We start from the raw sequence: 56,897 nt of genomic DNA, 5'->3' as shown, positions 1-56,897 counted from the left end.
CCGGGTCACCCGTGCGGCGACACCCGGCATCCCGAGGAGCCCGGGATCCGCGGTGCGGTGCGGACGCGGCATGCGGGCATACGGGAACACCCCCGTGCATGCTGAACAACGGTTCTTGCTGGTCAGTCAGAACGGTACGCCCACCCCCAACTCCCTCCGCGAACAACCCCCTTGCGACCACCTCCCCCAATGCCACCTCCCCACCGAACCCCACCCACCCGAAGGCCGACTCCCCTGCCCGACACGACACGGCACGCCGTCACCGAGGGCGCCAGGATCCCCGCCGACCGGCCACACGACCGACCGCGGCCCCAACGGGGGCGACCTCCGCAAGCCCCATCCGCTACGCTGTCAGCGCCGCCTTCGTAGCTCAGGGGATAGAGCACCGCTCTCCTAAAGCGGGTGTCGCAGGTTCGAATCCTGCCGGGGGCACAACGCATTACCGCTCTGACCTGGGGTTTCCCCAGGGAGGCGCTCCATTCGGCCTCGGACTTCCCGTCCGGGGCCGTTCGCATACGCGGACCGGCCACGCCGCCCACGCCGTCATCGCGGGCGTACCGGACAGTGGGCGGATCCGTGTGGCGCCGTGGGTGAGACAACGTCCTGGGCTCGATACGACAGATGCCCGATGCTGATCGATCGGCCAGGCGGGGGTGAGCCCGCGGGGTCAGAGGGTCAGCGTCATACCGGCGGGGGCGCCGTCCCGGTGAGGACGGCGCCCCTGCTCGGGAACGCTCTCCGTACGTGGCTATCGGACGTCGACGAAGTCGCCGGCCGCGTTGATCGCCGGAGTCGTCGTCGTGCCCGCGAAGCTGTAGCGGAAGTAGCCGTCGGTGGCGGCGGTGACGGTCGTCTTGAGGTTGCCCGTCGAGTCGGACTTGATCGTCTTCACCGTGGTGTAGGTGTTGCTGCCCTTCTTGCGGAACTGCAGCTTCACCGACTGGTTCGTGTAGCCGTGGTACTTGTTGTCCTCCCAGTTGGCCCGGGAGAGCTTGCCGGTGACCGTAATGGTCTTGCCCTTCTTCACCGGCTCCGGCGAGGCGTTGACCGTCAGCTTCGAGTAGCGCTGCACCTTGAATGTGGTGGCCGCGTCGCGGTGGATGAAGTTGGAGTCATTGGCGGAGACCAGCGTGCCGAGCTTCCAGGTGGCTGCCGCGTTGTTGCCGACGAAGCCGACCGACGCCTTCGGGTCGAACGTCAGCGTGCCGGTGCAGGTCGACGTGGTGGCGCTCGCCTTGGCGCACTTGATCTCGTCGTCCCAGATCTGCGCGTAGTTCGGCTTCGGGCCGAAGGCGCTGATGTAGGTGGTCTCGGCGATACCGGAATCGTCCGACGCGGTCACCGAGACCTTGGCGGACACCACGTTGGTAGTACCGACCACGACCGGCTTGCCGCCGTTGATGACGACCTTGTCGATCGTGATATTGCCCGCGCCGCCGTCCTCCGCCTGGGCTGCGGTAGCCCCGATCGCGGTGACGGCCAGCGCGGCGCCGGTGCCGAGCACGGCAAGGCGCATGGTTGTACGCATGAATTCCCCCCACGGATTCATTGATTGATCAGAGGGAGCGTACGGCGCTGGCCAACGGTTCACCACGTTGTTGTTCAACACCGCGGAGCCGTTCTCAGTCGTCCGCGCGGCTTCCCCGGCTGCCCGAGTCAGTACCCGGGGGGCGCTCGCGTCAGTACCCGGGGCCGCTCGCGAGGTATTGCACAGAGGCTTATCGGCCCCCTCGACTGTCGGACCGGACGACGAGCCGGACCTCCAGGTGGCGGGCGAGTGCGGTGACGGACGGGCGCGGTCGAGCTCGTCGGCCGGGGCGCGTCGCGCGCCCGCGCACCGCCTTCGTAGAGTCGGGGAAATGAACCCGGACCACGCTCCCGACACCGACGAACTGCTGCGCGGTACGTACGCCCGACTGCTGCCCGCCGACTCGATCACCCCTGAGATCGCCGGTTCCCTTCGCTACGCGCGTCTCGTGGCCGACGGCCTCGTCTTCGCCTATGCCCTCGACCGGCCCACCGATGTACGGATCCTCACCGACCCGGACGTGGAGAGCGTCGGCCTGGAGGAGCTGGGGCGGGCGGCGTACGAGAACCTGTTGCGCGTACCCGTCACGCACGAGGAGATCCCCTTCGAGGGGACGACCCTGCACTCCTTCTACGGCGACTCGCACTTCATCGGGAGCCAGGCGCTGTTCCTGTCCGCCGCGGTCCGGCAGGTCACCGGCGAGTCGCTTCCGCACGCCGGTGCCCTCGTCGTCATGCCGAGCCGCCACAACCTGGTGTACCACCCGATCGCCGACGGCACGGTGGTCGATGCCGTCAACGGCCTCGCCTCCTACGCGCTGGGTGCCTTCGAGGACGGGCCGGGGGCACTGTCCCCGCGGGTCTACTGGTGGCACCGCGGCAGCCTGAAGTCGCTCACGGCCATCGACGAGGACACCCGGTCCTTCTCCATCCAGCCGCCGCCACAGCTGCTCGGCCTGATGAAGGGCCTGGTCCGTCTCGACCGCGCCGGCCGGCTCGCCACCCGTACCGTCGCCGAGGCGCCCGCTCCCGACCTCGCCGAACTCACCCGCGCCACAGCCGAGTCGATAGCGGGTCTCTCCCAGGGCCCGGCCGCCGACCTGGGCGGCGCCTTCGCCTCCGCCGTGGCCCACGCACACGCCCACTGCGCCGCCGACCCCAGGGCGGCGCAGATCGACACGTGGGACGCCTGGGCCACCGCCGTACAGCTCGGCTGCGCCCTGTTCACCGGTGCGCGGGCCCAGGACTGCCGGCTGGGCGAGGACCTCGTCCGGCAGCTGCCGGCCACGCCCGCCGCACCGCCCGCGGACGCCCGTGCCTGGCTCGACGCCCTCTACCTGGCGATCGTGTGCCGGAAGGGGGACCGGATCCGGCGGCTGTGCCAGGTGCCGCTGGAGACTCTGCGGCAGGACGACTCCGTCGACGCGTACGTGTTGTGCTGGATCGACACCTTGCAGACCTACTTCTCCGAACGCGACTCCATGGACGGGGTCGTGGAGAAGCTGGTCGCCACCATGAAGGCGTCCGCGCCCGACGAGGTGACCCACGCGCCGATGGAGTTCGTGAACGGGATCGACTACCAGCCGGTCGCGCTCTTCCACCGTCTCGTCGCGCAGGACCACGACGCCTTCGCCGAGACACTCTCCGAAGCCCTCACGGAACACGGCGCCCACTGGGGCGAGTCGGCGGCACCGCGCGCCCGAGTGGCCCTGGGGCCATTGGCGATGGCGAGTCTCGCCTTCGACCACGGGTTCCCCCTCGCTCCGGCACAGCCGTACCTGCCCCTGTACCTGCTCAACCGCGAACGGATCGAGGAGATCGCCAGCCCCTGACCCTGCCCCCGGTCCCCCGCCGGGCCCTCGTTGGGCGTCGCCGGGCGTCGCCGGGCCCTCGGCTCACGGTGTGACGATGGCGAACTCCTGTCCGCCGCACCGCCACACTGCCCGCACGGCTTGACCGGGGCACGCGAGCCCGGCGTGATTCAAACGCGAGGCCCCAGGTCGCCCACGGAGTCCGCGTAGTAGGCCGACTCGGCCAGGTGAAAGGCGAGTTGGCGGAAGGTCCAGCCCGTCCCGGCCGACCGGTCGAGCTCGTCGGGTGTCAGGGCGTCCAGGCGGTTCGCCCAGATCCTGGCCAGGCGGGTGAGCCGGCTGCGTGCCTCGTCGAGGTCGGCCGCGGTGAACGGGGCGAGGTCGGCCTCGGTGGTGGTCGCCGAGGCGTGCCAGTGGTCGGGCTGCGTCTCCTCGCCTACGAGCCGCGCCTCCATCTCGGCGAGATGGTCGACCATGTGGTCGGCGACGCGGCGGATCGCCTTGTGCGGGGTGTAGAGCCGGTCACCGGCGGGGACGGGGCGGCCGTCCCAGGCGGTCCAGGTCGCGGCGAGGGCCAGGACGTGGTCGACCATGGCCGTCAGGAGCTGCGCGGGGTCGCGGCCGTCGGTCGCCGGGGCCGCATCGGGGATGTCGGGGGTGTTGGGGGTGGCGCCGGAAGCGCCGGGGGCGTTGTGGACATCGGGGGCGTTGCCAGGCGCGCCGGGGGCATTGTGGGAAGTGCCGGGGGCGTTGCCAGACGCGCCTGGGGCATTGCCGGAAGTGCCGGAGGCGTTGCGGGAAGTGCCGGAGGCGGGCTCGGTGTTCGTCATGGGCCGACGCTAGATCCGGGACGCTTCGGCCCCCACCGAACCGTCACCGTTCCGGATCAGGAGGACGTGACGTCCCTCGAACGCGGACGCCTGCCCGGGGAGGCGCAGTTGGGGCACCAGTAGCCCTCCTTATGGACGAATATCCACCCGAGCTCCTCGATGTACGGGGAGGCGACGGTCGCGCTGTGCAGCAGATGGCCGAACAGGTCGGTCTCGATGTCCGGCGGCGGTTCCGCGATGACCAGGTCGAACACGGCCCGCGCCTGGCAGCGTCCGCGGTCGCACGCGAGGTAGAACCGCACAGGGCCGGGCGGATCTCCGCCGGTGGTCAGGCTCATCTCTCCACTATGGCCGCGGAGTCGGCCGCGCGGTGCCGTTTCCCGGACAGGCCATGCCCCCTTCCCGGCCGACCTCAGGAAGGCAGGGACGCCGCCATGGCCGCTGCCGCACGGCGCACCCGGGACGCGTCGTCGCGGACGGTGCGGCTGAACTCCATGTGCAGGAACGGCACGCCCTGGGCTTCGGCCTCTCGGCCCTGTACGTTGCCGCGGCCCTCCAGTGCGCAGCGGCGGGCCCAGGCGCGGCAGACGGCGAAACCCTCGTGGCGCAGTGCCGTTGCGGTGCGGCGGGCGGTGGGCAGGCCCTTGTCCGCCGAGCCGAGGGAGGCGATCACGTCGTAGCCCGGTTCGGTGCTGTCCGCGAAGCCGTGGACCTGGAGACCGGGGAGGCGGCGTGCGGCCAGTTCGTCGCAGACGGCGTCGAACACGGTGTCCCTGCGGTGGGCCACGTCGGCGCGGCCCTTCCTGTCGGCGTTGCGGTGGGTTCCGGCCATGACCAGTACGCCGCCGCGCCTGGCCCGTAGCACCCCGATGCCGAGCTGTTCGCTGCCGGCGTCGGCCACCGGGTGCGGCACCTGGACCGACCAGCGGGTCGTGGCGCTCAGGTCGATGTAGACCCGTCCCCAGCCCCGGTGGCCCTCCGCCGCCCGGTCGGAGATCTCCGCGAACCGGCGGCCGGTCACGGTGTCGGTGAACGTCCTGACGGCGAAGTCGATGTCGCCGAGGCGGCGCCCGGCTTCGGCCCGCTTGCCGTCGAGGAAGAGGCCCACGGCTTCGGCGGCGGTACGGCGCTGGGCGCGCAGCGGTGGCAGGTAGTCACTGCGGGCGACCGTGTCGTGGGTGAAGTCCGTGATGCGGCGCGCGAGATCCACACCGTCGCGGCCGTCCGCCGCGGAACCTCCCGGGCGGTCGTTCCCGTTCCCGGCGCCCGGCCCCCGGCTCCCGAATGGCACAAAAAGGGCCACGAGGGCCCCCAGAGTGACAACCATCACGGCAATACCGGTGAGTGTTCGCTTGATCGTTACCTTCGATGCCGGATTCCGTGCCATAGACATATAAAAATATCAGGGGTGTCCCGCCATTCGTCTTCGGTCTCCGTCACTCGCGCCACCGCGCCCGTGCTCCTCCTCGCGGCCCTCGCCGGCTGCTCGGTTCCGGGCGGTGACAGCGACTCCGCGGACGTGAAGGAAGGTCCTTCCTTCACCGTCGCCGCGGCCGGCGACATCCTGATCCACCCCCAACTGACCGAGCAGGGACGCAAGGACGCCGCGGCGGCCGGGGACAAGACCGGTAAGAAGATCGACTTCCATCCGCTGCTGGCCGGGGTCAAGCCCGTGATCAGCAAGGCCGATCTGGCGATCTGCCACTTCGAGCCGGTCGCGGGCAAGCCGCAGGGGCCGTTCGAGGGCTTCCCCGACTTCGTCGTGCCGCCGCAGATCACCACGGCGCTCAAGGACGTCGGCTACGACACCTGCTCGACGGCCTCGAACCACACCCTCGACCACGGTGCCTCCGGCGTACGGAACACACTCGACGCACTCGACGGGGCCGGGCTCAAGCACACCGGGTCGGCGCGCAACAGCGCCGAGGCCGCCAAGCCGCTGATCATGGACGTGAAGGGCGTGAAGGTCGCCCAGCTGTCCTACGCCTTCGGCTTCAACGGGCGCGAGGTCCCGGCCGACAAGCCCTGGCTGACCAACCAGACCGACTTCAACAGGATCGCCGCCGCCGAGAAGGCCGCCCGCAAGGCCGGTGCCGAGGTGGTGATCCTCAGCATCCACTGGGGTCGCGAACATCATCCGGACCCGAGCAACGGACAGTTGAAGCTGGCCCGCAGGCTGGCACGGGAGACCGGGATCAATCTGGTGATCGGCCATCACGCCCATGTGGTGCAGCCGATGGAGAAGATCGGCTCCACGTGGATCGCGTACGGCCTGGGCAACCAGGTGGCGCGGCACGACGTGCCGTCGGGGCTGACCGAGGAAGGCGTCATCGGCTGGTTCGAGTTCCACAAGCGCGGTGACACCTGGGACGTCGACGCCCGTTACGTACCGACGCTGCTGACGATCCCCCCGGATGCCGACGGCAGCGGTGCGCAGGATCCCGATGCGGCGGTGGTGAAGGACCACCGACTGGTGGATCTGGCCGGATCGCTGCAGAACGCCGAGGACCTGCCGGCCGCCGAGCGGGCCAGATACCGGATGGCCTTCCAGCGGACCCAGGGCACTCTGCTCAACCGGGGCGCCGTCGAGGACGGGCTGAAACCCTTGAAGGACCTGCCCGAGTGAGCCCCGGAACGAGCCCCGGAGCAAGCCCCGGAGTGCCCCCTGGAATGGGTGGGTCCTGAATGGATGAGTCCGGGACAAGTACGGGATCGAGCCCCGTCGGCTGACCCGGCCTCCCCGACCCGCCCGACCGACCCGCCTGCCCGACCCGTCCGACCCGCCCGGCCGATCCGCCGGGCTCCACGGCGGCCGGGACATGCGGATACATGCGGATGTATGCAGACGCATGCGGACGCCGGAACGGTACGGGGAGGGGCCACGGGCAGCAGGGGTTCCACTCCGGTGCCGGAAGTCGGGTAGCTCACACTCACCACGCTCCGCACAACCTTCCGCAAAGCTTTTATGTCCAGCAAACGGCTGTGCCTCGTTCAGCACGCCGGAACCGAGCAGACAGTCAAAGGGGAACACGATGGCCGCTTCGTCCTCGAAGCGCCGGCACAAGGTCCGCCGGCGGGCCGATATGTCGCTGCTGGGTGGCATACGTCCCCCCATCGCGGTTCTCTCCGCGCTCCTGCTCTCCCTCGCGGGCATCACCGCCCTCGGCCTGGGAAGAGCGAGCCAGGACTCCGTACCGGAGGCGGTGCTGACCTCCCAGCAGCACTTCGCCGAGGACGGCGCCGTCACGATGCGCGCCTCGATCGACGAGAGCGTCACCGACCTGACCCGCACCGCGGGGCTCTTCAGCGCGGGCGATCCGGCCTCTCCCGACGCCGTCCTCGACAAGATCGGCAGCGTCTACCAGAAGTGGACGGGCACCGCAGTCGTCGAGATCGAGTCCGGCCGGATGCTCGCCGCGCGCGGGGAGAACGTCCCCGTCACCGCCATCGACACCGGCAAACTCGCCCAGAAGGACGGGCTCAGCCCGCGCATCGTACGGCTCCAGAACGGCGAGAGCAGGCTGCTCGCCTTTGCCCTGCTGTCCTGGCCGGACCGGCCGCAGCAGTTGCTGATCGCCTCCAACAGCCTCCGTTTCCCCGGCGTCAGCCGCGGGCAGTTCCGCTCGATCGCCGTCGTCGACACCACGGGGCACATCCTCAGCCGCGACGGCGTCCAGGAGCTGGAGCAGGTCAAGACCGACAAGCAGCGCGCGGACGCCAAACGGTCCGCCAAGCAGCTGAACGCCTTCGCCGAAACGGCCGCGACCAAGACCAGGCAGCACCCGCTCAAGGCCAAGGAACCCGGCTCCGGCGGCTTCCCCGGCGTCAGCGGCAGCCTGCGCGGCAACAGCGTCCGCGGTGACCGCGCCGTCGCCGGCTATGCCGCGCTGGCCGGCCCGCAGCCCGGCGAGGGCACCGTCGCCACCTCCCTCGGGCTCACCGTCGTCGCCATGGTCGACGTCGCGGAGGACCCGACCCGCGTCGCGGGCCCCTTCTTCGCACTGGTCTCCGCCGCCGCCCTGCTGCTCATCGGCGCACTCGCGGTGGCGCTGCTGCTCGGCACCGTGCAACGGCCACTGCTGAAGCTGTTCCTGGAGAGCCGCCGGCTGACCCGGGGCGATCTGACCCGTCCGGTCTCCGTTCCCAGGTTCGGCGAGACGGCGCGCATCGGGCGCGCCCTGGAGCGCCTGCGCCGCCAGCTCCTCGGCGAACCGGCGGAGGGCGGGGCGGCCCAGGACTCCGGTCCCGGCCGCCCGGGGCGCCGGAGCCGGCTCGGCAGCCGCGCGCTCATCGTCATCTGCGGCGTCCTCCTGCTGGCCTGGTCCGCACCGATGCTGCTGCTCTTCAACCGCGCCGACTCCACCGTGGCCGTGCCGGAACAGGTCGTCAGCGACCAGCGCGAGCGCACCCACACCATCTCCGACCGGGTCCGGCGCGCGCTCAACGAGGGCCACGCCGACCTGGTGTCCGTCGCCTCGCTCGTCGGCAACCGCACCTCCCCCGACGACATGAAGAAGGTCCTGGAGCGCACCCGCACCGAGCACCAGCGCTACCGCTCGATCTACGTACGCGACGCCGACGGCACCATCCAGGCCCGCGCGGGCGAGAAGCCGCACGCGCTGCCCAGTGGCACCAAGGGCAAGCCGCTCACCCAGCCCATCACCGTCCTGAACGAATCCGGCAAGGAGCCCTCCGTCGCCGGGTACGCGGAGATCCCCGGCCGGAACGGCGCCATGGTGATCGGCGAGTTCCGGATCGACTTCATCAACGGGCTGCTCAAGCGCCCCGGGCTCGGCCAGGTCCGGGTGGTCGACGGCGAACACCGGATCATCGGCGGCAACACCGGCTACCTCGCCTTCGATTCCCTGCCGAAGCGGCTGGACGAGCTGGTCTCCGGCACGAACCAGCGGGTCGGCATGAACGCCCCCGCGGGCGCCGTCGTCTACCGCGACGGCGACGGTGTCCAGATCTCCGCCGCCTCGCCCTTCGCCGGTGGCGGCGCCGCGAAGCAGCTCCACTGGACGGTGGTCAGCTGGCAGCCCGCGTCGGGCCTCGCCATCCCCGAGTACAGCCTGCAGAACCGCACCGTTCTCGCCGGTCTGCTCGGCATCACCGCCGCCGTGGCCTGCCTCGGCTGGCTGTACATCGTCGTCGTACGTCCGCTGCGCGAACTGGCCGGAAAGGCCGAATCGCTGGCCGACGGCGACCGCCGCACCGTGCTCTTCCCGCACCACCACGACGAGGTCGGCGCGGTCACCCGCAGTCTGGAAATTGTCCGGCAGCAGCTCCAGGAGCAGCGCAGACGCGACAGCGCTCCCCTGGTCGGAAGGAACTGAACGGCCGTGCTCTTCCTCTACGGCGTGCTCGTCGTGTGCTGTGCGATCCTCCTGATCTCCGGCATCGTCGAACAGCGGCGCCACTTCACCAATCTGGAGCGCATACCCACCCGGGTGCTGATCAACGGCATCCGCGGCAAGAGCTCCATCACCCGCCTCTGCGCGGGCGCCCTGCGCGGCGGCGACCTGGTCACCGTCGCCAAGACGACCGGTACCGCAGCCCGTTTCATCCACCCGGACGCCACCGAGGAGCCGGTCTACCGCAAGTTCGGCATCGCCAATGTCGTGGAGCAGATCGGCATCGTGCGGCGCGCGGCCTCCTACAACCCGGACGCGCTGGTCATCGAGTGCATGGCGGTCATGCCGGCGCTCCAGGAGATCAACCAGTCCAAGCTGATCCGGTCGACGATCGGTGTGCTGTGCAACGTACGTGAGGACCACCTGGCCGAGATGGGCCCCACGCTCGACGACGTGGCCCGCTCGCTGTGCCGCTCCATGCCGGAGGGCGGCATCTGCGTCACCGCCGAGCAGGACCGCTTCCACATCCTCCAGGAGGAGGCGGACGCCCGGGACTGCAAGCTGATCTACGCGGACCCGGAGACCGTGAGCGACGAGGAGCTGCGCGGCTTCAGCTGGTTCACGTTCAAGGAGAACGTGGCCATCGCGCTGACGGTCGCCGAACTCCTCGGCGTGGACCGGCAGACGGCGCTCCAGGGCATGTACGACGCCCCGCCGGACCCGGGTGTCCTCTCGGTCGAGCGGTACCGCACCCACGACGACAAGCGGCTGCGCTTCGCCAACGTCTTCGCGGCGAACGACCCCGAGTCGACGCTGATGAACATCAACCAGCTGCTCGATCTGGGCGCGATCGACCGGCCGCTGAACGTCGTGATCAACTGCCGCCCCGACCGGGTCGAGCGCAACGGCCAGATGGGCCAGATCATTCCCGAACTCCAGCCGGAGAAGGTGTTCGTGATCGGTCACCCGGCCAAGAGCGCCATCGACGCGATCCCCTCCGAGTGGCGCCACACCGCGGTCGACCTCGGCGGCGACAAGCGTGACCCCGAGGAGTTCATGAACCAGCTGCTCGGGCACCTCGGGCCGGAGTCGTCGCTGGTCGCGATCGGCAACATCCACGGGCAGGGCGAACTGCTCCTGGAACACCTCGCCGAGCTGCCCGCCGACGAGACCCCGGACGAGACGCCGGACCAGGCCCCGGACCGGACGCCGGACCAGGCCGCCCCGCAGGGAGCCCCGCAGGGAGCCCCGCACGGCGACGTCCCGGCCGGTGTCCCGGCCGACGGCCCGGTCACCGCTCCCTTCCCGCCGGTCCCGGCCCAGCGGCAGCAGTCGCCGCACCCCCAGCAGCCGCGGCACGACGAGACCCTGGCGCTCCCCCGCTACACCCCGCACCTCGACCCGTACCAGCCCTATCCCGAGGCGTACGAGGCCCGGTACCAGCAGGCCCCGCGCCCGGCCTCCCCCCTACCGCAGCAGCCGCAGCCGCAGCCACACCCGCAGCAGCAGCCAGAGCCACTGCCGCAGTCGCAGTCGCAGTCGCAGCAGCACGAGCCACCGCACCAGAGTCCGGAAGACCCGGCCGAACCGCCCGCACCTCGCGTCCGCGGCATGTTCGAGCCGGTCCGGCCGCCCGCCCCGGCCCAGCAGGAAAACCCAGGAGAACCCCGTTGATCCCCTCCGTCCTCACCCCTGAGATTGCCGCCATAGGCATCGCCCTGGGGCTGATGTTCTCGCTGGTCTGCTACCTGACGACCAATCTCTCCCCCGGCGGGATGATCACCCCGGGCTGGCTGGCGCTCACCCTCGTCGAGGACCTCCAGCGCGCGGCCATGGTGGTCGGCGTGACCGTTCTGACGTACGTCGCGGTGCTCGGCCTCCAGAAGGTCGTGATCCTCTACGGCAAGCGGCTGTTCTCCACCGTCGTCCTCACCGGTGTGATCTTCCAGGGGACGCTGATGATCGTGCTGTCGATCGAGTTCCCGCTGATGTACACCAACCAGACCCTGGGCTTCATCGTCCCCGGCCTGATCGCGTACCAGCTCGTCCGCCAGCCCAAGGGCGCGACCCTGCTGGCGACCGGCTCGGTGACGCTCATGGCCTATGTCGTTCTCACCGCAGGCATCCTGCTCGGCGCGCTGCCGACCGTCTGACCCGAACCTTCCGGAGCTGACTGACTCATGAGTGCCAAGACCAAGCGCCGTCCCCGCCAGGCGCTGCACGCCGTCACGGTGACCGCTCTGCTCGCGGGCAGCGCCTACCTCACCGTCGAACTGCGCAAGGACGAACAGGCCAAGGCCCCGGCCGTGCAGGCCGTCACCGACAATCCGGCGCTGAAGTCCTCGAACCTGAAGAACGGCGAGCAGCGCTGGGAACGGCTGCGCAACCCGTCCCGCACCCTGCTGCGCGGCGCCGACGGCGAGATCCTCGCCAGCTTCACCGACGGCGCCCGCACCGCCACTCTCACCGGCCCCAGCCGTACCTTCACTGAGCCCAGCACCACCACGTCCAAGGTCGTCACCGAGGACTGGGTTCGGCTGATGCCGTACCAGTGGAAGAAGGGCGCCGAGAACGAGAAGTGGTTCAAGGACTGGTTCAAGGAGTTCTTCGGCAGCGAGGAGGACGACCTCTTCGCCACCGCCTTCCAGTACGTCGCCGACGCCCCGGTCAAGAAGGACGACGAGGGGGTCTCCTACGCCGGTGACGCCAACTTCGGTCCGCTCAACCCGAACGGCAGCGAGGGCAACGACCTGCGGCTGGAGGAGTCCGACTTCTTCGACTACCTCGGCATCCCGTACACCTTCCGCAACGGCACGACGATGCAGCCCCGTACCGAGCGCGCCCGCTCCATGGACTGCTCGGGCTTCATCCGTACGGTGTTCGGCTACCGGGCCCGCTACCCGCTCATGGCCACCGATGCGTCCGGCGACGGCCTGCCGCGCACCGCCAATGGCATGGCCCGCTCCCACCGCGGTACGGACGTGATCGATCTGAAGGGCATCACGCCGGCCGACCGGCCGAAGAACATCGATGTGCTGCAACCCGGTGACCTGGTCTTCTTCAAGCTCGACCAGCGCACCAAGGAGCGCCTCGACCACGTCGGCATGTATCTCGGGCACGACACCGACGGCCACAAGATCTTCATATCCAGCCGGGAGGAGGCCAACGGCCCCACCATCGGCGACAAGGGCGGCACGTCCCGGCTCGACGGAAACGGCTACTACGCGGCGACCCTGCGCAGCGCGAAGCGGCTGTAGCGGGAGCGCCCCGTGACGGGAGCGCCCGTGGCGGGCGCCGTCGCCGTCAGCGCAGTTCCTCCGGGCACGGCGTGCCCGGAGGCAGCTGGTAGGGGGCGGCCAGCCGGTACACGCCCGGTCGCGGCGCGAGCAGTTCCGTCCACTCGTCGCCGTCCGCGTCCTCGTCGACCTTGAACAGACAGCCGTTGGTGTTGACGAAGGTCCGCGGACCGCTCTCGTCCGTGCGCTGCTTGGACTCCTCGGTCTCCTGCGGCCGTTCGACGCCCTTGCCCTCGCTGTCGACCACGGCGAGCCAGCGCGAGTACGGGACGCGGATCAGGATCCGGCCGGGCGTCTTCACATGGATGGTCAGCTCGCCCGCGCCGGCCTGGTCCACCGAGGCCGGCGGATCGGCCAGCGGCACCGGGCTGTCCACCTCGAAGAGCCGCCAGTTGGCGTCGGACCACACCGGCTTCAGATACGGCAGCCCCTCGTCGACGAGCTGCGCCTCCTGCACCGCGCCGCTGGAGTCCGGCGTCCCCTTGGGCAGCACCACGTAGTGCACCGCCCAGCGGTTCAGCCACTGGCGGTAGTTGGCGCTGTTCAGGGTGTCGTCGTAGAAGAGCGGGTTGCGCTCCATGTCCGCCTGCCGGTTCCAGCCCCGGGCCAGATTGACGTACGGCGCGAGCGCGGACGCCTCCCGGTGGCTGCTCGCCGGCACGACCTCGACCCTGCCCCGCTCGGCGCCGACCTGTTGCAGCTCATTGACCAGCGGGGCCAGCTCGCGCGCCCAGGAAGCGCTGGGGGCGGTGCGGACGATGTCGTCGACGCCCTTGAAGCCGATCCAGAAGTTCAGCCCGGCGAACGCGATGATCAGCGCGTACCAGCGCCGGGAGCGCGGCACGGTGTACGGCAGTGCGGCCAGGAGCACCACTCCGGCGAACAGCATCGCCATCCGGGTGACGTTCGAGCCGATCTGCGAGTCGATCACATAGGTCAGCAGCGTCCCGACGCCGTACACGGCGGCGGCGGTGCGGACCGTCTTCCAGTCGCGCGGTACGAGGACGAAGACGAGGACCGCGAAGATGAACGGCAGCGACAGCGTCGCGATCGACATCGGCTGCGTACCGGAGAACGGGAACAGCCACGCGGACAGCGCCACCACCGCGACCGGGGCCAGGCCCAGCGCGTACGCGCCGGGGCGCCGTTTGTTCAGGAACAGCGCGGCGGCGATCACACCCAGGAACAGCCCGGCCACGGGGCTGCTCGCCGTCGCGAGCCCGGCGAGCGGTGCGGCGACGGCCGCCTTCGCCCACCGCTTGTAGCGCCAGCGGTGGGGCCAGCAGAAGACCGCGGCCGTCGCAGCCACCGCGAACATCATGCCGAGCCCGAACGTCACCCGCCCCGACAGCGCGTTGCACAGATACGCGAACGCCCCGGCGAGCGAACAGGCCAGGGGATTGCGGACGGCCCGGACCCGGACCAGGATCAGCGCGGTCAGCGCCGCCGACACGGTCCCGGCGACCATCATCGTGGTACGCACGCCGAGCACCGACATCAGATACGGCGAGACGACGCTGTACGAGACGGGGTGCATGCCCCCGTACCAGGCGAGGTTGTACGCCGTGCCGGGATGCCGGCCGACGAATTCGGCCCAGGCGTCCTGGGCCGCGAGGTCGCCGCCGCTGTTTGCGAAGAAGAAGAACCAGAGCAGGTGGGTGACGGCGGCGACAGCCGTCGCGATCGTCACCGGATGCCGCAGCAGCCGTTCGGTGCGGGCCCTGCGCGACGGATCGGTGCGCGGCGCCGAGGCGTCCCCGCCTCCCGTGCCCGTCCGGGCGGGCGCAGCTGTCCGTGTGCTGCCGGCGCTGCCGATGTCGCTGTCCCTCGTGCCCGTGCTGTCGGCCGCCTCATGGCCGGGCCTCGGCTCCGCGGTGGTCACTACGGCTCTCCCCGTCTCCCCGAATCCGCCTGCCCCGTGCCCCTGTACCCCATGCACCTGTGAGGACGCCGTCCCTGCGTCATCGAGTTGCCTCGGGACGCTAACACGTACACAGCACGGAAGGGGGTGCCAGGATCGGCACCCCCTTCCGTCATCGGGCCGTTCCCCGTCGGCCGGTCAGCCGATCCGGGTCAGCTTGTCCCCGAAGGACGGCTCGGCCAGATCGCTCTGCAGCGCGACGGGCACCTTCACCTGGCTGGTTCCCTCACCGACGGTGAGGGTGCCGACGGGTGTCCCGGCCTTCGCCGAGTGCGGGATCGTCTTCCCGTCGTCGGTCAGTTCGATCTTGACCGTGAGACCGGCCCAGCCGACCGCGGTCACGTCCTTCGTCGCGACCACGGGGACGCTGCCACCGAGGCCGTCCGAGACGGTGCCGACGACGTCGCCCTGCTTGATGACCTTCGCGTCCTTCAGCAGGTCCTGCGTCGCGATCATGACGTCCTTGCTGACCGCGTTGACCGTGTCGATGATCGAGACCTTGTGCTGGCCCAGCACTGCGCCGACGATCAACTGGTCGGTCTTGCCGACCATCTTGTGCGCGGCGAAGAGCAGGTTGCCACCGGCCTTGGTGGTGGAACCGGTCTTGATGCCGAGCGAGCCGTTGAACGGAACGAGTTTGTTCCAGTTCGGCCACTCGTGGCCCGAGGGGTCGGTCCACGCCGGCAGCACGGTGATCGCCATGAGCGCCGGGATCTCCACCAGCTTCTCGCCCAGCTTCACCTGGTCCTCGGCCGAACTGACCGTGGTCGCGTTGAGGCCGGACGGGTCGGTGTACGTGGTGTTCTTCATGCCGAGCGACTTGGCGGTGTCGTTCATCTTCTTGACGAACGCCTCCTCGGAACCCGCGTCCCAGCGCGCGAGCAGCCGCGCGATGTTGTTGGCGGACGGGATCATGATGGCCGACAGCGCCTGCTTCAGGGTGAGCTTGTCGCCCTCCTTCACGGTGTTGAGCGTCGACTCGTTCACCGCGTCGTACCCGCCCTCCTTCTCCGCCGTGGCGTCGATTTCTATGGACGGCCCCTCCTCGCCCTTCTTCAGCGGGTGGTCCTTGAGCACGATGTACGCGGTCATCGCCTTGGCCACGCTGCCGATCGGCACGGCCTTCTGCTCGCCGAACGAGCCCACCGGGCCCAGGCCGGTCGCCGCCATGTAGCCCTGGCCCTCGTTGGGCCACGGCAGGGACGGCTTGCTGCCCTTGAAGGTGTACGTGTCCTTCGCCGACATCTGGAGCTCGGGGTCCGGGAGCGGGCGCACCATCTGCACGATCGCAAAGACGATCACCAGGAGCAGGACCAGGGGGGTCCAGATCTTGACCCTGCGCACGGCGGTGCGGACCGGCGTCTCCGGCGGCGGGGGCGTGTTCGTCAGCTCGGCCAGCAGGTCGAGCGGCGGCCTGGGCGGCATCGGCTGCTGCGTGGTCCGCTCGGCACCGGACAGCGCGGAGGGAGGCGGCGTGCCGGGCTTCGCGGCGGAGGCGGCGGGCACCTCGGGCTCGCGGGGCGCGGGCGCCGACGCCGGCCGTACGTCGTCCCCGCGCAGGGGTACGAACTTGCTGGTCCGCTCGGCGGCGGACTCGGCCTTCGACTCGGCCTCCGAGCCCGGCTTTGCCGTCTTCGATCCGGGCGGGGTGATCTTCAGCGCGGTCGTCGGCTGGTCGACCCGGAGTGCGGCGGGCGCCCTGAAGATGGCGGTCGGCTGATCGATGCCCTGCTTGTCCTCGGCGGCGTCGTCGTCAGCCTCGGCTTCAGCCTTCTTCGCCGCTTCGGCCTTCTTCTCGCCGACGGAAGGTGCCTTGTCGTCGGAGTCGTCGGACGCGCCATCGGACGGCTCGTCCCCGTCCCCGTCCGCGGCATCGGCATCGGCATCGCTCGACGCGGTCGCCGCGTCCGCAGCCGCGTCGGTGTCCGCGTCCTCCGCGTCCCCCGCGTCCTCCGCGTCCTCGTCCTTCGACGTGGCGGCCTTCGCGTCATCGCCCTGCGCGTCGCCGTCGTCGTCGCCGTCCGCGTCGCCGTCCTTCGTCACCCAGGCGGCGACGGCCGCACGCAGCCGCGCATCGCCCTCCTCGGAGCCTTCTCCGGAGCCCTCGGCGGGCTTCGCCGCCGCCTCCTCGTCCGCTGCGGCATCCGCGGGCTCACCCGCATCCGCGCTCTCCGAGGCCTCAGGCGCCTTCTCCGGACCCTCGGAGTCCTTCGCGGCCCCCTCGGCCTTCTCGGCCTCCTCGGCGCCCACAGCGCCGCCAGGGCCCTCGGTCTCGGCCTCGGAATCCGCGCCCGTGTCGCCGTCCGCCTCCGCCGACGGCTCCTCGGCCCCGGCGCCCTCCGGCTCCGCACCCTCCGGCTCCGAGTCGTCGACGCCCTCCGCGCCCTCGCCACGCTCGCCGTCCTCGGACGGCATCGCGCGGAAGACGGCCGTGGCCGTGTCCGACTTGGCGCCCTCGGCGCCCTCGCCGTCCTCGGTGACCGGTGCCGTGCGGAAAACGGCCGTCGCCGTGTCCGTCTTTCCGGCGGCCGCGCCATCGGCGGGCGGTTCACGGAAGACGGCGAGCCGCGGATCGCTTTCGCTCCGAACCGTCCCCGAGGACTTCTGCTGCTCCGACTTGTCGGGGGACTCGCCCGCCACCGATGCCTCCTCCACGCGGCACGGGGGAAACCCCCCGCGCTGTCCGAACCATCTACCAGTGTCCCGTGTGAACCACCGGCCCGGCTGCTAGACGAGAACGACATACCTACTGGTTCCCATACAAAGCACCCAGGCGCTCTCGACAGACCAATGTGAGAGGGGTCACCCTGTCATTCATCCACGCGGGGAGGCATGGATGGGCAGGAGCCGCAGAACAATTCCGGAGGAGCTTCTGCTGCTCGCTCTGGACCCGGCCACGGGTACCACAGCGCAGCCGCAGTCGCTCGACCTCGGCCTCGCCGGAGCTCAGCTAGTGGAGCTGGCTCTGGCAGGACGGATAGCCCCTGACGGGGATCGTATCGCCGTGGTGATGCCACGGCCGACAGGAGATCCGACTCTGGACTCCGCACTGGAACTGCTGCGGCGACGCGGCAGCCCGGTTCGGGCGGTCCACTGGATCGGCGGGCCCCGGCTGGGGCTGCGCCAGATCTACCTCGCTCACCTGGAGCGGTGCGGCATGGTGCATGCCGTGGCGGGCCAGATGTGCGGAGTGCTGCCGACGACTCGCTACCAGGCGACGGACACGGCAATCAGCCGGGACATCAGAGCCAGGCTGGACAGTGCGATCCGCACCGGCGTACCGCCGGACCCGCGGACCGCGGCGCTCGCCGCGCTGGCCCACGCGGTCGGACTCGGCAAGCACCTGTATCCCGGGAACGAGGGGCGTTCATCACGCTCCCGGCTCCGGGACCTGATCAGACACGACCCCATGGGCGGACTCGTGGCGCATGCCGTGATGGACGTCCAGAACGGAGCGGTCGCACAGCCGCGCCGCAATCAGGCGGCCGGAGTTCCCTTGCAACCGCAAGTGCAGTCGCAGTCACGCCGCGGCAGCATGGCGCACACCGCGGCCCACTAGGCGCACCACGCACCGGGGCCGTACGCACCGCCGCACCGCCGCGCAACTGCACGGCAGCACCAACCGAATACCGCCGCACCGTCGTCCCCAAGACCCGGTTCGGGAGCCGCACCAAGCGCGGGGCAGCCGAGAAACATCGGTTGCCCCGCGCACTTGCGTGTGGCCATTTCCCAGCGCGACCGGGGGAAGTGGTGGCAATCTGCTGAGCAGTAGATACGCACAGCTACATAGCCGGAGGTGCCGTTTCCGTGCCGTCCAACGTCAATCCCACCGTCAGGCGACGCCGGTTGGGCCAGGAATTGCGCCGACTGCGCGAGCTCAAGGGCATGACGGCCGAGGAGGTGGCGGAGCGGCTGCTGGTCTCGCAGTCGAAGATCAGCCGCCTGGAGAACGGCCGCCGCTCCATCAGCCAGCGTGATGTCCGCGATCTCTGCGGGGTGTACCAGGTCGAGGACCACCGGATCGTCGACTCACTCATGCAGATGGCCAAGGACTCCCGCCAGCAGGGCTGGTGGCACGCCTTCGGCGACATCCCGTACAGCGTCTACATCGGTCTGGAGACCGACGCGGAATCGCTGCGGGTGTACGAACCTCAGGTGGTCCCCGGCCTGTTGCAGACCCGGAGTTACGCCGAGGCGCTGATCAACGGAGCGCTGCCGGAGGCCCCGCCGTCCGACATCGACAAGCGCGTCAGCGTCCGGGCCCGCCGCCAGGACCGGATCACCGACCCCGAGCATCCGCTGCGGCTGTGGGCGGTCATCGACGAGTCCGCGCTGCGCCGGCTGGTCGGCGGCAAGCAGGTGATGATCGAACAGCTGGAGCAACTGGTCGAGCTGTCCCAGCTGCCGCATGTGACCGTGCAGGTGCTGCCGTTCGAAATGGGCGCGCACCCTGGCATCAACGGGCAGTACGCCATTCTCGAATTCCCGGACGCCGCCGACTCCAGCGTCGTCTATATCGAAGGCGTCACCAGCGATCTGTATCTGGAGAAAGCCCACGATGTGCAGCGGTACAGCGTCATGTACGAGCACCTGCGGGCACAGGCGCTGAATGTGGAACAGACTCGGCACTTCATCACCGAGATCGTGAAGGATTACACCCGGCTCAGCACCGACTGAGCACCGATGCGAGGCAGCCCGCAAAGTCCGGATTGCGGGAAATGAAGTGATGTTACGGAAAGGGCGGCGGTAAGGTACACCGCCGCCCGCCCCGAGTGGAAGATCTATCTGGTATATACCACTCGGTCGAGTGAACGGCCCCTTCGCGCAAGGAGCTTGGCGAGTAGCGTCGATCACACCAACCGGAACACTGTTGGTGTCATTTACGCGACTCTTTGAACCGGAGTGAACATGGCCATTCGTCAGGGTGCTACGGACAAGTGGACGAAGTCCTCGTATTCCGGGGGCAACGGCGCCTGCGTCGAAGTCAAGTCCCCTCTCACACAGGCAATCGACGTGCGCGACTCGAAGGCCCCCGAGGGCCCTTCGATCACGTTCGTCCCGGCCGCTTGGAACGCATTCGTGCGCGATGTCGGCAAGGATGCCGTCAACGCCTGATCAATGATTTTGCGTGCGCATCGCGGTGCCGGTTCCGGTGCCGCTGTCAGCCCTCTCGACTGGTCCGCCGTCCTGGCCGAGGGGGCTCGATGCCCGACCCGACGGGCGGCCGGGTGACCGGAACGCTCAGCGCAGCTGATCGACATACAGATCGGTGCCCGGCACCGTCGGGATGAACGGCGCCACCAACTCCACCCGCCCCGGGCCGGATTCCGCGACCGCCGCGTCGAGCCCGGTGAAGTGCCCGGCCCAGCACTCCCTCGGGTCCTCCTGGAGGAACCAGAGCAGGGTCAGCCGGGTGTCGACGCCCTCGACCTGTTTCACATAGCTCATCCGGTCACCGGGCAGCGGCGTGGGCCGGAAGACGGTCACCATCGCCGCCGGGGATCCGGCCAGCCGCTTCGGCAGATGCCGCGAGCGCAGCCACTCCAGCAACTCGGCCCGCTTTCCGGCCCCTTCGGCACCGGCCCCCTCGACGTCGATCACTTCGAGGACCAGCCCCCGGTAGGGGTGGTCGAGGGCATGGAAGTCCCGGGGCCCCGCGGCACCGTCCCGGTAGACCGTCGCCTCGTGGTCCTGGAACGCGGTGAACACATGGGTACGGCCCTGGTGGACCCGGCCGTCCCGGTTGAGCCTCCGGTTGATGCCGACGGTCCACCTCATGTGGTCGTCGTAGCGCCCGTCCGTCACCCAGTACGTCGACAGGTAGCAGCCGGCCGTGACGGGCCGCGCGACGGCGGACGCCTCCGGGTAGCGCAGCTCCTGGAGCTCCCGGGTGGCCACCCAGCGCCGCCCGGCGAACATCCAGGGCATCGCCATCGCGCCCGCGTAGTAGTGGTCGTCCTCGTACCAGCGGTTGTACGCGTACTCATGGCCCGGGTGCGGTTCGACCATGGTGATCAGCGCATGGCCGGGATGGACGCCGTACGGCCCCAGCGCGGCCAGTTCGGCGTAGGTGTCGCTCCGTGTCTCGTCGCTCATGCCGTTTCCCTTCCGTACTCCGCAGCGGCGTCCTACTCTGACGCCCCGTCAGACGAACTGCCAGAGCCGGGAGGCCACCGATGTTGCTCGCGGGGAAGACCGTCATCGTGTCCGGGGTGGGCGCCGGGCTCGGGCACCGGGTCGCGGCGGCGGTCGTGCGGGACGGCGGCGACGCGGTGCTCGGGGCGCGTACCGCCGCGAATCTCGCCAGGACGGCCGCGGAGATCGACCCGGACGGCCGGCACACGGCCCGGCTGGCCACCGACATCACCGACGAGGCGCAGTGCGAGGCGCTCGCCGCGCTGGCCCTGGAGCGGTTCGGGCGGATCGACGCGGTGGTCCATGTCGCCGCCTGGGACAGCTACTTCGGCGGGATCGAGGATGCCGACTTCGCCACCTGGCAGTCGGTGATCGACGTCAATCTGCTCGGCACGCTGCGGATGACCCGCGCCTGCCTGCCCGGCCTCAAGGAGCGCGGCGGTTCGGTGGTGATCATCGGTACGCAGTCCTCGGTGGCCGCGCCGTCCCAGGTCCAGCAGGCGGCGTACGCGGCCTCGAAGGGGGCGCTCACCTCGGCCATGTACTCCATGGCGCAGGAGCTGGGCCCGCACCGGATCAGGGTGAACACCGTGCTGCCGGGCTGGATGTGGGGGCCGCCGGTGCAGGCGTACGTACAGTTCACGGCACACAGCGAGGGGGTGCCCGAGGCCGAGGTGCTGGGCAGGCTCACCGAGCGCATGGCGCTCCCGGAGCCGGCCACCGACGGCGATGTCGCCGAGGCCGCCGCGTTCCTGGCCTCGGACCGGGCACGGGCGATCACCGGGCAGTCGCTCCTGGTCAACGCGGGCGAGCTGATGCGGTAGGCCTGAGCAATGAGCCTCCCCTTCTCCGCCGCACGGGACCCGCATCCCGTGCGGCGTTCCTCGTTGTCCTCTGCACAGCCTGACGAAGTGCCCGCTCATCGTGTGTCCGCCGTCACGTCGGCGACAACGACCGCGTAAGTCAAGAGCAAGCAAAATCGTTCGACTTGCTGATCTGCGTTCACATCCCTGACCGTGGAAACCTTGACCCCGATACCGGACAGGCGGTTCAATCCCCGATGTCCCCGCTCCCGCACGGGGCCCCGCTGAACGGCCGTACTGACGAAGCGCGCTCCCCGTTCACAAGGCGGACCCCAGGAGGGGGCACATGAACAGTCTCGACTGGGTCGTGCTCATCGGCTACTTCGGCGTGATGATCGCGATCGGGATCTGGTCCCACAAGCGCGTGGACAACGTCAGTGACTTCTTCACCGCGGGCGGCAGGATGCCGTGGTGGCTCTCCGGAATCTCGCACCACATGTCCGGCTACAGCGCGGTGATGTTCACCGGGTACGCGGGCATCGCGTACCAGTACGGCGTCACCTCCTTCGTCACCTGGTCGCTGCCGATCGCCATCGGCATCGGCATCGGCGCCCAGCTCTTCGCTCCCCGGCTCAACCGGCTGCGCTCGCGGCTGCATGTCGCCTCGCCGCTCGAATACCTGAAGAACCGCTACAACATCCCGACGCAGCAGGCGCTCGCCTGGTCCGGGCTGCTGCTGAAGATCGTGGACGTCGGCGCCAAGTGGGCGGCCATCGCCACCCTCCTGTCCGTCTTCACGGGCATCTCGATCACCCAGGGCATCCTCATCACCGGCTGCATCACCGCCGTCTACTGCACGGTCGGCGGCCTGTGGGCGGACGCGCTCACGGAACTGGGACAATTCGTCATCCAGCTCTTCGCCGGCGTCGCGATGCTCGTCACCGCCATGAGCAAGCTCGACGGCGTCAGCACCCTGTGGACGGTCTGGGACAAGCTGCCCGAGGGGCATACGAACCCGACGGCCGGTCCGTACACCGTGACCTTCCTGCTGGCGTACCTCTTCATCAAGACCTTCGAGTACAACGGCGGCATGTGGAACCAGGCGCAGCGCTACATGGCCACGGACTCCGCAGCCGCCGCGAAGCGCTCGGCCCGGCTCTCCGCCGTGCTCTGGCTGGTCTGGCCCACGGTCCTGTTCTTCCCGATGTGGTGTGCCCCGCTGCTGGTCCACGCGCAGAAGCCGGACGCCTCGGACAGCTACGCCCTGATGACCGAACAGCTGCTGCCGCACGGCCTGCTGGGCCTGGTCGTCGTCGGTTTCTTCTCGCACACGATGGCCATGTGCTCCTCGGACGCCAACGCCATCTCGGCCGTCTTCACCCGGGACATCGCCCCGGTTCTCTCCAAGTCGGCGCGCAACTGGGGCAGTCGGGCCGGGCTGCTGGCGGCGCGGCTGTCCACGCTCGGCTTCCTCGGCCTGTCGATGGCGCTCGCCACCCAGATCAACTCGCCGACGTTCAAGGACATCATCTCCGTCGTCATCAAGTGGGTCGCCGGCCTGATGGGTCCGATCGCGATTCCGTTCATGCTCGGTCTGCTGCGCAGGTTCCGCAGGTCGGGTCCGACGGCGGCGCTGGTCAGCTGGGCGGCGGGGCTGCTGGCGTTCTACTTCACCAATTACGACTTCGACGGTTCGGTGAAGACGAACGTCGCGCTCCAGTACCAGGTGGCCCTGCCGCTGGCGATCTCGCTGGTCCTCTACATCGTGATCGGCTTCGTCAGGCCGGAGGACACCCCGGAGCGCGACGCGATCATCGAGCAGATCAACTCCGACGGTGACGGCGCGGCGGCCGGGGCGACGGTGCCGGCCCAGGCCGGTCCGGGGGACGCCGCGGTCGCGGAGGGTGCGAAGGACTGACGCCCGCCGCTCCGCGGGGCGGGGGTGGGTCAGGCGCGCGGGTAGCGGGCCAGCCAGCCCGGTGCGGCGGCCGACGGGCTGTGCAGGGCCGGCCCCTGCGTCATCTCCATCGCGAAGTCGTCCGCGAGCTCCAACAGCGTCGCCCTGCCCTCCAGTTCGGCGAGCCAGGCGGGTGGCAGCGCGGTCTCGCCGTGCAGCGCGCCGAGCAGCGCCCCGCACAGGGACCCGGTGGCCGCGGAGGGCCCGCCGTGGTTGACGGCCAGCCGCAGCCCGTGCCGGATGTCCTCGCCGACCAGCGCGCAGTACACGGCGACGGCGAGGACTTCCTCCGCGGCGTCCGTGGCCCCCAGCGACTCGATCAGGGCGGGTCCCGGAATGCCCTGGCGCACGGTGCCGAGAGCCTGCTTCAGCGCCTCGGTGACCGGTTCGTGCCCCGGGCGCTCGGCGAGCAGGTCCAGCGCGTGCTGGACGGAGCCGTCCAGGGTCTCGCCGCGGGCCAGTCCGTGCACCATCACGGCGAGGGCGCCCGCGGAGAGCAGGGCGGTGGGGTGGCCGTGGGTCTGGGCGGCGCACTCGACGGCGAGCTGGAGGACGAGCTGGGGCTCCCAGCCGACGAGCAGCCCGAACGGTACGGAGCGGGTGAGGGCCGCCGAGTCCCGCGCCTGGGGGTTCTTGGGCTTGTCGAGGGTGCCCATGGTGGTGTCGCCGAGCCCGGTCAGGCATTCCCGGGTCGGGCCGCGGCGGGCGTACAGCCACTCCTGCCGGGCGAGCCAGCCGTCGTCCTCGCGGCGTTCGTCGGGCCCCCAGTCGTGCTGGGTGGCCGCCCACCGCAGATGGGCCCGGTGCACATCGGTGGGCGGGTGCCAGGCCCCGGTGTCGCGACGGACCTGGGCGCGTATCAGCCCGTCGACGGTGAACAGGGTGAGCTGGGTGACGGCGGTGACGGTGCCGCGTCCGCCGTGCACGGGGACCAGGTCGGTCAGGGCGTCGGCGCCGTGGGCCGTCCGGATCTCTTCGAGTGTGAGCCCGTCGACCCCCGCCCCGAGCGTGTCTCCGATGGCCCCGCCCAGCAGTGCGCCGCGTACCCGGCTGCGGAAGTCCTGCTGCTCGGCACGGCCCCACACAGCCGTGGTCCCTGTGCTCACCGCGCCCCTCCCCCGTCGGCCCGAGATCCGGCCCGCCTGCGACTGCGCAGCACTGTAATCGAACGGAGACGGTCGGTAGAGCGCACGAATCGGGTACGAGCCGGTATGTGAACGGACGTCCCGCAGGTCGTTTATGACCGGCCGAAGATGTCTCGGGTGACATGACACACTCTCTCGCCATGACGGCTCCACCACGTGGCGACACCCCACCAGGAGAGCGGCGGCATGTCGATCATCCTGACCGGGCGCGAGGACGGTTACCCGCCCGGCATCCTCACTGCCGATATCGACTCGCCCGGGATGCTCGGCTGCCACTGAGCCGCGGTGTACCCGCCCCGCACCGGAGTCGGTCAGGCGCCGATATCGCCACGTCCACACCGATGAGTTTTCCCGGCGTGGGCAGTCCCACTGTTACCGACACGCACAGGAGGAGACACGTGACTCAGCTGCTGAGAGTCCAGAACTTCAATGTTTCGAGCGACGGCTTCGGCGCCGGCGAGAACCAGAGCCTGGAACGGCCGTTCGGCGACGCCGACCCCGGGGCGATGTTCTCCTGGGCCGGGGCCACGGCGAGCTGGCCCATGCGTACCGACCCCGGCGGCAGCCGCGGCCTGGACGATTACCTCACTCGGGACTTCGCCCGCAACATCGGCGCCGAGATCATGGGCCGCGGCAAGTTCGGGCCCCAGCGCGGCCCTTGGGAGAACCTGGACTGGCGTGGCTGGTGGGGCGACAAGCCTCCGTTCCGCACCCCGGTGTTCGTGATGACCCACCACACGCGTCCTTCGTTCACGCTCTCCGACACCACGTTCCACTTCGTCGACGACGACCCCGCCACGGTCCTCGAACGGGCCCGGGAAGCGGCGCAGGGCAAGGACGTCCGACTCGGCGGCGGGGCCACCACCATCCGCGAGTTCCTCGACGCCGACCTGGTCGACACCATGCATGTGGCGGTCTCGCAGGTGGAGCTCGGGTCCGGGTCACGGCTCTGGAAGTCGCCCGACGAGTTGCTCGACCGGTTCCACCTGGATGTCGTGCCCAGCCCGAGCGGCGTGACGCACCACCTGTTCTGGCGGAAGTGACGCGAGGGAAACCGCTTCGGACGGCGCCGTACGACCGCTCCGGCGTACGGCGCCGCCGGCCTCAGTCCGGCAGCACGGGAAGCAGCTCCGGCAGGTGTCCGTCGGACGCCGCCGCCGCCGACACCCGCTCCTGGGGGACCTCCCCGTACAGCGTCGTACGCGGCTTCGCCGGACGGCCCGCGAGTTCCGCGATGGCGACCAGGTCCTGGACGGAGCGGTACGAGCCGTAACCGGAGCCCGCCATCCGGGAGATGGTCTCCTCCATCAGGGTGCCGCCCAGGTCGTTGGCGCCCGAGCGGAGCATCTCGGCCGCGCCCTCCGTGCCGAGCTTGACCCAGCTGGTCTGGATGTTGGTGATGTGCGGGTGCAGCAGCAGCCGGGCCATGGCGGTGACGGCCCGGTTGTCGCGGTCGGTCGGGCCGGGGCGGGCGATGCCCGCGAGGTAGACCGGCGCGTTGGTGTGGATGAACGGCAGCGTCACGAACTCCGTGAAGCCGCCGGTCTCCTGCTGGAGGCCGGCCAGGGTCCGCAGGTGGCCGAGCCAGTGGCGGGGCTGGTCGACATGCCCGTACATCATCGTGGACGAGGAGCGCAGGCCCACCTCGTGGGCGGTCCTGATGACCTCCAGCCAGGTCGCGGTCGGCAGCTTGCCCTTGGTGAGGACCCAGCGGACCTCGTCGTCCAGGATCTCGGCCGCCGTGCCGGGGATCGAGCCGAGCCCGGCCTCCTTCGCCGCGATCAGCCAGTCACGGATGGACATCCCGGTACGGGTGGCGCCGTTGACGACCTCCATGGGCGAGAAGGCGTGCACATGCATGCCGGGGACGCGTTCGCGCACCGCCTTCGCGATGTCGAAGTACGCGGTGCCGGGCAGGTCCGGGTGGATGCCGCCCTGCATGCAGACCTCGACCGCGCCGACGTCCCACGCCTGCGCGGCCCGGTCGGCGACCTGGTCCAGGGAGAGGGTGTACGCGTCGGCGTCGGTGCGCCGCTGGGCGAAGGCGCAGAACCGGCAGCCGGTGTAACAGACGTTGGTGAAGTTGATGTTCCTGGTGACGATGTACGTGACGTCGTCGCCGACCACGTCGCGGCGCAGGGTGTCCGCGATCCGGCACAGCTCGTCGAGCGCCGGGCCGTCCGCGTGGAGCAGGACGAGCGCCTGCTCGTCGGTGAGCTTCGTCGGATCGTCGGCGGCCCGGCTCAGCGCCTGGCGCACATCGCCGTCGATCCGGGACGGGACCATGCCGGGTGCGGCGGCCTCGCGCAGCGCCTCCCAGTCCCCGTACACCTCGTCGAAGTCCTCGCGGCGGTCGCCGGTGCGGCCCTCGGTGTCGATGGTGCGGTGCAGGTCGGTGCGGCCGGTGGCGCCGAACTCCTGGTCCGGCTCCTGCCAGGGCAGCCCGGCGGGGACGGCGTCCTCGCGGGCGAGCCCCGTCTCCGGGTCGGCGAGGGCGCGGACGTGCGGGAGGAGGCGGGGGTCGAGCCACGGCTCGCCGCGCCGGATGAACTCCGGGTAGATGGTGAGCCGTTCCCGGAGCGCGAAGCCCGACTCGGCGGTCCTCGCGGCGAGTTCGTCGATGTGCGGCCAGGGTCGCTCGGGGTTCACATGGTCCGGCGTGAGCGGCGAGACGCCGCCCCAGTCGTCGATCCCGGCGCCGACGATCAGCGCGTACTCGGCATCGACGAGGTTCGGCGGGGCCTGGATGCGCGCGGACGGGCCGAGAATGTGCCGGGCCACGGCGATGGCGGCGGCCAGCTCCTCCAGCTCGGCGTCCGGCATGCCGCGCATCGCGGTGTCCGGCTTGGCGCGGAAGTTCTGGACGATGACTTCCTGGATGCCGTGGTAGGCGCGGGCGGTCCTGCGCAGCTCGAAGAGGGAGTCCGCGCGCTCCTCGTACGACTCGCCGATGCCGATCAGGATGCCGGTGGTGAACGGGACGTTGGAGCGCCCCGCGTCCTCCAGCACCCGCAGCCGCACGGCCGGTTCCTTGTCCGGGGAGCCGTGGTGCGGACCGCCGGGCTCGGACCACAGGCGGGTGGCCGTCGTCTCCAGCATCATGCCCATGGACGGCGCGACGGGCTTGAGCCGCTGAAGGTCGGTCCAGCTCAGCACGCCCGGGTTGAGGTGCGGGAGGAGCCCCGTCTCCTCCAGCACCCGGATCGCCATGGCGCGTACGTACGCGAGGGTGTCGTCGTACCCCTCGGCCTCCAGCCACTCCCGCGCCTCGGGCCACCGGTCCTCGGGCCGGTCGCCGAGCGTGAAGAGCGCTTCCTTGCATCCCATGGCCGCGCCCTCGCGGGCGATGTCCAGCACCTCGTCGGGCGAGAGGAACATCCCGTGTCCCTCGCGTCGCAGCTTGCCGGGCACGGTGACGAAGGTGCAGTAGTGGCACTTGTCGCGGCAGAGCCGGGTCAGCGGGATGAAGACCTTGCGGGAGTACGTGATCACACCCGGCCGCCCCGCGGCGTCGAGACCGGCGTCACGCACCCGGGCGGCCGAGGCGGCGAGGTCGGTCAGATCCTCCCCCCTCGCCTGGAGCAGGACGGCGGCCTCGGCCACATCGAGAGCGACACCGTCACGGGCCCGCTTGAGGGCACGCCGCATGGAATTGGTCGTCGGACGTCCGCGCTGAGGATCGGTCATGAACCCGAGCATACGAGCGGGGCCCGCACCCCGGACCAGGGCATCTGCCGGGCACGGCCACGGGGCTGGTCGGGGCTGCCGCGCGGCGGCAGGGCTCCGGCGGCACGGCCGTCCGCGTCAGACCAGCTCGTCCGCGAGCAGATCCATCAGCAGACCGTCCTGCCAGGCTCCTGTCCGGTGGTCCCGCCCGTACGCCCGCATGATTCCCACGGGTTTGAACCCGACCTTGCCGTAGCAACGGATCGCCGCGGAGTTGGCCGCGGCGGGATCGATGGTCAGCCGGTGATGGCCGCGTTCCCGCACCAGCCACCGGGCCAGCGTGCGCACCGTATCGGTACCGAGGCCCTTCCCGTGGTGCCTCGCCGTCAGGAAGATGTCGATGCTCGCGTGGCGGAACTCGGGATCGGTCTCCTCATCGAACTGGACGGCGCCGATGACCTCGCCCTCGAAAACGACGGCCAGCATGCCCTCGTAACCGTCCGGGGGCGACCACCACGCCGCGACTTCCGGTTCCCTCACGACTCTTTCGAGGATCTCACCGTCGCCGTCGGCCACCGACCGCAGCTTGACCTCGTCCCCACGCAGCTCCATGCCCTCATCCCCTCATCCTCCCCGAGGAGTACGGAGAACGACGCTCCGCAGCCTCCGGCCCACCACGTGTTCCGGGCCCGGAACAAGTCTGCACCGGGCGTGGCGCAGCAGTCTTCTTGCTTTCCGCGGTTCTCCGGAGGGATGTCGGAAGCCTGTCGGCGGTGAGCGTGATCTGTCGACGGTCTGTCGGTGGACGTTTCGACCTTGGGCGGGTCGGTGTTCCCCATGAGCACGCTGCCCCCGAACGCAAGGAGTCCGTCATCGTGTCTTCCGCATCCCAGAGCCGGCCGTGGGACGTGCACCGGCTGCCGTCCGCCGAGGGCAGGAGCTTCCTGGTCACCGGGGGGCAACGCCGGGATCGGCTACTTCGTCGCGGAGCAGCTTGCCGCCACCGGCGCCGTCGTTGTGCTCGGCAGCCGGGACGCCGCGAAGGCCGATGCCGCCATGGCCTCGATCCGCTCGCGCGTCTCCAGCGCGCACGTGCGGCAGCTTCGGCTGGACCTCGCCGACCTGTCGTCCCTGAAGGCCGCCGTGGACAGGCTGGGCCTCGATCATCTCGACGCGGTGGTCCACAACGCGGGGGTCGCACTCGACGACCCGCCGCGTCGGGAGACAGGGGACGGCCACGAGCTGATGTTCGGCACCAACCACCTCGGCCACTTCGCGCTCACCCAGTGGCTGGCGCCCGTACTGTCCGCGGCGCCGGCGGGCCGCATCGTGACGGTGGGGAGCTTCGCGGCGCGGTCCGAGCGGCTGGACCTGGACGATCTGCAGTCGACCCGGGAGTACCGGCCCAAGCGCACCTACGGCCGGTCGAAGCTGGCGCAGATGTGCTTCGGCTTCGAACTCGATCGCCGCCTGCACGCCGTGGGCAGCACGGTGCTCAGTGTGGTGGCCCACCCCGGCGGCGCACTGGACTCCCTCGCTGTTCCCCCCGACAGGACGAAAGCTGTCGGCATACAGGGGCAAACCGGTGCATGCCCGAGCGACTCCGATTTCAGGTGAGGGCGGCGACCAGCAGGGTGAAGGCGCCGACGAGGACGGCGACGCGGACGTAGTGCCAGCGGTCCCAGCGGTGCATCTGCTTCTTCCAGTCCTCGGGCCGGTTCTCCGGGGTCCACGTCTTGCCCCGGTTGTTGATCGGAACGAGCAGCAGCAGCGACATGATCACGCTGACGATCAGCAGTCCGGCGGCGGTGACGACGAGTCCGGTGCCGTGGTGGTGCCATCCGGCAATGGCCCAGACCGCGGCGAGGACGACCGAGCCGATGTACCAGAACGGCATCACGGCGCCGAGCATCCGGCCCCCGTGGCTTCGGCCGAGCTGGCCGGCGTCGCCCGGGAGGGCGTCGAGGATCCGGTTGATGACGAAGGCGACGGAGAACTCCACCCCCACCATCAGGCCGACCACCACGGTGGTGACGACCTCAAGTGCGTTGAGCATGACGACCCCTCCAGGTATCTAGCGTTGCTAGCTGTCGAGGTAACGCTAGTACTGCTGCCGCTCGATTGTCTAGCGGTGCTAGAATCGAATCATGTCAGTACAGGAACGAAAGCAGCGGGAACGAGCGGAGCGCGAGCGCCTCATCGTGGAGACGGCCCGTGAACTCGCCGAGCAGCAGGGCTGGGACGCGGTCACCACGCGCCGACTCTCGGAGCGCATCGAGTACAGCCAGCCCGTCCTCTACAGCCACTTCCGCGGCAAGCGCGAGATCATCGGCGCCGTCGCCCTCCAGGGCGCTGCCGAGATGGCCGTCGCGTTGCGGGCCGCGACCGCCGCCGCGGGCGGTCCGCGCGCCCGGGTCACCGCCCTCGCCCACGCCTACCTCGACTTCGCCGAGCGCAACCCGGCGGTCTACGACGCCCTGTTCCAGCTCGACGGCGGTCTGGCGTACTCACAGGAGGACACCCCGGAACCTCTCAAGGACGCCTTCGCCGCCCTGCTGGAGTGCCTCGGCGAGGTCGCCGGGGAGGGCGTCCACCCGGCGCTGTTCACCGAGGTGTTCTGGGCGTCCCTGCACGGGATCGCGACCCTGACCCGGGCGGGACGGCTGCTGCCAAAGGACGCCGCGCAGAGGGTGGAACTGCTGGCGGACCGCCTCGCCGTTCTCTGACGCGTCGTCCCGGCGGGTACGCAACCGGGGTCCTCGGGCCCCGCTGCGGCCCGCCCACGGCATCGCTTCCGGTCACGCGCGCCCACCCGGCGCAGCCGCAGAGGGACACCTGCTCGACACCCGCGGCCAGGCGCTCAGCGCCGCCGTCCGGGGCAGCCCGCCGACACGGTGGCTGTCCACTCGACCGGTTCCAGGGCCCACGCGAATGCGCTCTCCTGACTCCCGCACCGACCAACGCCCTTGACGCCTGGTCAGGTACAAGCCCCTTGAGCTGGGGTTTGTGAAATCCAACGCCGTTTCATGGAACCGAATCGCTGAGACAGAACCTGGACACTCGCGGGATCATTTGAGGATCGCCCCGGCCCTAGTGTCGTCGGTGTCAGCAGGAAACACCGCAACCGACAGCCGCTGGAGATCACGATGCGCTCGCGTCTCGCCGCCCGTTCCGCCCGTCTCGTCCTGGCCGCCGCGGCCGTGACGGCCCTCGCCGCCACCACCACCGCCTGCAACCCCGAAGACATCGCGAACACCGGCAGCTCCACGGCCCCCTCCGCCGTCGCCCCCGCCGCCGACGGCGGCAACAACAGCTCCTCCGACAACAGCTCCTCCAGCGCCGGTTCTTCCAACGACAGCTCCTCCACCGGCGGCTCCGGCTCCCACGGCTCCACCGTCGAGACCGACTCCGGCGACGGTGGAAAGAGCAGCGGCTACGGGCAGTCCTGCGGCACCAACGACCTGGACTTCACGGTCACCTGGGAGGCCCAGCCCATCAGCTACTACCTCGTCACCGCCAAGGCCAAGCCCGGCATCACCTGCTACCTGGACGTCAACACCCCCAGCGTCTCCTTCGGCTCCAACGCCGACGGCGTCGCCTCCCCCGTCGGGCAGGGCGGCGAAGACCCCATCAAGCTCTCCGGCTCCGCCGTCGCGTACACCGGTATCAATCCCAAGACCACCGACGGCGAAGGCGGCACGCAGTTCGGCAACGTCATCATCTCCACCACCGAGGACGACCCCAACCCCGCCGAGCTCGAACTCCCCGACATGGCCACCGTGGACCAGCCCGTCGTCACCAACTGGTCCACCAACCGCAACGAGACCATCCCCCGCGTCATCTGACCAACCGGCGCCAAGGTGCACTGCCGGTGGCAGCTTGCGGTCCTGGAAGTTCAGTGGCCCCTCAACGAAAGCCCTGGTCGACGCCGCACTGAGCATGAACTTGCTCCAGTGGCAGAAGAACTTTCTGCCCTGACCCGCACCGTCCCCGGCGAGGCCCCCGGTGTGCCCGGGGGCCCCTTGCCGTTCGGCGTACAGCGGCGTGACCGGCAGCCGGCCACCCACATGCTCGTCCTGCCCCGCTGACGGCTACCGCTTCGTCGGGGCCGTGCCGCAGAACTCCGCCTCGACCGGCTTCTGGGTGTCACCGGTCCAGTCGGCATTGAAGTTCGCGGCGAGGGAGTGCTCCCCGTCCCGGGTGACCTGGGCCTCGGAATGCGACCCGTGGATGCCGCCGTTGTGCCCCCAGACCTCCTTGCCGCAGCTCAGCTTCTGCCTCATGAGACCGAGCCCGTAGCCGACGCCGGGCAGGTCTGGAGAGATCTGGACGGTGTCGGTCATCTCCCGCATCCCGGCCGCCGGAAGCAGCCGGCCCTTGAGCAGCGCACGGTAGAAGGTCTGGAGATCGTTCGCGTCGGAGATCACCTCGCCGGCTGCGCTGGCGATGCTCGGATTGAGCTCGGTGACGTCGTACGTGGGTCCGCCGGTCTCGCGGGAGAGCTTGGAGTAGGCGCGGGAGTTCGGCTCGGGCATGCGGGAGTCGGTGCCGGGCACGGAGGTGGCGCGCAGCTTGAGCGGCTTGACGATCCGGTTCTCGATCTCCTTGCCGTAAGGACGTCCGGTCACCTTCTCGACGACCATCCCGGCCAGCACGAAGTTGGTGTTGGAGTAGTTCCAGTCCGTCCCGGGGGCGAAGTCGGGCTCGTGCGCCATCGCGACGGCAACGATTTGCTTCGGGGTCCAGGTGTCGTAACGGTGTCGCAGGAAGCCGAGGCCGAGGACCTTCTCCTGGAGGGCTGGGTCCTCGGTGTAGTTGTAGATGCCGCTGGTGTGGTTGAGCAGCTGGCGGATGGTGATCTTCCGCCCGTCGTGCCCGTGTCCGCGCACCACACCGGGCAGCCACTTCTCGACCGGGTCGTCGAGGTCGAGCCGGCCCTCGGCCTGGAGCTGGAGCAGGACGGTGGCGGTGAAGGTCTTGGTGATGGATCCGACCCGGAAACGATCGCCCGACTTCCGCTCGCCCGCGGTGCCGGACCAACGGGCCCTTCCGTCACGGGCCTGCGCGACGGCCCCGGGCACGCCCTCGGCGACGGCCGCGTCCAGGGCCTGCTGGGTGGCGGCGTGAGACGGCTTGGCCGGCGGCGCGGCAGCCACGGCGGGCGCGGCGAGCGCGGTGACGGTGATCCCGGCGACGAGTCCGGTGGCGAGGAGGGTACGGACGCTACGTGCGGCTGGCATGCGGGCTCCCGTGATCGTGAACTGCGGTCACGGGAGGGGACCTTGGAGGCGAGCAGCGGGTTGATCCCGGTCGCAACGGTTGAGCCCCTTTCAGCCGTTCCCACTCCGCATCCGTCAGATCAACCCGCCCGTGCCCACAACAACGACCCCGGATACGTTCCTAACGGGCGCAGGTCAGGTCCTTCGCGGGCAGCCGGCCCGTGGTCAGGTACCGCGTGACGTCGGCGTCCGCACAGGACGGGCCGGCCACCACCACGCCGTGGCCCTCACCGCCGGCCACCGTGATCATCCGCGCACCGTGCAGCGCCCGGCGCATGCCCTGCGCCATGGCCAGCGTCGCCTGCGGGTCCCACTGGTTCTGCACGATCAGCGCGTTGACGTCGTTGTTCACCACGGTGGCCGGCTCCCTCGCAACCGACTTCCAGAACGCGCACGGCTGAATGTTGGCCCCCAGGTCGCCGGCCAGCGGGTAGGTGGCCCGGTCCCGGATCACGTCCCGGCGGTACTGCTCGGGGTTGCGCGGCCAGCTGCGGGTGTCGCCGCAGAAAAGACCCCAGACGACGGCGGACGCGTTGTCCGCCGGAACGTCCGCAGTGAACGTCCCCGCTTCGGTGGACCGGACCGGGGCGGAGCCGGGTGCCGCCGATCCGGCCGACACCGCCGACGCGGTCAGCGTGGCCGGCGCGGGCGGTCCGCCCTCGGCTGCGGCCTTCAACGAGACGATCCACGGGGTGACGGCCTCGACGTGGACGAACGCGTTGTACGCGGAACGGATGGCGCCGCCGCTGAGCGCCCCGCCCTCCGTCGGGACGGGTGTGCGGTCGGCGCGGGCGATGAGCTCCCAGTACGTCTTCCGGACCTCCGCCGGAGTCGGGCCCAGCCCGTACGTGTCGTTGCGTGCGGCGGCCCACTCGGTCCACCGGGTGAAGGCGAGTTCGGCCCCTGCCGACCATCCCCGGAACAGCCCTCGCCACGCGAGCGCCGGATCGAGGGCGCTGTCGAGCACGAACCGGTCCGAGCGCTGGGGGAACATCTGCGTGTAGACGGCCCCCAGGTAGGTGCCGTACGAGTACCCGAAGTAGGAGATCTTCTTCTCTCCCAGTGCCGCCCGGACGACATCCATGTCCCGTGCCGTGTTGCGGCTGGTGATGTGCGGCAGCACGTCCCCCGCCTTGGCCCAGCACTTGTCGGCCACCGTCCGGGCCCAGGCCACGTCCTTCGCGAACGTCCCTGCGGTGTAGGGGTGCTGGAAGGCCTGTTCCTCGCCCGTCAGGCCGCAGCCGATCGGCGCACTCTGCCCGACCCCTCGCGGGTCGAAGCCGATCAGGTCGAACCGCTCCCGTACCTCCGCCGGCAGCAGCGGCTCCATCTCCGCGGGCATGGTCAGCCCCTGAACGCCCGGTCCTCCGGGATTCATCAGCAGCACGCCGCGCCGCTCCTTCGTGCTGCCCGCCCTGATCCGCGATATCGCGAGGTCGATCTTCCGGCCCCCGGGGGCGCTGTAGTCCAGCGGCACCTTGACCTTCGCGCACTCCAGGGCCGCCGGCTGGCCCGTGTCGCAGCGCTCCCAACGGAGTTTCTGCTGCGCGTACTGCTGGAGCGGATCCCCCGCGGCGAACGCCGTCACGGGGGTGAGCGCTGCCATCACGGTCGTCACCGCGCCGACCGTCAGCACGGAAATCATTCGGGCGCCTCGTAGAGCCATGCCAGTCCTCTGTACAGAATCAGTGTCTCGGATTGCCTCCAGTCTCTGTTCGGCCCCACTCGTGCCCGTACGGCCCGGGGATGGGCTCGTGATCCAACTGGTGGAGTAGGACGCCGCGCCACCGTCCTGCTGGAGTCCTGCTCCTCGTCGTTCCTCTCTCCGGGTCGGCGGCCGACCGGCCACCTGCCGGCAGTCCCGCCGTGGGCACCCCGGCCCGCAACGCGGCGACGGCACCGGCGGCCTCAGCGCCTATGACATGGCCTCGCTGTCTTCCAGGTCTATCGGATCAGCGCGCCAGTCCCCCTCCCCTAGGGGTTAGGGGAGGGATGCCCGGCCTCGTACCCTTCTGCGAAGGTGACGCCCCGTTGCGCCTCGGCTTGTCACCGTCATCGTGATCCACATCGGCGGCCTCGGCCGACTTCACCGGGCCGTGGCCAGCTCGGCCCACACCGTCTTGCCTACGGCCCGGTCCTTCACGCCCCACGCGGTCGCCAGCGCATCGACCAGGTGCAGGCCGAACCCGGACTCCGCGCCGGGGCGGGAGGGCCTCACCTCCGGCTCCCGTTCCCCTCGCGCATCCGACACCTCGATACGGAGCGTGCCCGCGAGAACGACGAGCCGCAGCTCGAAGTCCCGCCCCGGCACGAGCCCGTGCAGCACCGCGTTGGCCGCCAGTTCGGACACGATCACCGCGACGTCCCCGGAGAGCTCGCTCCCGTACGGGACGCCCCACGAGTCGAGTTGGTGCACAGCAAGCCGGCGGGCGAGCCGGGCGCCCCGACGGGTGGCGCTGAAGCGTTGGGCGAACTCGGCGCCCGCAAGGGTGATTTCGGCGTTCATGTGACTCAGCGTGTGCACTGACTCGTAGTCTGGCCAGTAATGACATCACGACTCCCCGTAGCGGTACGGGCCCTCCCGGCCCGCGGTACGGGGCGTCGGCCGTGACCGGGTGGACAGAGAGCGGTGCGGGACACGTGGAGAAGGAAGTGCGGCCCGAGCGGCCAGCTGAATCGGACGGAACGGCACACCTTTTCAGGGCGCTCGGTAAAATGATCAAGGTGCTGCGCGAGCGCGCGGGCATGAGCCAGAAGGAACTGGGCTTCGCGACGCACTGCGGGGAGGACCTGATCTCGGCGATGGAGCGAGGGGTACGGACGCCTCAGCCGGAGTTCCTCGAACTCGCGGATGACGTGCTCAGTGCGGGTGGCCTGCTCCGGGCGACGATCGGGGAGGTGCGGGAGGCGCTGGCGAAGGCGCGAACGCGACATCCGGAGTGGTATCGCGGTTACGCGAATCTGGAAGCCGCCGCGTCACAGCTCTACGACTACAACAACCAGGCCGTGCCTGGGCTGCTCCAGACCGAGGCGTACGCCCAGGCGGTCTTCACCCAGCGACGCCCACTGCTCAGTGAGGAGACCATCGAGAAGCGCGTGGCCGACCGGATGGACCGGCAGCTGGTCTTCGAGCGCTGGCCTCTCCCGACATTCCACTTCATCCTGGACGAGAGCGTGCTGATGCGCCCCATTGGGGGCCGAGATGTGCATCGGGAGCAGTTGCAGACGCTCCTGCGCATCGGCCGGCTCAGGACGGTGCAGCTCCAGATGGTGCCGCTCGACCGCACCGAACAGCCCAGCCTCGACGGCCCGTTCACCATGATCACCCCCAAGGGGAAGCAGCAGCTCGCCTACCTGGAGATTCACGGATACCCGAGGCTCATCACCGAGCCAGAAGAAGTCCGGGTGCTGGCCATCCGCTATGGAATTATGCAATCGGTGGCTCTCACTCCAGGGGAGTCCTTGGCCGCGATCGAGAAGATGCTGGGAGAGCAATGAGCATCGAGCAACTGAACTGGTTCAAGAGCAGCTACAGCAGCGGCGAAGGCGGCAACTGCATCGAGGTCGCCTACGACTGGCGCAAGAGCAGCTACAGCAGCGGCGAAGGCGGCGAGTGCGTCGAGGTCGCGACCTGCCCCACCGCCATCCACATCCGCGACTCCAAGAACACCCAGGGCCCCCACCTCGACGTCGCCCCCGGCGCCTGGTCCGCGTTCGTCACGTACGCGCGTCAGGGCTGATCGCACCAGGTCAGCCCACGTTCGCCCGGTCCCGCACCGGATCGCGACAGCCGCGACCCGGTGCGCCGCGACCCGGAGGACCGCGACGCGGCGGGCCCCGACGTAAAAAGGCTTTTAAAGGCTTTGGGAAGAAGAAACTTCCCCAACCCAACCCCTCCCCCGGCCACGTACAGGAGCCCGTCACTCACACGGGTGAGGTTCGCCAACTGAGCTGGGTTTCGCAGGGGTTCGCTGGCATATGCTCACCGCGAAAACCCCCAGACATGCGTCGGCCCCCGGCCGGGAGTGCAATCCCATACCGAGGGCCTGACCACCGAGGAAGTTAGGGCTTCCTGATGGATACACAGCAGGTTAGCGCGCCCCCGCGCACCCCGTCTCCCGTTCGCGGGGCCACCGCGGCGACGGCCGGTGTCAGGCACATCAACACCCGGCACACCAGCCGCTTCACCGTCATCGGCAACCACCTCGCTCAGCACCGCCAGCTCTCCCTGCTCGCGATCGGGCTCTCGACGTACATCCAGTCGCTTCCCGCCGGGGCGCGGATCGGCATCAAGACGCTCGCCGAACGCTTCCCGGACAGTGAGGCCCGTATCGCCGCCGCGTTACGCGAGCTGGAGGCCCACGGCTACCTGAGCCGTACCCGCGAGCGGCTGCCCAACGGCCCTGTCGTCACGCGCACTTGCTCCTACAACCAGCCGACCGGCACCGCGCAACGCCACTCCGCTCCGCCCCCGGCACCCAAGCCGCGCCGCCAGGCACCCGCACCCGTGGCCGTGGCCGCAACACCCCCGCCGACGCCTCCACCCACTCCCGCACCCCCACCCCCGCCGCTCCCCCGGCCCCGCAACCCGCTCCCCCAGTACCTCCGCGCCGCCACCGCGCTGCTCAGCGATCTGCACCGGCACGCGGCCGAGATCACCCTCACCGAGAAGGACGTCGTCCTGCTCGCCCCCGCCGCCGCCACCTGGTTCGAGCGCGGTGCCACGGCCGCCGTCCTCCGCAAGGCCCTCACCGACGACCTTCCCCGGCCCCTCAAGCGCCCCGCCAAGCTCCTCCGGTACCGCCTCACCGCTCTTCTCCCGCCCCCGCCGACCCCGGAGCACCCCATCGTCCTGCTCCAGAACTGCGACCGCTGCGACCGGGCCTTCCGCTCCTCCACCCCGGGCAACTGCGGCGACTGCCGGGAAGAAGCGGCCGACGATCCGCACACCCCGTTCCCTATCCTGAGCGGATGATCACTGCTCCTGAACTCGTCATATTCGACTGCGACGGCGTACTCGTCGACAGCGAGCGCATCGCCGTACGCATCCAGGTCCAGGTGGGCGCCGAGCTGGGGTGGCCGCTGACGGCGGAGGAGGTCGTCGAGCAGTTCGTGGGGCGGTCGAACAAGTCCGTCGGCGAGCTGGTCGATGCCCGGCTGCCCGGTGCGTCCGCCGCCTGGCAGCAGCGCTTCGAGGACCTCCACCGCGACGCGGTCGGGACCGAACTCGTCGCGGTGGAGGGCATCCACGAAGCGCTGGCCGCCCTCACGCTCCCCACCTGCGTGGCCTCCAGCGGCAGCCACGACAAGATGCGCCACACCCTGGGCCACACCGGGCTCTACGCGCACTTCGAGGGACGCATCTTCAGCGCCACCGAGGTCGCACGCGGAAAGCCCGCCCCCGATCTCTTCCTTCACGCGGCCCGGCGGATGGGGGTCGACCCCGCCGCCTGTGTGGTCGTCGAGGACAGCAAGTACGGCGTGCAGGCCGCCCGTTCGGCCGGGATGCGGGCCCTCGGCTTCGCGGGCGGGCTGACCCCGGCGCACTGGCTGGAAGGCCCGGACACCGTGGTCTTCGACGACATGCGCAAGCTGCCGACGCTGCTGTCCGGGAGCTGAGCGTTCCCGGCCCGCCGTTTCCCGTGTCCCGCGGCGCTCCGGCCCGTCACCACTCCTCGTAGTGGCCGATCACCCGGAAGCTGCCCGCGACGCCGTTGTCGATGAACCCGCCGCCTCGGACGTTGGGAGTCACGACACCGTAGGTGCTGCCGTAGGGGCCGACCGTGGCGACCGGAGAACCGCCGTCACAGGCGAACCCCCGAAAGACCTCGACCGCATACCGGCTGTCGTTGTAGATGCTGAAGCTGCTCGACCCCAGCCCGCTGGCCGCGGGGACGCAGCCCCCCGGGTAGGCGCCGTACTCCCGCTCGTTGAAGTAGATCCGCTCCTCCCTCTTCCGGTCGTGGCCGCGGTCGCGCCCGCCCCGGCCGCCGCCCTCGTCACCGCGCCCGCCACCCTCGTCGCCGCGGTCGCCGCCCTCGTCGCCGCGGTCGCCCCGGCCGCCGCCCTCGTCACCGCGCCCGCCGCGGTCGGAGCCCTCGTCGTTGCGCCCGCCACGGTCGGAGCCCTCGCGGTCGCCACCGTTGTCCCCCTTGTCGCCCCTGCCCTCCGTTCCGCTGTCGCTGCCGAGGGGGGCCGGAGCGGGGGCAACCTGCCGGGTGGGCGGGGCGGCCCGGTGGGCGGGCTGCTCGGCCCGGTGAGCGGGCTGAGCAGCCTGCCGGGCGGCCGGTTCGGGCTGGGTGAATCCGTCAGTCGAGGCATAGGTGATGCCAGTGGCAAGGACCGCTGTGCCGACTACGGCGGCGGCCACAGTGAAGGTACGCGTAGGCATGTCGCTTCTCTCCGTCTCAGAGACGCCGGCCTGACGGCCGACCTGCGGCGAACGTACCGAGGGGCCCCATACCTGTCATTTCGGGCAAGCCCAGGGCGTGACACCGCAGGACCGGTCGGGTACAAAGAAGGCATTCAACGCATATCTTCCATACCGATGTCGCTGCGCCGCCGGTCACTTCCACGGGACCGCCTGCATCACGCTCTTCGCGGTCGGCGCACCCGGTGCGCAAGCTGCCGACACCACGTCCCGGGCCACAGCGGCGCGGCCGGCCGCAGCGAAGCCCTGAAATCTGCACGGCGGGACCCGGCCGACCGGATCCCGCCGCGTGAGACCTACCGAAGACCTCTGCTCAAGAGTGGGCCGGCCACTCCACCGACTACTCCACGAAACGCCAGGTGATGTCGATCGTCTCCTCGTCGAGGGAGGCGAGCTCCTGGTACGCGGCGCGCGTCAGATCGAGGCCGTACATGTCCGAAGTCGGGTTTGCGTCAAGGACGGTCGCGGTTATGGACCTTCCGTTGTGCGTGACCACGACCTTCCTTCCGCACTGAGAGGACTGGGCCGATCCGGATCCGAACATGCGGTGGTCGAGCGCAACAACGAAATCGCTGTCCCTGATGACTTGGCCGCACGCCCCCGGCACCCCGTCGGGGCTGAAGTAACTCGCCGCTCCGTTGTAGCCGTGCGGCGGCTGATCCGGCGACTCGCCCGGCTCCGGGGGCGGTGACGTGGTCCGGCCCGGCTCCGGGGGCGGTCCCGTCGTCCTGCTCTGGTCCGGGGGCGGCGTTGTGGTGCTGCCCGGCTCCGGAGGTGATGCCGTGGTGCTGCCCGGTTCCGGGGCGAGAGTGGAACGGGGTGACTCGGTCAGGCTGGGGGCGGGTTCCTCCGGTTGCCCTGAAGCGCTCGATGCCGGGACGGGGATGTCGGTGTCCTCCGAGGCGGAGGCGGTGGCGACGATCACGGCAGCGGAGCCGACGGCCAGCAGTGCGGCCGCCGCGATTTTGGCGATCTTTGCTCTCAACGTTCCCTCTCTGAATGTCACATTCCGGACGGCGCGTATGCGAGGCATTCGTGGCGGGGGGTGCCATGAAGTTTCCTCGCAGCCACGCCACCGCGATCTCCGCCCACCTGGGCCGACGATCGCGGCGGCCCCATGATGACCAATCCCGCTGATGCTCCACTGATGCCCCACTGACGTTCGGCAACGGGCCGCGAAGGCCGGGCGCCCGTACGCGCAAGGGCCGGGCGCCGCACCGTCTGGTGCGGGTCGCCCGGCCCTTGCGTTCGGCTCGACCGCGTCAGCGGGCGACCGCCTTGGTCGCCTTGCTGATGGCGGTGCCACTGGCGTGGCCGGTGCGGCGGGCGGTCACCTTCACGGTGATCTTCTTGCCGCGCTGGGCGGACTTGAGCGTCAGCGAGGACTTGGTCGCACCGGAGATCGCCTTGCCGCTCGCGTACCACTGGTAGCCGTACGAGGTCGGGGCGGGCGTCCAGGTGCCGTGGGCGGCCTTGAGGGTGCGGCCCACCTTCGCGGTGCCGGAGATCGTGGGCTGCTTGGTGGCCTTGGGCGCGCTGCCCTTGGCGACCTTCACCGAGGCGGGCGTTGCGAAACCGTCGGCGTGACCGGCGCGGTGGGCCGTGACGGTGATGGTGAGGTACTTGCCGAGCAGCGACGCCGGGACGGTGTACGTCGATGCCGTCGCGCCCTTGATGGCCTTGCCGTCGGCCTTCCACTGGTAGCCGTAGGAGGTGGCGACGGGCGTCCAACTTCCGTTCGTGGTGGTCAGCTTGGCGCCGACCTTCACGGTGCCGGTGATGTTCGGGGTGGTCGTCACCCCGGGCGCCGCGCCCTTGGCGACCGTGAGCGCCGCCGAGGTGGCCGGGACGTCCGCCGTGCCGGTGCGGCGGGCCGTGACGGTGACGCCGATCTTCTTGCCGAGCAGCGAGACCGGGACGGTGTACGCGGCGGCGGTCGCGCCGGTGATCGGCTGCCCGTCGGCGTTCCACTGGTAGGCATACGAGGTCGGGGCGGGGGCCCAGGTGCCGGGGGCGGCGGTGAGGCGGTCGCCGACGCGGGCGGTGGTGCCGATGGTCGGCGGTGCGGTGTTGCGGAGCGGGGCCGAGGTGACGGTGAAGTCGCCCCGCGCGTACTCCCCGCCGTTGTGGGTGATGACGCTCGCGCTCCAGGCGCCCTCGGCCGCGCCGGTCAGGTCAAGCTCGGCGGTCAGGGTGCGGCGGTCGGGCGAGACGGAGACCGTGGTCCCGGTGATCTCCCGGCCGGGGTTCCGCAGCACGAGGCGGTGGTCCTTGTGCAGGGCCGTGCCGGTGACCGTGACCGTCGTCCTCGTACCGGATGCGCCGGTGGCCGGGGTGAGCTTCGTGACGGTCACCCGCTCCATGCCGCAGAGCCCCGGGCAGACCGCCTCGGCCTTGTACGAGGTCCGCGAGGCCTTCTCCGGCAGGGAGAGGACCAGGATGCTCGGGGTGAGCTCCCGCGAGTACGACTCGATCACCGAGCACTGGTAGCCGCCGGGGGTGCCGTGTACGCAGCCGTTGTCGAGGCTCGGGTCGTACAGCGCGGGCACCGCCGTATCGGTGGCGCCCGTCGTGTCGCTGATGTCCATCGTGAAGCGGTCGCTGTACGCGGTGGGCAGCGCGGCGCAGACGGCGGTGTGCTGCTCGTCGAGGGTGCCGGTGACCGGGCCGTAGCCGTACGCGATGCTCGCGACCTTCTCGCACTCGGCGGCCGGTCCGTCCGGGCCCGCGATGCGCAGGGCGTCGAAGCGGTACGAGTCGGGGGCCTTCAGCGTCGCGGGGACGGTGACCAGGACCTGGTAGCGGGTGGAGCCGGTGACGGCGCACGCCTGGTTCTTGTTGCAGTGCGCGGTGCCGTCGGCGCCGTACACCACCACGTTGGCGGTGCCGAGCGGGTCGCGGACATCGATGTGCAGGGTGTCCTTGGCGTCGGCTGTGGTGACCTGGCGGCAGCGCAGCTCGCCGGGGGCGCCCATGGTGCCGCCGGTGGACGGGCCGCCGGGCTTCGTCGCCGGGTTCGCGGTGCAGCCCTTGGCGGTCGAGGTGACGTCGCGCCGGGCCAGGACGTACTCGGCGGGGGTGTCGCGGCCGGTGACCAGCACGGTGTGGGCGGCGCCCGGGGTCAGCGCACAGGTGGTCCAGGTGGAGACGGAGGCGCGGGCCGAGCAGATCTGCTTGCCCTGGACGTCCAGGACGGTGAACTGGGCGAGGGCCGTGGTGCCGGGTGCCGCCTGGAGCTGGATGTTCTCCCGGGTGCTGTGGTCGTTCGCCGGAATGCTCAGGCAGCGCGAGAAGACGCCGTCACCGGTGGTGACGCGGGCGGTGGGGCCGGTCGCGGTGAAGTCGCCCGCCGGGAGGGCCGGACAGTCGCCCGCCTCGTCGGTGCGGTGCAGGACGAGGGTGTACGGGCCGGTCGGCTTCGACTCGCTGTCGGTGGAGACCAGGGCCCGGAACGGGGCCTTGCCGGTGAGTCCGCAGGTCCCGTCGGCGAGGCGGGACGGGGCGCAGCGCTGGATGCCGTCGGCGTCGACGAGGGTCACGTCCGGGTGGGGCGCGGGCCCGTAGAGAGCCTCCAGCACCGCCAGCCGGGCGCCCTCGGGGAGCGGCAGGGACAGGCAGTCGATCTCGCCGCCGACGGCGAACCCGGAGTGATGCACGCCGAGTTCGACCGGCACGCAGCCGGTGGTGGCGGAGTGGTCGATGACGAGGGTGGGGGCGTCGGTGAAGACGGTGTAGTCACCGGCGGCGGGGAGGGAGCAGACGTCCCAGGTCGCGCAGACGGTCCTGCCGTCCCGGTCGTACACGGCGAGCACGGACCGTACGCCGTCGTGGACGGCGTACGCGTCGTAGCGTCCGGCGGCCGGGGCGGTGAAGGTCCGGCATCCGTGGGCCGGGTCGGCGGCCGTGGGGCCGGCGTTGTATCCGTTCAGCGCCGGGTGCGTGCAGCCGGCCGGGTCGGAGATGCGGCGGACGGCGAGGGTGTACTCGGCGGGGAAGCCGTGCTCGGCCTCGCTGACCTGCGAGAGGACCCGGTACGGGCCGTCGCCGGGCAGTACGCAGCCCTCGCTGTCGTCCTCGTTGAAGTGCGGGCAGATCCGGGCGCCGGTCTCGTCGGTGATCCACGACAGGCTCTGGCCGTACGCGGACGGCCTGATCCTGTTGGTGATCCGCTCACCCGGCTTGCCCGCGAACGGCTGGCACTGGATGGCCGTCGGCCCGGCCGCCGAGCCGACGACGGGTGCGGTGTCCCAGGACGTGCCGATCTCGGGCGCGCAGCCCTCGGTGGTGGCGAGGGGGACGACGGCCACGGTGGGCCTGCTCGGCTCGGACCAGTCGTTGAACAGCCGGAGCGTGAAGTCGCCCGAGCGGGGCAGCCGGCACCAGCCGGCGCCCCACTCGGGGTCGTAGCAGTCGATCTCCGTCTCGCCGTCGTAGACATGGGTGTACGTGCTGGCGTTGGCGCCACCGACGAGCACGACCTTGTGCAGCCCGGCGGCCCCGGCCGTGAACGTGAAGCAGGCCGTGCCGTCACCCGGGATCGTCGGCTTGCCCTCCGCCGGGGCGGCCTCGCCGAAGCCGGAGAGCGGCAGGGCGGCACAGTCCTCGTCGGCCGGGGCACCGGACGGGGCGTCGGCCGCCGCCGTGGGGGCGTACGCCTGCGCGGCGGTCGCGGGTATCAGCAGCGAGAGCAGGACCGACAGCGCGAGCAGCAGCGCCGCGTACGCCGCCGGTCTCCCGGATCTCGCCGCCGTGCGTGAGTAGTTGGGCATTCCGTTCCCCCCGGACCGGTGAAGTGTGCGCTTCTGCCGGGGCTTCACGAACGGCGCGCGAACGCGGGGCGGCCCGGGACACAAGCAAGATGTGCGCGACTCGTAAAGGAAGAGTGCACATGATGATCGCACACGTGTCCCAGGGGGCTACTTGCCCAGCACCGCCTTCATCACGCTCTTCGCGATCGGCGCGCCCAGCCGGCCACCGGAGATGTCGGAACGGGAGATGTCCATGGCCGTCGGGTCGATGAACACCGCGACCGCCACCGACTTGCCGTCGACCTTGCCGTACGAGACGAACCAGCCGTACGGCACCTTGTCGTTCACATTGACACCGCGCTGCGCCGTGCCGGTCTTGCCGCCGACCGTGACGCCGTCGATCAGGGCCCGCTTCGCGCTGCCCTCCTTGGCCGTGAACTCCATCATTTCCTGGACCTTCTTCGCCGTCTCCTCGGACACGGCCTGGCTCTTGAGCTTCGGTTCGTTCTTCTCCAGGACCGACAGGTCGGGGCCGCGCAGCTCGTCGACGATGTACGGCTGCATCAGCTTGCCGTCGTTGGCGAGGGCGGCCGTCACCATGGCCATCTGCATCGGCGTGCTGGTGAGGCTGCCCTGCCCCATGCCCGTCAGCGCGGTACCGGGCTTGTCCAGTTTGTTCGGGTAGAGGCTCTTGACGGCGAGCATGTCGCCGAACTCCTTGGAGTAGACATCGGAGTTGAAGCCGAACTTCTCCGCGGTCTCACGCATCTTCTCGGCGCCGACCTTGGACGCCGCGTCGAGGAAGACGTTGTTGCAGGAGTACTGCATCGCGGTCTTCATGGACGCCTTGTTGCACACCGCGTCACCGGCCTCGCTGCCGATCTTGTTCGTGGAGAGCGGCAGGGGGTACGGGGAGACGGCGTCGGATGCCGCGTCGACATCGGTGACCACGCCGTTCTCCAGGGCCGCGGCCGCCGTGAGGATCTTGAACGTCGAGCCGGGCGGGAAGGTCTCACGCAGCGGGCGGTTGGCCAGCGGCTTGCTCTTGTCGTCGACGAGCGCCTGGAACTTGTCCCCCTCCTTGAACGAGTTCCCGGCGAAGACCGACGGATCGTACGAAGGGGTGGAGACGAGGGCCAGGACCTTCCCCGTGCTCGGTTCCAGCGCGACGACCGCGCCCCGCGCGCCGAGGTCGGTCAGCCCCTTGTATCCGGCCTTCTGCGCCTTCGGGTCGATCGTGGTGATCACATCACCACCGCGCCGCTGCTCGCCGGTGATGATGTCCTTGGCGTGCCGGAACGCGAACCGGTCGTCCTGGCCGCTGAGGATGCTGTCGTACGTCTTCTCCAGGAGGGACATGCCCTGCGCCTGGGAGGCGTATCCGGTGACGGGGGCGTACATCGGGCCCTGCTTGAAGGTCCGCCGGTACTTGAAGTCCGTTCCGTCGACCGCCTTGGAACCGGTGATCGCGTCGCTGCCGACGACGATGTCGCCGCGCGGGGTGGCGAACTGGGCGATCTTCACCCGCCGGTTGTTCTCATGAGTGGCCAGGGACTCGCTCTTGACATACTGGATCCAGTTCGCCCGCAGCAGCAGTCCCATCACCAGCAGCCCACAGAATATGGCTATGTGCCGCAACGGCCTGTTCATCGTGATCCACTCCCGTACTCACCAACGTTCGATCCCTAACCGAGAGAGATGCCGAACACGGGCAAATGGTTGCACCCACAACCATTTGCCCGTGTTCTTGGCCACCGGGAGGGGCGTACCGCCGAGGGATCACGTCCTCGTAGGGATCACGTCCTCGTAGGGATCACGTCCCCGTAGGGATCACGTCCCCGCAGGGATCACGTCCCCGCAGGGACTACGGGGCCAGCCGGGCGAGGTACGTGTAGCCGTTCATGTACAGGGTGCCGCCGGAACCGCTGGACAGCTGGCTGGTGCTCGCGGCGCCGTTCGGTCCGTTGACGAACTCCCAGGACGTCCCGGTCCAGCGCGCCAGGCCCTTGCCGGAGTCGGACGACATGCCCGCCCAGATCTGACCGCCGTGGTAGGCGAGGCTGTTGACCCAGTGGACGTCCGTGCCCGGCACGTCCGTCCGCTTCCAGGTGCTGCCGTTCCAGTGGAGGACGTAGCCGCCGGTCTTGTTGCCCACGACCGGGCCGTGGGTGTTGTACAGGTTGCCGCCGAGCCACACGTCGTTGGGACCGTTGCTGGCGACGGCGTAGAGGAGGGTGCTGTTGGGGCTGGACGAGGGCAGGGCCACCTCGGACCACTTCGTCCCGTCCCAGTGCGCCGCATAGGGCTGGTACTGGTCGCCGTTCACGCTGCCGTCGCCCTTGAAACCGGCCACCCAGATGTCGCTGTCCGATTTCACGTCCATGGCGTTGATCGTGGTCGACTTCCCGGAACTCGGCAGCTTGGTGATATTCCACCCCTGCCCGTCCCAGTGAGTGACGGCGGGCCCCCACTGCGCGGAGGAGTCCCGGTAGGAGCCGGCCGCCCACACGTCATTGCGCGACAGCGCCTTGCTGGCGTCGGTGGAGAAGTAGTTGTCCGGGGTCTTCTCCGTCCACGCGGTTCCGTCCCAGTGGTACGCCTTGTTGCCGTTGTTGTACTTGAACGCCCACATGTCATTGGCGGCCGTGCCCGTGGTCGAATCGACGCCCTCCGCGCCCGGAGGCGACACGTCCTTCCACGCCTGGCCCTCCGGCTTCTGCCACAACTGGTAGGTGACGACACAGTTGTCGCAGAAGGGCCCCCCACCCGTCCGGGTCGTCGCCGTGGGCGTCGAGTCGTCGAGCGAGCCGAGGCTCCATACGTCGTCGACGGCCGGCAAGTCGATCTTCTGCCAGGCCGGGGTCACGGCTGCCTGGGCGGGCATCGTGGACACCGCCACTGCCGTGGCGGATGCGACCAGTAGGGTCAGCGCGGAGCCGGACAAGCGCCGGATGCCGGTATTCCTCATCGAGTGCGTCTCCTGTTGTCTGGGCAGTGTGGCGTGGGGGGGCCTGCCGTCGACTTACTGCGCAAACAGGCATCGAAGATCCTCCGATGTCGCCCTATACGGACGCCATATGCGACACCGGCACCGGGGTCCGTCAGAGGAACTCCGCGTACCCGTCCAGCACCCGCAGCACCTCCGGCTCGCCCACCGGGGGCAACTGCAGCACGACCTCCTCGATGCCCAGGTCCGCGTAGTGCGTCAGCTTGCCCGCGCTCGGGAGGACCGCGTACGGGACGACCTGAAGGTGCTTCGGGTCGCGGCCCGCGGCCTCCCAGGTCTCACGGAGCTTCGGTAGGGACTCGGTCAGGCCCCCGCCGCCGATCGGGAGCCAGCCGTCGGCGTACTCGGCGATGTGGGCGAACAGCTTGGGGCCCGCCGCGCCGCCGATCAGGGTGCGCGGGCCGTTCACCGGGCCGCGCGGCGCCTGGACCGGCTTCGGGTACGCATGGCTGGCCCGGACCGAGCCGAACTCGCCCTCGTACGCCGTGGGTTCGCCCGCCCACAGAGCCCGCATCACGGCCATCCGGTCGCGGACGAGGTCGCGGCGGGCCGGCCAGTCCACGCCGTGGTCCGCGGCCTCCTCGACGTTCCAGCCGTAGCCGACGCCGAGGGTGAACCGGCCGCCGGAGAGGTGGTCGAGGGTGGCGATCTGCTTGGCCAGGTCGATCGGGTCGTGCTGGGCGACGAGCGTGATGCCGGTGCCCAGGGTCAGGCGTTCGGTGACCGCGGCGGCCTGGGCGAGGGCGACGAAGGGGTCGAGGGTGCGGGCGTACTCGGGCGGGAGTTCGCCGCCCATCGGGTAGGGGGTGTCCCTGCTCGCCGGGATGTGGGTGTGCTCGGGCAGGTAGAGCCCGCCGAAGCCGCGCTGTTCGAGTTCGCGGGCGAGCCGCAGCGGCGTGATCGTCTCGTCGGTGAGGAAGATCGTTGTGCCGATCCGCATGGGAGGACACCTCCGTCGTGATCCGGTGACAGGCCCTGGGGCCCCAACGTATGCCGCCGCGGACCGTGCGGTCCGGTTCATCGGCGTTCTTCCGGAGTTCATCGGGTGCCGTCAGGCTTCCGGGGCGACACCCTTCGCCGCTCACGACACCCGGGGAGCCCTCGCATGTCCGCATCGCATTCCGCTCACGGCCACCCGATGGCCAGGCGCGGCCTTCTCGTCGGGACGGCCGCCACCGCTCTGACGTTGGGCACCGTGAGCTTCGCCGACGCCACCACCCCGAACCGGGGCAACGACGGGACGGACCGGGCCAGGACCGTGCGCGGCACCCTGCCGACCGGGTCGCCCGACTTCGTGTACCTGCCGGTCGAAGTGCCGCGCGGGGTGCGGGAGATCGCCGTCTCGTACACGTACGAGAAGCCTCCCGTACCGGCCGGAACGCAGGGCAACGCCCTCGACATCGGCATCTTCGACGAGCGCGGCACCGCGCTGGGCGGGCACGGGTTCCGGGGGTGGTCGGGCGGGGCGCGCGGCAGCTTCTTCATCCGGGCGGACGAGGCGACGCCCGGCTACATCGCGGGCCCGGTGCGGGCCGGTACGTGGAGCATCGCGCTCGGCCCCTACACCGTCGCCCCCGAGGGGCTGCCGTACGAGGTGACCATCACCCTGCGGTTCGGGCCCGCCGGGACCACCCCGGAGCCGGTGTATCCGCCGGAGCGGGCGAAGGGGCGCGGGCGGGCCTGGTACCGGGGCGACTGCCATCTGCACTCGGTGCACTCGGACGGCAGGCGCACCCCCGCCGAGATCGCCGCCGCGGCGCGCGCGGCCGGGCTCGACTTCATCAACAGCAGCGAGCACAACACGTACTCCGCGCACGGGGCGTGGGGCGGACTGTGGGGCGACGACCTGCTCGTCCTCACCGGCGAGGAGATCACCACCCGCAACGGGCACGTCCTCGCGGTGGCCACCGACCCCGGCACGTTCGTGGACTGGCGCTACCGGGCCCGCGACAACCGGTTCGGGCACTACGCCAAGGCCGTGCGCAAGGCCGGCGGCCTGGTCGTGCCCGCCCATCCGCACGCCACCTGCATCGGCTGCCACTGGAAGTTCGGCTTCGGCGAGGCGGACGCGGTGGAGGTGTGGAACGGGGCGTACTCCCCGGAGGACGAGATCGCTCTCGCCGAGTGGGACAACTCCCTGGTCGCCGCCGCCCGTTGGTCGAAGCCGTGGGTCGCGGCGATGGGTAGCAGCGACGCCCACCGGGAGCCGGACGTGGTGGGGCTGCCGCAGACCGTCGTCCTCGCCGACGAACTGTCGCGCGAGGCGATCGTGGCCGGGATCCGGGCCGGGCACTCGTACATCGCGGAGTCGTCCGCCGTCACGGTCTCCTTCGGCGTCTCGGGCGGACGCGGGCTGCACGCCGGGATCGGTGAGCGGCTGCGGGTGGACGGGGACGACACCCCGGTCACCGTGCGGCTGGAGGTGACCGGGGCGCCCGGCTGCACCGCGCACTTCGTCACCGACCAGGGCACGCTGTACACGGCCGGGCTGCCCGAGTCGGGCACGGGGACGGTGGAGTGGCGTACGACCCCGGCCTACGCGGCCTACGTGCGGGCCGAGGTCCGGCATCCGGCGACGGTGCCGGGGCTGCCGGGGGCACTGGCGGCGCTCACCAATCCGGTGTTCCTGGAGGGGTAGGAGCGGGCCGGGCGGGTGCGGCGGCCGGGACCGGGGCCGGGGTCGGGGAAGCCGCCGCGCCCCCGCGTACGCGGACGGGCCGGGTCGGGGCGGTCAGTACGCCGAGGCAGGCGATGACGAGGGCGATGCCGGTCCAGCCGAGGGCGGGGAGGTGCTCGCCGACGACCAGGACCGCGAAGACGGCCGCCACGGCGGGCTCCAGCAGGGACAGGGTCGTCGCGGTGGAGACCGGGATGCGGGACAGGCCGAAGCCGAACAGGACGTACCCGGTGAACATCGGCACCAGCGCCATGTAGAGCCCGACGCCCGCGTTCGTCCAGGAGGCGACCAGCGGCGCGCCGGTGGCCAGCAGGACCGGTGCGAGCATCAGCCCACCGAGGCCGAACACCGCCCCCATGGCCGCCCGCGAGCCGATGCCACGGGTGATGAGGCGGTGCGCCGCCCACGCGTACACGGCGTAGGTGACGCCCGCGACCAGCCCGAGGCCCACGCCCACGACTGTCTGCCGGGCGGAGCCCGTACCGGTTCCGGTACCGGCCTGCGCGGCCTCGGCCGCACACAGCAGCACCGTGCCGACCAGCCCCAGAGCGGCCCCCGTCAGCCATCTCCGGGACAGGCTCCGGCCGTCGGCGAGCCGCTCGATCAGGGCCGATGCCAGCGGGGCGGAGCCGATGGAGACGACCGTGCCGACCGCGACACCGGCCAGGTGCATGGAGGTGTAGAACGCGAGCGGATACAGCGCCACGCCCGCTCCCCCGACGAGCACGATCCGCCACTGCGCCCGCAGCGCCGCGCGGCCCCGTGCGATGCCGCGTCCGGCCAGCAGGGCCTGGAGCAGGCCGCCCAGGCCCATCGCGGCGGCGCCGATCGCCAGCGGCCCGACCTGGGGCGCGAAGGTGGCCGCGGTGCCCGTGGTGCCCCAGAGCACCGAGGCCAGCAGGACCGCGAGCGCACCGAGGCCCGGTCCGGCGGCGCGCCCGGCCGGCCGGCTCACAGGACGCCCACCAGGGAGGCCGCCAGGTCCCGGGCGCGCCGCATGCGTACGGCGTCGCCTTCGAGACCCGCGCGCACGATGGCCCCTTCGAGCAGGAACGCCAGGTGCTCCGCCGTGACCCGGGCCTTCTCCTCCTGGCCCGGCAGCAGCTCCTGGAGGTGGGCGGCGAGCAGGCCCTCGACCTGCTCCTTGTGCCGGCGGACCACGGTCCGGCCCTCGTGCCCGGTGGGCAGTTCGGCGGCGGCGTTGAGCAGTCCGCAGCCCCGGAAGCCGTGCTCGTAGGCGAGATCGGCATGGTCGGCGTAGGCGTCGAAGACGGCCAGTACGGCCGCTGCCGGTCCCTGCGCACCGGCCAGGCGTCGCCGGTAGAGGTCGAGCCACTCCTCGTGCCTGGCCTGGAGGTAGGCGCAGACGAGGTCGGCCTTGGAGTCGAAGTTGTTGTAGAGGCTCATCTTCGCGACACCGGCCTCGGCCGTGATCGTGTCGATGCCCGTCGCCGCCACGCCGTCGGCGTAGAACCGGCGGGCGGCGGCGTCGAGAATCCGGCCGCGCGCCGCACCCCGCCGCCGCTTCACCGGCTGCTTCTCCTCGGCCTTCGCGTCACCCATGTCCACCCGCCTCCTTAATTAGGTAGGTCAGTCTACCCAATCGTGAGAGCGGCGGCCTCCGCCGGGGGTGAGCCGACGCCGAGCCGGTGCGCGCAGGCCCGCCGTTGCACGACCGCCAGGCCCGCGACCACCGCCCCCAGCACCAGCCACCCCGCCGGCCCGGCCGCCATCACCACGCCGGTCAGCAGCGGCGGCCCGGCGGACTTCTGGATGGACTGCGACATCCCGGCCACCCCCAGATACGCGGCTCGGGCGTCCGGGGGCGCGAGCAGGACCGCGAGCTCCCACGAGCTCACCGACCTCATCAGCTCCGCCAGCGTGACCAGCAGCGCCGCGGCGAGCAGGACCGCCCCGGCCACCCAGGACCCACCCCGGGTGGCCGCGGCCAGGAAGCCGCAGCCGGCGAACATCAGGACCCCGTACAGCAGCACCGCCCGGGTCGCCCGGCGCGGCCCTTCGGCCCGCTTCGACACGCTCAGCTGGAGCACCACGACCATCACGGTGTTGAGGACGAGGAAGGCCGGGACCAGGGCATGCGGTGCGGAGGTGCGGTTCACCAGCCACAGCGGCAGGCCGACGGCGAGGACCGAGTCGTCGAGGTTCATCGGGATGTCCAGGAGGACGAACCGGAGATAGCCGCGGTCCCGCCACGGGCCGGCGGGGCGGACCGAATCCCGCTCGCCCGCGACGACCGGGGCACCGGACTCCGCACCCCCGGCCCGTGCCGCATCCCCGGCCCTTGTCGCATCCCCGGCCCCTGCCGCCTCGACGGCACTCCCGCCCGGCTCGCTCGTGCGCCACACCAGCACCGCGGCGACGGCGAACGACAGCGCGTTGCCCAGGATCAGGACGCGGTAGGCGCCCGTGGTCCCCACCGCCAGGCCGATCGCCGCGATCCCGGCGCCGACGCCATAGCCCGCGTTGGCCGCGCTGCGCGACAGCGCCTGATAGGCCGCGCGCCGCTCGCCCGCGGCCCGGGTGGCGAAGAGCATCTCCAGCGTCTTGGCTGCCCGGTCGCCCAGGTAGGTCACGGCGACGACGGGCAGCAGCGCGTCGAAACCCGTGCAGACCAGGACCAGGCCGAGGGTCACCAGCCGGAGCAGATGGCAGCCGATCAGCAGCGGGCGCACCGGGAAGCGGCCGGCCAGCCGCCCGGCCAGCGGCGAACCGGCGATGCCCACGACCCCGGCCACACCCAGCAGGACGCCGATCCGCTGGGCGCTCAGATGCGTCACGAAGGTCAGATACAGGACCGAGGACGCGGCCCACAGCCCCGTACCGGTCCGGTCCACGGCCAGGGCGAGCAGCATGATCCGCGCATTGCGGCCGCCCGGCGGATTGCGCAGCTGGGCCAGCAGCCCCCGCCCGCCCTCCGGGGCCCTCGCCTTGCCGCCCTTTTCACCCCGCCGCATCACGCGCCCCCCTCAGGCATGCCCCGACATCACGAGATCTTGAAACAAGGGGAAGACTGCCCGCGAAATAGTCTCGATGTCAAGATACTTGATGCCGAGATACCTGCGTCCGGACCGGCGCCGGAACCCGTCCCGGTGCGCTTCGCGGCACGGGGCGTCACAGTGGAAGGGAGCACCGGGCGGGGGCTGCCGGAGGAGGTGTCCGGATGGATGTGACCGGCGACAACGACGACCGGCTCCGGGACTATCGCGGCAAACGGCACTTCGACCTGACGCCGGAACCGCACGGCAACGGTGAACGGACGGGCGCGGCACCCTGCTTCGTCGTACAGATCCATCAGGCGCGGCGCATGCACTTCGACTTCCGGCTGGAGGTCGACGGCGTACTGAAGTCGTGGGCGGTGCCGCGCGGCCCTTCGGAGAACCCGCGGGTGCGGCGGCTGGCCGTCCCGACCGAGGACCACCCGCTGGAATACCGCACGTTCGAGGGCGTCATCGCGAAGGGCGAGTACGGCGGCGGCACGGTGATCGTCTGGGACCAGGGCACCTACCGGCCGCTCAGCCACGACCGCTGGGGTGCGCCCGTGCCGTTCGAGCAGGCCCTGGCGGACGGCCACGCGACGTTCTGGCTCGACGGGACCAGGCTGCACGGCGAGTTCGCCCTCACCCGCTTCAAGGGCGGCGTCGCCCCGGGCGAAGAGGTGTGGCTGCTGATCAAGGCCAAGGACGGACGGGCCACCCAGGACGGTCCTGACACCCCGGACCCCTACCTCGCACGTTCGGCCCGCACCGGCCGCACCCTGGCCCAGGTCGCGGCCGAGGAGGGAAGCGGGTCCTCGTGACCGCCCGCGACACCGTCGAGGTCCTGCTCGCCGACCACGGAACCACGTACGCGGCCGAGGCCGGGATCCGGCTGCGGAACACCCCGCAACCCCTGTACCAACTCCTCGTCCTCAGCGATCTGTTGAGCGCCCGCATCCGGGCCTCCGTGGCGGTGGCGGCGGCGCGCGCACTGTTCGCCCACGGCATGCGCTCGCCGCGCCGGATGGCCGCGGCGACCTGGCAGCAGCGCGTGGACGCGCTGGGCGAGGGCGGCTACCGGCGCTACGACGAGCGGACCGCCACCCAGCTCGGCGTGGGCGCGCAACTCCTGCTCGACGACTACGGGGGCGATCTGCGGCGGCTGCGCGAGGAGGCCCACGGCGACCTGGACGCCCTGCGGGCCGGGCTGCGCCGGACCCCGGGCATCGGCCCGGCCGGCGCGGACATCTTCGTACGCGAGGTGCAGGCCGTGTGGCCGGAGACGGCGCCGTACGTGGACGGGAAGGCGCTCCTGGGCGCCGAGCGGCTGGGCCTGCCCACCTCCCCGGCACAACTGGCGGGACTGGCGGAACTGGCCGCGTCGCCCCGGCCGGCGCGACAGGCCGGCCGGGGCGAACCGATGGACGGGCATGGGATCGCCGTGCTCGCGGCGGCCCTGGTGCGTGCCGCACTCGACAAGCACATCGTGGACGACGTCAGGGCCCACGCCTGAGAGCCTGTCGGGGGCGGCCGGTCAGCCCAGCATGTCCTCGATGAGGCCGGCGGCCCGCGTGGTGCCGCCCTCGGCCCGTGCCGCGGCGCGGAGCCGCGCCGAGCGGCGGGCGACCTCCGGGTCGGAGACGAGTTCGACCAGGGCCGTCCGCAGGGCCTCGGCGGTGGCCTGCGCGGTGTCGATGCGGCGGGCCACGCCCAGCTCGACCAGCCGGTCGGCGTTGGTGGGCTGGTCGGCGAACTGGGGCGCCGCGATCATCGGCACACCGGTGTACAGCCCCTCGCTGCTGCCGCCCATGCCCGCGTGGGTGACGAAGGCGTCGGCCTGCTCCAGGATCGCGAGCTGGGGCACCCAGGAGTGCACCTCGACATTGGACGGGACGGCGCCCAGCTCCGACGGGTCGGTGTACTTCCCGATCTGAAGCACCACGTGCCAGCCCGGCAGGTCGCCGAAGGCGGCCAGGCACCGGCGGTAGAACTCGGGCAGCCGCGTGAGCGCCGAGCCCATCGAGACCAGCAGCACCTTCTCCGCGTCGACCGGACGCGTCCAGCCGTCCTGCGCCCGCGTGCCGAAGCAGGGGCCGACGAAGGTGACGGTGCCGGTGTCGACCCGGTCGCCGTGGGGCTGCATCGCCCTCGGGATCGTCGCCAGGGTGTGCTCGGGCCGGCCGCAGAACTCCTCCACCCTCGTGGTCGTCGTCCCGCAGTCGGCCAGCCAGCGGTCGAACCTCGCGCGGTACGCGTCGGCGCCGGGCAGCGCCCAGATGTGCGCCGCGACCTCTTCCTCGTAGCCCTCCCAGGCCACGTACGTCGGGGACAGCTGCATGAAGGGGCGGTTCTGTGTCTCGGCGAGGGCACGTGCGGCGAAGGCGCCGATGTCGTACAAGTACAGGTCGGCGGGGTCGGGGTCGTAGACGGCCCGCAGCTGCGGGAGGGCCTGTACGGAGTCGTCGAAGAAGACGCCCATCGCGCCGATGGGGTCCTCGGGCCAGTCGTTGTCGGCGACCGGGAGGACGGAGTCGCAGCGGACGAACTCCGCGCCGGTGGCCTCGATCAGCTCGGCGACCACCGGGTCGTTGGCGTAGGTCACCCGGTGGCCCCGGGCCACCAGCTCGCGGATGATCTCCAGGCTCGGCAGGACGTGGCTGACGGCGGGGATGCCGATCATCGCGATATGGGCACGGTGACGTGACATATGAACTTCACTCTTCTCAGGTCTATGGCGAAAGGGACACAGCGGCCCGGTGCGCCGGCCACGGGCGGAAACCACCGTGGGCGCACTCGGACCCGGCGGGACGGGGTACGTGCCCCGCCCGCGTGTCAGCCGTAGATCTGATGCATGAAGAACATGCCCGGGACCCTAGACCGTCCCGTGCTCACGCGCACGGGGTTTTCGGCGGACTCCCCGCCGGTGCCGCTCAGTCCTCGACGACCAGCGACGGCGTCTCCTTGGTCAGCACCTCGCCGCGGAAGAACGCCGGGCTGCGGCGCTGCATCACCAGCATCAGCACCACACCGAGCAGCAGCAGCCCGACGCCGATGACGAACACCGAGCCGACCCCGAAGACCGACGAGCCGGAGCCGTACGCCGGGTTCCACATGTCGTAGAGGGTCTTGCCGAAGACCGACGTGAGCAGGATGCCGCCGACACCCGGGAACAGGCCCTTGAAGACCAGGTCGCGGAAGGAGCGGGTCAGGTCGGCGCGGAAGAACCAGACGCAGGCGAACGCCGTCAGCGCGTAGTAGAAGCAGATCATGAGGCCGAGCGCGTAGATCGTGTCCACCAGGACGTGCTCGCTGACC

The 56,897-nt window shown here is 70.6% G+C and carries 47 protein-coding genes, 1 tRNA gene and 1 pseudogene (1 of these 49 running past the window's edge); 24 read left to right on the top strand and 25 right to left on the bottom strand.

Annotated elements, in window-relative coordinates; genetic code table 11:
- Positions 1–359 precede the first annotated feature (359 nt).
- Positions 360–432 (top strand) — tRNA-Arg (locus tag ACFV8T_RS19545).
- Between the two features lie 316 nt (positions 433–748).
- Here ACFV8T_RS19545 and ACFV8T_RS19540 read toward each other — a convergent pair.
- Positions 749–1,528, bottom strand: coding sequence for a calcium-binding protein (locus ACFV8T_RS19540; RefSeq protein ID WP_385328942.1), 780 nt, complete (start codon positions 1,526–1,528; stop codon positions 749–751).
- A 331-nt stretch (positions 1,529–1,859) separates the two neighbouring features.
- Here ACFV8T_RS19540 and ACFV8T_RS19535 point away from each other — a divergent pair, with 331 nt between their 5' ends.
- The gene (locus tag ACFV8T_RS19535) at positions 1,860–3,359 is read left to right on the top strand and encodes an immunity 49 family protein (RefSeq protein WP_385328940.1); all 1,500 of its coding nucleotides are present in this window, start codon (positions 1,860–1,862) and stop codon (positions 3,357–3,359) included.
- A 149-nt stretch (positions 3,360–3,508) separates the two neighbouring features.
- On the opposite strand, the gene ACFV8T_RS19530 is transcribed toward ACFV8T_RS19535, so the two are convergent.
- The 3 genes from ACFV8T_RS19530 to ACFV8T_RS19520 form a co-directional block, all read right to left on the bottom strand.
- Positions 3,509–4,168 carry a hypothetical protein gene (locus tag ACFV8T_RS19530; RefSeq protein ID WP_385328939.1) on the bottom strand — a complete coding sequence of 220 codons (660 nt, stop codon included), beginning with the start codon at positions 4,166–4,168 and terminating at the stop codon, positions 3,509–3,511.
- Between the two features lie 56 nt (positions 4,169–4,224).
- Complete coding sequence (locus ACFV8T_RS19525) at positions 4,225–4,506, bottom strand: hypothetical protein (protein WP_385328937.1); 282 nt, start codon at positions 4,504–4,506, stop codon at positions 4,225–4,227.
- Between the two features lie 74 nt (positions 4,507–4,580).
- Positions 4,581–5,378 (bottom strand): hypothetical protein, encoded by a 798-nt coding sequence (locus tag ACFV8T_RS19520; RefSeq protein WP_385328936.1) that lies wholly within the window; start codon positions 5,376–5,378, stop codon positions 4,581–4,583.
- 198 nt (positions 5,379–5,576) lie between these two features.
- On the opposite strand from ACFV8T_RS19520, the gene ACFV8T_RS19515 reads away from it, so the two are divergent.
- The 5 genes from ACFV8T_RS19515 to ACFV8T_RS19495 all read left to right on the top strand — a co-directional run bounded on the left by ACFV8T_RS19515 (position 5,577) and on the right by ACFV8T_RS19495 (position 12,779).
- Entirely contained in the window at positions 5,577–6,794 is a 1,218-nt protein-coding gene (locus ACFV8T_RS19515; RefSeq protein WP_385328934.1) for a CapA family protein, read from the top strand.
- Positions 6,795–7,200: 406 nt separating this feature from the next.
- Positions 7,201–9,504, top strand: a complete 2,304-nt coding sequence (locus tag ACFV8T_RS19510; RefSeq protein WP_385328933.1) for a HAMP domain-containing protein — start codon at positions 7,201–7,203, stop codon at positions 9,502–9,504.
- 6 nt (positions 9,505–9,510) lie between these two features.
- On the top strand, positions 9,511–11,196 hold the full coding sequence (pgsB, locus tag ACFV8T_RS19505) for a poly-gamma-glutamate synthase PgsB (RefSeq protein ID WP_385328931.1): 1,686 nt from the start codon (positions 9,511–9,513) through the stop codon (positions 11,194–11,196).
- On the top strand, positions 11,193–11,675 hold the full coding sequence (locus ACFV8T_RS19500; protein ID WP_266418098.1) for a poly-gamma-glutamate biosynthesis protein PgsC/CapC: 483 nt from the start codon (positions 11,193–11,195) through the stop codon (positions 11,673–11,675). Before pgsB ends, ACFV8T_RS19500 begins: the two co-directional genes overlap by 4 nt.
- Positions 11,676–11,702: 27 nt before the next feature.
- Positions 11,703–12,779 (top strand): C40 family peptidase, encoded by a 1,077-nt coding sequence (locus ACFV8T_RS19495; protein WP_385328929.1) that lies wholly within the window; start codon positions 11,703–11,705, stop codon positions 12,777–12,779.
- A 46-nt stretch (positions 12,780–12,825) separates the two neighbouring features.
- Here ACFV8T_RS19495 and ACFV8T_RS19490 read toward each other — a convergent pair whose 3' ends face one another.
- Positions 12,826–14,700, bottom strand: coding sequence for an MFS transporter (locus ACFV8T_RS19490; protein WP_385328928.1), 1,875 nt, complete (start codon positions 14,698–14,700; stop codon positions 12,826–12,828).
- A 177-nt stretch (positions 14,701–14,877) separates the two neighbouring features.
- A complete protein-coding gene (locus tag ACFV8T_RS19485; RefSeq protein ID WP_385328926.1) occupies positions 14,878–17,379 on the bottom strand; it encodes a D-alanyl-D-alanine carboxypeptidase in 2,502 nt (833 codons plus the stop codon).
- Positions 17,380–17,575: 196 nt separating this feature from the next.
- On the opposite strand from ACFV8T_RS19485, the gene ACFV8T_RS19480 reads away from it, so the two are divergent.
- The 3 genes from ACFV8T_RS19480 (at position 17,576) to ACFV8T_RS19470 (ending at position 19,854) form a co-directional block, all read left to right on the top strand.
- Positions 17,576–18,298, top strand: coding sequence for a GPP34 family phosphoprotein (locus tag ACFV8T_RS19480; RefSeq protein ID WP_385328925.1), 723 nt, complete (start codon positions 17,576–17,578; stop codon positions 18,296–18,298).
- Between the two features lie 248 nt (positions 18,299–18,546).
- Complete coding sequence (locus ACFV8T_RS19475; RefSeq protein WP_385328923.1) at positions 18,547–19,416, top strand: helix-turn-helix domain-containing protein; 870 nt, start codon at positions 18,547–18,549, stop codon at positions 19,414–19,416.
- A gap of 231 nt (positions 19,417–19,647) precedes the next feature.
- Positions 19,648–19,854: a DUF397 domain-containing protein gene (locus ACFV8T_RS19470; RefSeq protein WP_385328922.1), complete on the top strand. Its 207-nt coding sequence runs from the start codon at positions 19,648–19,650 to the stop codon at positions 19,852–19,854.
- A gap of 126 nt (positions 19,855–19,980) precedes the next feature.
- Here the strand turns inward: ACFV8T_RS19470 and ACFV8T_RS19465 are convergent, their stop codons facing one another.
- Complete coding sequence (locus ACFV8T_RS19465) at positions 19,981–20,835, bottom strand: hypothetical protein (RefSeq protein ID WP_385328920.1); 855 nt, start codon at positions 20,833–20,835, stop codon at positions 19,981–19,983.
- A gap of 80 nt (positions 20,836–20,915) precedes the next feature.
- Here ACFV8T_RS19465 and ACFV8T_RS19460 point away from each other — a divergent pair, with 80 nt between their 5' ends.
- Positions 20,916–21,698 carry an SDR family oxidoreductase gene (locus ACFV8T_RS19460; protein ID WP_385328919.1) on the top strand — a complete coding sequence of 261 codons (783 nt, stop codon included), beginning with the start codon at positions 20,916–20,918 and terminating at the stop codon, positions 21,696–21,698.
- A gap of 325 nt (positions 21,699–22,023) precedes the next feature.
- The gene (locus tag ACFV8T_RS19455; RefSeq protein WP_385328917.1) at positions 22,024–23,595 is read left to right on the top strand and encodes a sodium:solute symporter family protein; all 1,572 of its coding nucleotides are present in this window, start codon (positions 22,024–22,026) and stop codon (positions 23,593–23,595) included.
- A gap of 29 nt (positions 23,596–23,624) precedes the next feature.
- Here ACFV8T_RS19455 and ACFV8T_RS19450 read toward each other — a convergent pair whose 3' ends face one another.
- Entirely contained in the window at positions 23,625–24,740 is a 1,116-nt protein-coding gene (locus ACFV8T_RS19450; protein ID WP_385328916.1) for an ADP-ribosylglycohydrolase family protein, read from the bottom strand.
- 437 nt (positions 24,741–25,177) lie between these two features.
- On the opposite strand from ACFV8T_RS19450, the gene ACFV8T_RS19445 reads away from it, so the two are divergent.
- Complete coding sequence (locus ACFV8T_RS19445; RefSeq protein ID WP_385328914.1) at positions 25,178–25,822, top strand: dihydrofolate reductase family protein; 645 nt, start codon at positions 25,178–25,180, stop codon at positions 25,820–25,822.
- Between the two features lie 61 nt (positions 25,823–25,883).
- On the opposite strand, the gene ACFV8T_RS19440 is transcribed toward ACFV8T_RS19445, so the two are convergent.
- Both ACFV8T_RS19440 and aac(6') read right to left on the bottom strand, forming a co-directional pair.
- Positions 25,884–28,466, bottom strand: coding sequence for a bifunctional FO biosynthesis protein CofGH (locus ACFV8T_RS19440; RefSeq protein ID WP_385328912.1), 2,583 nt, complete (start codon positions 28,464–28,466; stop codon positions 25,884–25,886).
- Positions 28,467–28,583: 117 nt separating this feature from the next.
- Positions 28,584–29,057, bottom strand: a complete 474-nt coding sequence (aac(6'), locus tag ACFV8T_RS19435; protein WP_385328911.1) for an aminoglycoside 6'-N-acetyltransferase — start codon at positions 29,055–29,057, stop codon at positions 28,584–28,586.
- 263 nt (positions 29,058–29,320) lie between these two features.
- Here aac(6') and ACFV8T_RS19430 point away from each other — a divergent pair.
- Positions 29,321–29,981: pseudogene (locus ACFV8T_RS19430) on the top strand (SDR family NAD(P)-dependent oxidoreductase); the annotation flags it as partial.
- Positions 29,982–30,054: 73 nt separating this feature from the next.
- Here the strand turns inward: ACFV8T_RS19430 and ACFV8T_RS19425 are convergent.
- Entirely contained in the window at positions 30,055–30,501 is a 447-nt protein-coding gene (locus ACFV8T_RS19425; protein WP_385328910.1) for an anthrone oxygenase family protein, read from the bottom strand.
- Between the two features lie 91 nt (positions 30,502–30,592).
- Here ACFV8T_RS19425 and ACFV8T_RS19420 point away from each other — a divergent pair, with 91 nt between their 5' ends.
- The 3 genes from ACFV8T_RS19420 (at position 30,593) to ACFV8T_RS19410 (ending at position 32,533) form a co-directional block, all read left to right on the top strand.
- Positions 30,593–31,171, top strand: coding sequence for a TetR/AcrR family transcriptional regulator (locus ACFV8T_RS19420; protein WP_385328908.1), 579 nt, complete (start codon positions 30,593–30,595; stop codon positions 31,169–31,171).
- Positions 31,172–31,591: 420 nt separating this feature from the next.
- Complete coding sequence (locus ACFV8T_RS19415; protein WP_385328906.1) at positions 31,592–32,290, top strand: hypothetical protein; 699 nt, start codon at positions 31,592–31,594, stop codon at positions 32,288–32,290.
- Positions 32,291–32,398: 108 nt separating this feature from the next.
- Positions 32,399–32,533: a hypothetical protein gene (locus tag ACFV8T_RS19410; protein ID WP_385328905.1), complete on the top strand. Its 135-nt coding sequence runs from the start codon at positions 32,399–32,401 to the stop codon at positions 32,531–32,533.
- A gap of 3 nt (positions 32,534–32,536) precedes the next feature.
- Here ACFV8T_RS19410 and ACFV8T_RS19405 read toward each other — a convergent pair whose 3' ends face one another.
- From ACFV8T_RS19405 to ACFV8T_RS19395, 3 genes are all read right to left on the bottom strand, one after another.
- Positions 32,537–33,685: a serine hydrolase domain-containing protein gene (locus ACFV8T_RS19405; RefSeq protein WP_385328904.1), complete on the bottom strand. Its 1,149-nt coding sequence runs from the start codon at positions 33,683–33,685 to the stop codon at positions 32,537–32,539.
- 160 nt (positions 33,686–33,845) lie between these two features.
- Positions 33,846–35,369 carry an alpha/beta hydrolase gene (locus ACFV8T_RS19400; protein ID WP_385328902.1) on the bottom strand — a complete coding sequence of 508 codons (1,524 nt, stop codon included), beginning with the start codon at positions 35,367–35,369 and terminating at the stop codon, positions 33,846–33,848.
- 441 nt (positions 35,370–35,810) lie between these two features.
- Complete coding sequence (locus ACFV8T_RS19395) at positions 35,811–36,230, bottom strand: ATP-binding protein (protein WP_385328900.1); 420 nt, start codon at positions 36,228–36,230, stop codon at positions 35,811–35,813.
- A gap of 146 nt (positions 36,231–36,376) precedes the next feature.
- Between ACFV8T_RS19395 and ACFV8T_RS19390 the strand changes: the two genes are divergently transcribed.
- The 4 genes from ACFV8T_RS19390 (at position 36,377) to ACFV8T_RS19375 (ending at position 39,343) form a co-directional block, all read left to right on the top strand.
- Positions 36,377–37,222 carry a helix-turn-helix transcriptional regulator gene (locus ACFV8T_RS19390; protein WP_385328899.1) on the top strand — a complete coding sequence of 282 codons (846 nt, stop codon included), beginning with the start codon at positions 36,377–36,379 and terminating at the stop codon, positions 37,220–37,222.
- The gene (locus ACFV8T_RS19385) at positions 37,219–37,464 is read left to right on the top strand and encodes a DUF397 domain-containing protein (RefSeq protein WP_385328898.1); all 246 of its coding nucleotides are present in this window, start codon (positions 37,219–37,221) and stop codon (positions 37,462–37,464) included. The genes ACFV8T_RS19390 and ACFV8T_RS19385 overlap by 4 nt, the downstream gene beginning before the upstream one ends.
- 335 nt (positions 37,465–37,799) lie before the next feature.
- Positions 37,800–38,699, top strand: coding sequence for a helix-turn-helix domain-containing protein (locus tag ACFV8T_RS19380; RefSeq protein ID WP_385328896.1), 900 nt, complete (start codon positions 37,800–37,802; stop codon positions 38,697–38,699).
- On the top strand, positions 38,696–39,343 hold the full coding sequence (locus tag ACFV8T_RS19375) for an HAD family hydrolase (protein ID WP_385328894.1): 648 nt from the start codon (positions 38,696–38,698) through the stop codon (positions 39,341–39,343). The genes ACFV8T_RS19380 and ACFV8T_RS19375 overlap by 4 nt, the downstream gene beginning before the upstream one ends.
- A gap of 46 nt (positions 39,344–39,389) precedes the next feature.
- Here the strand turns inward: ACFV8T_RS19375 and ACFV8T_RS19370 are convergent, their stop codons facing one another.
- The 6 genes from ACFV8T_RS19370 to ACFV8T_RS19345 form a co-directional block, all read right to left on the bottom strand.
- The gene (locus ACFV8T_RS19370) at positions 39,390–40,115 is read right to left on the bottom strand and encodes a hypothetical protein (protein WP_385328893.1); all 726 of its coding nucleotides are present in this window, start codon (positions 40,113–40,115) and stop codon (positions 39,390–39,392) included.
- 379 nt (positions 40,116–40,494) lie between these two features.
- On the bottom strand, positions 40,495–41,139 hold the full coding sequence (locus tag ACFV8T_RS19365; protein WP_385328892.1) for a hypothetical protein: 645 nt from the start codon (positions 41,137–41,139) through the stop codon (positions 40,495–40,497).
- Between the two features lie 277 nt (positions 41,140–41,416).
- Positions 41,417–44,923: a hypothetical protein gene (locus tag ACFV8T_RS19360; RefSeq protein WP_385328890.1), complete on the bottom strand. Its 3,507-nt coding sequence runs from the start codon at positions 44,921–44,923 to the stop codon at positions 41,417–41,419.
- Positions 44,924–45,070: 147 nt separating this feature from the next.
- Positions 45,071–46,552 (bottom strand): peptidoglycan D,D-transpeptidase FtsI family protein, encoded by a 1,482-nt coding sequence (locus ACFV8T_RS19355; protein ID WP_385328888.1) that lies wholly within the window; start codon positions 46,550–46,552, stop codon positions 45,071–45,073.
- 214 nt (positions 46,553–46,766) lie between these two features.
- On the bottom strand, positions 46,767–47,870 hold the full coding sequence (locus tag ACFV8T_RS19350) for a hypothetical protein (RefSeq protein ID WP_385328887.1): 1,104 nt from the start codon (positions 47,868–47,870) through the stop codon (positions 46,767–46,769).
- Positions 47,871–48,003: 133 nt separating this feature from the next.
- Positions 48,004–48,849 carry an LLM class F420-dependent oxidoreductase gene (locus ACFV8T_RS19345; RefSeq protein ID WP_385328886.1) on the bottom strand — a complete coding sequence of 282 codons (846 nt, stop codon included), beginning with the start codon at positions 48,847–48,849 and terminating at the stop codon, positions 48,004–48,006.
- Between the two features lie 198 nt (positions 48,850–49,047).
- On the opposite strand from ACFV8T_RS19345, the gene ACFV8T_RS19340 reads away from it, so the two are divergent.
- Positions 49,048–50,547 carry a CehA/McbA family metallohydrolase gene (locus ACFV8T_RS19340; protein ID WP_385329237.1) on the top strand — a complete coding sequence of 500 codons (1,500 nt, stop codon included), beginning with the start codon at positions 49,048–49,050 and terminating at the stop codon, positions 50,545–50,547.
- Here the strand turns inward: ACFV8T_RS19340 and ACFV8T_RS19335 are convergent.
- From ACFV8T_RS19335 to ACFV8T_RS19325, 3 genes are read right to left on the bottom strand one after another with little or no spacing between them, the layout of a single operon-like run.
- Positions 50,519–51,541, bottom strand: a complete 1,023-nt coding sequence (locus ACFV8T_RS19335) for a DMT family transporter (RefSeq protein WP_385328885.1) — start codon at positions 51,539–51,541, stop codon at positions 50,519–50,521. The two genes, ACFV8T_RS19340 and ACFV8T_RS19335, sit on opposite strands and share 29 nt — an antisense overlap.
- Positions 51,538–52,149, bottom strand: a complete 612-nt coding sequence (locus ACFV8T_RS19330; protein ID WP_385328883.1) for a TetR/AcrR family transcriptional regulator — start codon at positions 52,147–52,149, stop codon at positions 51,538–51,540. The genes ACFV8T_RS19335 and ACFV8T_RS19330 overlap by 4 nt, the downstream gene beginning before the upstream one ends.
- Positions 52,150–52,181: 32 nt before the next feature.
- Positions 52,182–53,561: an MFS transporter gene (locus tag ACFV8T_RS19325; RefSeq protein WP_385328882.1), complete on the bottom strand. Its 1,380-nt coding sequence runs from the start codon at positions 53,559–53,561 to the stop codon at positions 52,182–52,184.
- A 206-nt stretch (positions 53,562–53,767) separates the two neighbouring features.
- Between ACFV8T_RS19325 and ACFV8T_RS19320 the strand changes: the two genes are divergently transcribed.
- Both ACFV8T_RS19320 and ACFV8T_RS19315 read left to right on the top strand, forming a co-directional pair.
- Positions 53,768–54,403, top strand: a complete 636-nt coding sequence (locus ACFV8T_RS19320; RefSeq protein ID WP_385328881.1) for a DNA polymerase ligase N-terminal domain-containing protein — start codon at positions 53,768–53,770, stop codon at positions 54,401–54,403.
- Positions 54,400–55,095 (top strand): endonuclease, encoded by a 696-nt coding sequence (locus ACFV8T_RS19315; RefSeq protein WP_385328880.1) that lies wholly within the window; start codon positions 54,400–54,402, stop codon positions 55,093–55,095. Before ACFV8T_RS19320 ends, ACFV8T_RS19315 begins: the two co-directional genes overlap by 4 nt.
- Positions 55,096–55,116: 21 nt before the next feature.
- On the opposite strand, the gene ACFV8T_RS19310 is transcribed toward ACFV8T_RS19315, so the two are convergent.
- Positions 55,117–56,289 (bottom strand): macrolide family glycosyltransferase, encoded by a 1,173-nt coding sequence (locus ACFV8T_RS19310; RefSeq protein WP_385328879.1) that lies wholly within the window; start codon positions 56,287–56,289, stop codon positions 55,117–55,119.
- 223 nt (positions 56,290–56,512) lie between these two features.
- Positions 56,513–56,897, bottom strand: the final stretch of a protein-coding gene (locus tag ACFV8T_RS19305; protein WP_385328878.1) for an APC family permease. 1,181 nt of this gene lie beyond the right edge of the window; 385 of the gene's 1,566 nt are visible here — the last part of the coding sequence; its start codon lies off the right edge, out of view; its stop codon occupies positions 56,513–56,515.

It is taken from the genome of Streptomyces sp. NPDC059832 (assembly GCF_042731715.1).
In the GTDB taxonomy this organism is placed as follows: domain Bacteria; phylum Actinomycetota; class Actinomycetes; order Streptomycetales; family Streptomycetaceae; genus Streptomyces.
The sequence above is the reverse complement of the archived record's forward strand: the minus strand, read 5'-3'. Positions and strand labels throughout refer to the sequence as shown.

Excerpts from the sequence above, each read along its gene's own strand:
- ACFV8T_RS19540 (WP_385328942.1), bottom strand. The coding sequence starts at position 1,528 with ATGCGTACAACCATGCGCCTTGCCGTGCTCGGCACCGGCGCCGCGCTG.
- ACFV8T_RS19535 (WP_385328940.1), top strand. The coding sequence starts at position 1,860 with ATGAACCCGGACCACGCTCCCGACACCGACGAACTGCTGCGCGGTACG.
- ACFV8T_RS19530 (WP_385328939.1), bottom strand. The coding sequence starts at position 4,168 with ATGACGAACACCGAGCCCGCCTCCGGCACTTCCCGCAACGCCTCCGGC.
- ACFV8T_RS19525 (WP_385328937.1), bottom strand. The coding sequence starts at position 4,506 with ATGAGCCTGACCACCGGCGGAGATCCGCCCGGCCCTGTGCGGTTCTAC.
- ACFV8T_RS19510 (WP_385328933.1), top strand. The coding sequence starts at position 7,201 with ATGGCCGCTTCGTCCTCGAAGCGCCGGCACAAGGTCCGCCGGCGGGCC.
- ACFV8T_RS19495 (WP_385328929.1), top strand. The coding sequence starts at position 11,703 with ATGAGTGCCAAGACCAAGCGCCGTCCCCGCCAGGCGCTGCACGCCGTC.
- ACFV8T_RS19480 (WP_385328925.1), top strand. The coding sequence starts at position 17,576 with ATGGGCAGGAGCCGCAGAACAATTCCGGAGGAGCTTCTGCTGCTCGCT.
- ACFV8T_RS19470 (WP_385328922.1), top strand. The coding sequence starts at position 19,648 with ATGGCCATTCGTCAGGGTGCTACGGACAAGTGGACGAAGTCCTCGTAT.
- ACFV8T_RS19465 (WP_385328920.1), bottom strand. The coding sequence starts at position 20,835 with ATGAGCGACGAGACACGGAGCGACACCTACGCCGAACTGGCCGCGCTG.
- ACFV8T_RS19460 (WP_385328919.1), top strand. The coding sequence starts at position 20,916 with ATGTTGCTCGCGGGGAAGACCGTCATCGTGTCCGGGGTGGGCGCCGGG.
- ACFV8T_RS19455 (WP_385328917.1), top strand. The coding sequence starts at position 22,024 with ATGAACAGTCTCGACTGGGTCGTGCTCATCGGCTACTTCGGCGTGATG.
- ACFV8T_RS19440 (WP_385328912.1), bottom strand. The coding sequence starts at position 28,466 with ATGACCGATCCTCAGCGCGGACGTCCGACGACCAATTCCATGCGGCGT.
- ACFV8T_RS19425 (WP_385328910.1), bottom strand. The coding sequence starts at position 30,501 with ATGCTCAACGCACTTGAGGTCGTCACCACCGTGGTGGTCGGCCTGATG.
- ACFV8T_RS19420 (WP_385328908.1), top strand. The coding sequence starts at position 30,593 with ATGTCAGTACAGGAACGAAAGCAGCGGGAACGAGCGGAGCGCGAGCGC.
- ACFV8T_RS19415 (WP_385328906.1), top strand. The coding sequence starts at position 31,592 with ATGCGCTCGCGTCTCGCCGCCCGTTCCGCCCGTCTCGTCCTGGCCGCC.
- ACFV8T_RS19405 (WP_385328904.1), bottom strand. The coding sequence starts at position 33,685 with ATGCCAGCCGCACGTAGCGTCCGTACCCTCCTCGCCACCGGACTCGTC.
- ACFV8T_RS19400 (WP_385328902.1), bottom strand. The coding sequence starts at position 35,369 with ATGATTTCCGTGCTGACGGTCGGCGCGGTGACGACCGTGATGGCAGCG.
- ACFV8T_RS19395 (WP_385328900.1), bottom strand. The coding sequence starts at position 36,230 with ATGAACGCCGAAATCACCCTTGCGGGCGCCGAGTTCGCCCAACGCTTC.
- ACFV8T_RS19385 (WP_385328898.1), top strand. The coding sequence starts at position 37,219 with ATGAGCATCGAGCAACTGAACTGGTTCAAGAGCAGCTACAGCAGCGGC.
- ACFV8T_RS19380 (WP_385328896.1), top strand. The coding sequence starts at position 37,800 with ATGGATACACAGCAGGTTAGCGCGCCCCCGCGCACCCCGTCTCCCGTT.
- ACFV8T_RS19375 (WP_385328894.1), top strand. The coding sequence starts at position 38,696 with ATGATCACTGCTCCTGAACTCGTCATATTCGACTGCGACGGCGTACTC.
- ACFV8T_RS19370 (WP_385328893.1), bottom strand. The coding sequence starts at position 40,115 with ATGCCTACGCGTACCTTCACTGTGGCCGCCGCCGTAGTCGGCACAGCG.
- ACFV8T_RS19360 (WP_385328890.1), bottom strand. The coding sequence starts at position 44,923 with ATGCCCAACTACTCACGCACGGCGGCGAGATCCGGGAGACCGGCGGCG.
- ACFV8T_RS19355 (WP_385328888.1), bottom strand. The coding sequence starts at position 46,552 with ATGAACAGGCCGTTGCGGCACATAGCCATATTCTGTGGGCTGCTGGTG.
- ACFV8T_RS19350 (WP_385328887.1), bottom strand. The coding sequence starts at position 47,870 with ATGAGGAATACCGGCATCCGGCGCTTGTCCGGCTCCGCGCTGACCCTA.
- ACFV8T_RS19345 (WP_385328886.1), bottom strand. The coding sequence starts at position 48,849 with ATGCGGATCGGCACAACGATCTTCCTCACCGACGAGACGATCACGCCG.
- ACFV8T_RS19340 (WP_385329237.1), top strand. The coding sequence starts at position 49,048 with ATGGCCAGGCGCGGCCTTCTCGTCGGGACGGCCGCCACCGCTCTGACG.
- ACFV8T_RS19330 (WP_385328883.1), bottom strand. The coding sequence starts at position 52,149 with ATGGGTGACGCGAAGGCCGAGGAGAAGCAGCCGGTGAAGCGGCGGCGG.
- ACFV8T_RS19325 (WP_385328882.1), bottom strand. The coding sequence starts at position 53,561 with ATGCGGCGGGGTGAAAAGGGCGGCAAGGCGAGGGCCCCGGAGGGCGGG.
- ACFV8T_RS19320 (WP_385328881.1), top strand. The coding sequence starts at position 53,768 with ATGGATGTGACCGGCGACAACGACGACCGGCTCCGGGACTATCGCGGC.
- ACFV8T_RS19310 (WP_385328879.1), bottom strand. The coding sequence starts at position 56,289 with ATGTCACGTCACCGTGCCCATATCGCGATGATCGGCATCCCCGCCGTC.